The 48,391-nt window shown below is 57.6% G+C and carries 56 protein-coding genes and 1 pseudogene (1 of these 57 running past the window's edge); 38 read left to right on the plus strand and 19 right to left on the minus strand.

The window, feature by feature from the left end:
• The 7 genes from A6D6_RS22205 to A6D6_RS09405 form a co-directional block, all read left to right on the plus strand.
• Positions 1-288, plus strand: partial view of a hypothetical protein gene (locus A6D6_RS22205; protein WP_236564056.1) — the 3' portion only. 42 nt of this gene lie to the left of the window's left edge; 288 of the gene's 330 nt are visible here — the last part of the coding sequence; its start codon lies beyond the left edge, outside the window; it ends in the stop codon at positions 286-288.
• A 323-nt stretch (positions 289-611) separates the two neighbouring features.
• Positions 612-911 (plus strand): hypothetical protein, encoded by a 300-nt coding sequence (locus A6D6_RS09380; RefSeq protein ID WP_159660564.1) that lies wholly within the window; start codon positions 612-614, stop codon positions 909-911.
• Between the two features lie 107 nt (positions 912-1,018).
• Complete coding sequence (locus A6D6_RS09385; protein WP_159660565.1) at positions 1,019-1,534, plus strand: hypothetical protein; 516 nt, start codon at positions 1,019-1,021, stop codon at positions 1,532-1,534.
• A gap of 38 nt (positions 1,535-1,572) precedes the next feature.
• Positions 1,573-1,719: a hypothetical protein gene (locus A6D6_RS09390; RefSeq protein ID WP_159660566.1), complete on the plus strand. Its 147-nt coding sequence runs from the start codon at positions 1,573-1,575 to the stop codon at positions 1,717-1,719.
• Between the two features lie 21 nt (positions 1,720-1,740).
• Positions 1,741-2,499, plus strand: coding sequence for a HEPN domain-containing protein (locus A6D6_RS09395; protein ID WP_159660567.1), 759 nt, complete (start codon positions 1,741-1,743; stop codon positions 2,497-2,499).
• Positions 2,500-2,589: 90 nt separating this feature from the next.
• Positions 2,590-3,354: a DUF2971 domain-containing protein gene (locus A6D6_RS09400; RefSeq protein WP_159660568.1), complete on the plus strand. Its 765-nt coding sequence runs from the start codon at positions 2,590-2,592 to the stop codon at positions 3,352-3,354.
• Between the two features lie 69 nt (positions 3,355-3,423).
• The gene (locus A6D6_RS09405; RefSeq protein ID WP_159660569.1) at positions 3,424-4,017 is read left to right on the plus strand and encodes a hypothetical protein; all 594 of its coding nucleotides are present in this window, start codon (positions 3,424-3,426) and stop codon (positions 4,015-4,017) included.
• A 22-nt stretch (positions 4,018-4,039) separates the two neighbouring features.
• On the opposite strand, the gene A6D6_RS09410 is transcribed toward A6D6_RS09405, so the two are convergent.
• Positions 4,040-5,440, minus strand: a complete 1,401-nt coding sequence (locus A6D6_RS09410; protein ID WP_159660604.1) for a Fic family protein — start codon at positions 5,438-5,440, stop codon at positions 4,040-4,042.
• A gap of 612 nt (positions 5,441-6,052) precedes the next feature.
• Here A6D6_RS09410 and A6D6_RS09415 point away from each other — a divergent pair.
• From A6D6_RS09415 to A6D6_RS09435, 5 genes are all read left to right on the plus strand, one after another.
• Positions 6,053-6,667, plus strand: coding sequence for a hypothetical protein (locus A6D6_RS09415; protein WP_159660570.1), 615 nt, complete (start codon positions 6,053-6,055; stop codon positions 6,665-6,667).
• Between the two features lie 112 nt (positions 6,668-6,779).
• Complete coding sequence (locus A6D6_RS09420) at positions 6,780-7,490, plus strand: TIGR02391 family protein (protein ID WP_159660571.1); 711 nt, start codon at positions 6,780-6,782, stop codon at positions 7,488-7,490.
• Between the two features lie 68 nt (positions 7,491-7,558).
• Positions 7,559-8,482 (plus strand): DUF4238 domain-containing protein, encoded by a 924-nt coding sequence (locus A6D6_RS09425; RefSeq protein WP_159660572.1) that lies wholly within the window; start codon positions 7,559-7,561, stop codon positions 8,480-8,482.
• Positions 8,483-8,614: 132 nt separating this feature from the next.
• A complete protein-coding gene (locus tag A6D6_RS09430; protein WP_159660573.1) occupies positions 8,615-9,883 on the plus strand; it encodes an SIR2 family protein in 1,269 nt (422 codons plus the stop codon).
• 3 nt (positions 9,884-9,886) lie between these two features.
• Entirely contained in the window at positions 9,887-11,602 is a 1,716-nt protein-coding gene (locus tag A6D6_RS09435) for an ATP-binding protein (protein WP_159660574.1), read from the plus strand.
• A gap of 260 nt (positions 11,603-11,862) precedes the next feature.
• Here the strand turns inward: A6D6_RS09435 and A6D6_RS09440 are convergent, their stop codons facing one another.
• Positions 11,863-12,087 (minus strand): hypothetical protein, encoded by a 225-nt coding sequence (locus A6D6_RS09440; RefSeq protein ID WP_159660575.1) that lies wholly within the window; start codon positions 12,085-12,087, stop codon positions 11,863-11,865.
• A 110-nt stretch (positions 12,088-12,197) separates the two neighbouring features.
• On the opposite strand from A6D6_RS09440, the gene lldD reads away from it, so the two are divergent.
• Complete coding sequence (gene lldD, locus A6D6_RS09445; protein WP_159660576.1) at positions 12,198-13,340, plus strand: FMN-dependent L-lactate dehydrogenase LldD; 1,143 nt, start codon at positions 12,198-12,200, stop codon at positions 13,338-13,340.
• An 18-nt stretch (positions 13,341-13,358) separates the two neighbouring features.
• Here lldD and A6D6_RS09450 read toward each other — a convergent pair whose 3' ends face one another.
• From A6D6_RS09450 to A6D6_RS09460, 3 genes are all read right to left on the minus strand, one after another.
• A complete protein-coding gene (locus A6D6_RS09450; protein ID WP_159660577.1) occupies positions 13,359-14,621 on the minus strand; it encodes a type II toxin-antitoxin system HipA family toxin in 1,263 nt (420 codons plus the stop codon).
• Positions 14,618-14,959, minus strand: coding sequence for a helix-turn-helix domain-containing protein (locus A6D6_RS09455; RefSeq protein ID WP_159660578.1), 342 nt, complete (start codon positions 14,957-14,959; stop codon positions 14,618-14,620). Before A6D6_RS09455 ends, A6D6_RS09450 begins: the two co-directional genes overlap by 4 nt.
• 155 nt (positions 14,960-15,114) lie before the next feature.
• Positions 15,115-16,746 carry an SEL1-like repeat protein gene (locus A6D6_RS09460; protein ID WP_159660579.1) on the minus strand — a complete coding sequence of 544 codons (1,632 nt, stop codon included), beginning with the start codon at positions 16,744-16,746 and terminating at the stop codon, positions 15,115-15,117.
• A 363-nt stretch (positions 16,747-17,109) separates the two neighbouring features.
• On the opposite strand from A6D6_RS09460, the gene A6D6_RS09465 reads away from it, so the two are divergent.
• The 4 genes from A6D6_RS09465 (at position 17,110) to A6D6_RS09480 (ending at position 19,952) form a co-directional block, all read left to right on the plus strand.
• On the plus strand, positions 17,110-17,646 hold the full coding sequence (locus tag A6D6_RS09465; RefSeq protein ID WP_159660580.1) for a GNAT family N-acetyltransferase: 537 nt from the start codon (positions 17,110-17,112) through the stop codon (positions 17,644-17,646).
• A 335-nt stretch (positions 17,647-17,981) separates the two neighbouring features.
• Complete coding sequence (locus A6D6_RS09470; RefSeq protein ID WP_159660581.1) at positions 17,982-18,374, plus strand: VOC family protein; 393 nt, start codon at positions 17,982-17,984, stop codon at positions 18,372-18,374.
• A gap of 194 nt (positions 18,375-18,568) precedes the next feature.
• Positions 18,569-19,327, plus strand: coding sequence for a type I methionyl aminopeptidase (gene map / locus A6D6_RS09475; protein WP_133490405.1), 759 nt, complete (start codon positions 18,569-18,571; stop codon positions 19,325-19,327).
• 73 nt (positions 19,328-19,400) lie between these two features.
• Positions 19,401-19,952 carry a YdeI/OmpD-associated family protein gene (locus tag A6D6_RS09480; RefSeq protein ID WP_097058988.1) on the plus strand — a complete coding sequence of 184 codons (552 nt, stop codon included), beginning with the start codon at positions 19,401-19,403 and terminating at the stop codon, positions 19,950-19,952.
• A 13-nt stretch (positions 19,953-19,965) separates the two neighbouring features.
• On the opposite strand, the gene A6D6_RS09485 is transcribed toward A6D6_RS09480, so the two are convergent.
• Positions 19,966-20,235 (minus strand): hypothetical protein, encoded by a 270-nt coding sequence (locus A6D6_RS09485; RefSeq protein ID WP_159660582.1) that lies wholly within the window; start codon positions 20,233-20,235, stop codon positions 19,966-19,968.
• A gap of 131 nt (positions 20,236-20,366) precedes the next feature.
• Here A6D6_RS09485 and A6D6_RS09490 point away from each other — a divergent pair, with 131 nt between their 5' ends.
• The gene (locus tag A6D6_RS09490; RefSeq protein WP_159660583.1) at positions 20,367-22,190 is read left to right on the plus strand and encodes a hypothetical protein; all 1,824 of its coding nucleotides are present in this window, start codon (positions 20,367-20,369) and stop codon (positions 22,188-22,190) included.
• A 61-nt stretch (positions 22,191-22,251) separates the two neighbouring features.
• On the opposite strand, the gene A6D6_RS09495 is transcribed toward A6D6_RS09490, so the two are convergent.
• Positions 22,252-23,496, minus strand: coding sequence for an NAD(P)/FAD-dependent oxidoreductase (locus tag A6D6_RS09495; RefSeq protein WP_159660584.1), 1,245 nt, complete (start codon positions 23,494-23,496; stop codon positions 22,252-22,254).
• Positions 23,497-23,752: 256 nt separating this feature from the next.
• Positions 23,753-24,676 (minus strand): LysR family transcriptional regulator, encoded by a 924-nt coding sequence (locus A6D6_RS09500; protein ID WP_159660585.1) that lies wholly within the window; start codon positions 24,674-24,676, stop codon positions 23,753-23,755.
• A gap of 154 nt (positions 24,677-24,830) precedes the next feature.
• Here A6D6_RS09500 and A6D6_RS09505 point away from each other — a divergent pair, with 154 nt between their 5' ends.
• Together A6D6_RS09505 and A6D6_RS09510 are read left to right on the plus strand one after the other, a co-directional pair.
• Positions 24,831-25,880, plus strand: a complete 1,050-nt coding sequence (locus A6D6_RS09505; protein WP_133490412.1) for an NAD(P)-dependent alcohol dehydrogenase — start codon at positions 24,831-24,833, stop codon at positions 25,878-25,880.
• Between the two features lie 71 nt (positions 25,881-25,951).
• The gene (locus A6D6_RS09510) at positions 25,952-26,527 is read left to right on the plus strand and encodes a hypothetical protein (protein WP_159660586.1); all 576 of its coding nucleotides are present in this window, start codon (positions 25,952-25,954) and stop codon (positions 26,525-26,527) included.
• Between the two features lie 60 nt (positions 26,528-26,587).
• Here A6D6_RS09510 and A6D6_RS22155 read toward each other — a convergent pair.
• Positions 26,588-26,746 (minus strand): annotated as a pseudogene (locus A6D6_RS22155) (TetR family C-terminal domain-containing protein); the annotation flags it as partial.
• A gap of 232 nt (positions 26,747-26,978) precedes the next feature.
• On the opposite strand from A6D6_RS22155, the gene A6D6_RS09520 reads away from it, so the two are divergent.
• Positions 26,979-27,329 carry a VOC family protein gene (locus tag A6D6_RS09520; RefSeq protein ID WP_133490413.1) on the plus strand — a complete coding sequence of 117 codons (351 nt, stop codon included), beginning with the start codon at positions 26,979-26,981 and terminating at the stop codon, positions 27,327-27,329.
• 12 nt (positions 27,330-27,341) lie between these two features.
• Here the strand turns inward: A6D6_RS09520 and A6D6_RS09525 are convergent, their stop codons facing one another.
• Together A6D6_RS09525 and A6D6_RS09530 are read right to left on the minus strand one after the other, a co-directional pair.
• On the minus strand, positions 27,342-29,159 hold the full coding sequence (locus A6D6_RS09525) for a hypothetical protein (RefSeq protein WP_159660587.1): 1,818 nt from the start codon (positions 29,157-29,159) through the stop codon (positions 27,342-27,344).
• A gap of 224 nt (positions 29,160-29,383) precedes the next feature.
• Positions 29,384-29,830: a putative quinol monooxygenase gene (locus A6D6_RS09530; protein ID WP_133490415.1), complete on the minus strand. Its 447-nt coding sequence runs from the start codon at positions 29,828-29,830 to the stop codon at positions 29,384-29,386.
• 126 nt (positions 29,831-29,956) lie between these two features.
• Between A6D6_RS09530 and A6D6_RS09535 the strand changes: the two genes are divergently transcribed.
• The 3 genes from A6D6_RS09535 (at position 29,957) to A6D6_RS09545 (ending at position 32,361) form a co-directional block, all read left to right on the plus strand.
• Positions 29,957-30,826: an AraC family transcriptional regulator gene (locus A6D6_RS09535; RefSeq protein WP_159660588.1), complete on the plus strand. Its 870-nt coding sequence runs from the start codon at positions 29,957-29,959 to the stop codon at positions 30,824-30,826.
• Between the two features lie 172 nt (positions 30,827-30,998).
• The gene (locus A6D6_RS09540) at positions 30,999-31,898 is read left to right on the plus strand and encodes an acyl-CoA desaturase (protein ID WP_236564060.1); all 900 of its coding nucleotides are present in this window, start codon (positions 30,999-31,001) and stop codon (positions 31,896-31,898) included.
• Between the two features lie 52 nt (positions 31,899-31,950).
• Positions 31,951-32,361 (plus strand): VOC family protein, encoded by a 411-nt coding sequence (locus A6D6_RS09545; RefSeq protein ID WP_133490417.1) that lies wholly within the window; start codon positions 31,951-31,953, stop codon positions 32,359-32,361.
• Here A6D6_RS09545 and A6D6_RS09550 read toward each other — a convergent pair.
• Positions 32,358-32,717: a helix-turn-helix domain-containing protein gene (locus tag A6D6_RS09550; protein ID WP_159660589.1), complete on the minus strand. Its 360-nt coding sequence runs from the start codon at positions 32,715-32,717 to the stop codon at positions 32,358-32,360. The two genes, A6D6_RS09545 and A6D6_RS09550, sit on opposite strands and share 4 nt — an antisense overlap.
• Positions 32,718-32,965: 248 nt before the next feature.
• Here A6D6_RS09550 and A6D6_RS09555 point away from each other — a divergent pair, with 248 nt between their 5' ends.
• Positions 32,966-33,238 carry a hypothetical protein gene (locus A6D6_RS09555; protein WP_133490419.1) on the plus strand — a complete coding sequence of 91 codons (273 nt, stop codon included), beginning with the start codon at positions 32,966-32,968 and terminating at the stop codon, positions 33,236-33,238.
• 110 nt (positions 33,239-33,348) lie between these two features.
• The gene (locus tag A6D6_RS09560) at positions 33,349-33,690 is read left to right on the plus strand and encodes a hypothetical protein (RefSeq protein ID WP_133490420.1); all 342 of its coding nucleotides are present in this window, start codon (positions 33,349-33,351) and stop codon (positions 33,688-33,690) included.
• A 32-nt stretch (positions 33,691-33,722) separates the two neighbouring features.
• On the opposite strand, the gene A6D6_RS09565 is transcribed toward A6D6_RS09560, so the two are convergent.
• Positions 33,723-34,727 carry an AraC family transcriptional regulator gene (locus A6D6_RS09565; RefSeq protein WP_159660590.1) on the minus strand — a complete coding sequence of 335 codons (1,005 nt, stop codon included), beginning with the start codon at positions 34,725-34,727 and terminating at the stop codon, positions 33,723-33,725.
• 85 nt (positions 34,728-34,812) lie between these two features.
• On the opposite strand from A6D6_RS09565, the gene A6D6_RS09570 reads away from it, so the two are divergent.
• The 7 genes from A6D6_RS09570 (at position 34,813) to A6D6_RS09600 (ending at position 40,407) form a co-directional block, all read left to right on the plus strand.
• Entirely contained in the window at positions 34,813-36,015 is a 1,203-nt protein-coding gene (locus A6D6_RS09570; protein ID WP_159660591.1) for an MFS transporter, read from the plus strand.
• 245 nt (positions 36,016-36,260) lie between these two features.
• Positions 36,261-36,572, plus strand: coding sequence for a DUF2695 domain-containing protein (locus A6D6_RS09575; protein WP_133490423.1), 312 nt, complete (start codon positions 36,261-36,263; stop codon positions 36,570-36,572).
• A gap of 174 nt (positions 36,573-36,746) precedes the next feature.
• Positions 36,747-37,406: an alpha/beta hydrolase gene (locus tag A6D6_RS09580; protein WP_159660592.1), complete on the plus strand. Its 660-nt coding sequence runs from the start codon at positions 36,747-36,749 to the stop codon at positions 37,404-37,406.
• A gap of 195 nt (positions 37,407-37,601) precedes the next feature.
• Positions 37,602-38,378: a nucleotidyltransferase domain-containing protein gene (locus A6D6_RS09585; protein WP_159660593.1), complete on the plus strand. Its 777-nt coding sequence runs from the start codon at positions 37,602-37,604 to the stop codon at positions 38,376-38,378.
• A gap of 103 nt (positions 38,379-38,481) precedes the next feature.
• Positions 38,482-39,111 (plus strand): SDR family oxidoreductase, encoded by a 630-nt coding sequence (locus A6D6_RS09590; RefSeq protein ID WP_133490426.1) that lies wholly within the window; start codon positions 38,482-38,484, stop codon positions 39,109-39,111.
• 23 nt (positions 39,112-39,134) lie between these two features.
• Complete coding sequence (locus tag A6D6_RS09595; protein ID WP_159660594.1) at positions 39,135-39,767, plus strand: LysE family translocator; 633 nt, start codon at positions 39,135-39,137, stop codon at positions 39,765-39,767.
• Positions 39,768-39,789: 22 nt separating this feature from the next.
• Positions 39,790-40,407: a glutathione S-transferase family protein gene (locus A6D6_RS09600; protein WP_159660595.1), complete on the plus strand. Its 618-nt coding sequence runs from the start codon at positions 39,790-39,792 to the stop codon at positions 40,405-40,407.
• A 176-nt stretch (positions 40,408-40,583) separates the two neighbouring features.
• On the opposite strand, the gene A6D6_RS09605 is transcribed toward A6D6_RS09600, so the two are convergent.
• From A6D6_RS09605 to A6D6_RS09620, 4 genes are all read right to left on the minus strand, one after another.
• Positions 40,584-40,961: a DUF427 domain-containing protein gene (locus tag A6D6_RS09605; protein WP_133490429.1), complete on the minus strand. Its 378-nt coding sequence runs from the start codon at positions 40,959-40,961 to the stop codon at positions 40,584-40,586.
• A gap of 25 nt (positions 40,962-40,986) precedes the next feature.
• Complete coding sequence (locus A6D6_RS09610) at positions 40,987-41,367, minus strand: ribbon-helix-helix domain-containing protein (protein WP_133490430.1); 381 nt, start codon at positions 41,365-41,367, stop codon at positions 40,987-40,989.
• A gap of 61 nt (positions 41,368-41,428) precedes the next feature.
• The gene (locus A6D6_RS09615) at positions 41,429-41,998 is read right to left on the minus strand and encodes a DJ-1/PfpI family protein (RefSeq protein ID WP_133490431.1); all 570 of its coding nucleotides are present in this window, start codon (positions 41,996-41,998) and stop codon (positions 41,429-41,431) included.
• Between the two features lie 87 nt (positions 41,999-42,085).
• Positions 42,086-43,228: an aromatic ring-hydroxylating oxygenase subunit alpha gene (locus A6D6_RS09620; protein WP_159660596.1), complete on the minus strand. Its 1,143-nt coding sequence runs from the start codon at positions 43,226-43,228 to the stop codon at positions 42,086-42,088.
• A gap of 222 nt (positions 43,229-43,450) precedes the next feature.
• Here A6D6_RS09620 and A6D6_RS09625 point away from each other — a divergent pair, with 222 nt between their 5' ends.
• The 3 genes from A6D6_RS09625 to A6D6_RS09635 all read left to right on the plus strand — a co-directional run bounded on the left by A6D6_RS09625 (position 43,451) and on the right by A6D6_RS09635 (position 45,548).
• Positions 43,451-43,846 carry a hypothetical protein gene (locus A6D6_RS09625; protein ID WP_133490433.1) on the plus strand — a complete coding sequence of 132 codons (396 nt, stop codon included), beginning with the start codon at positions 43,451-43,453 and terminating at the stop codon, positions 43,844-43,846.
• Between the two features lie 117 nt (positions 43,847-43,963).
• The gene (locus A6D6_RS09630; protein WP_159660597.1) at positions 43,964-44,944 is read left to right on the plus strand and encodes an aldo/keto reductase; all 981 of its coding nucleotides are present in this window, start codon (positions 43,964-43,966) and stop codon (positions 44,942-44,944) included.
• Between the two features lie 67 nt (positions 44,945-45,011).
• A complete protein-coding gene (locus A6D6_RS09635) occupies positions 45,012-45,548 on the plus strand; it encodes a tellurite resistance TerB family protein (protein WP_159660598.1) in 537 nt (178 codons plus the stop codon).
• Between the two features lie 10 nt (positions 45,549-45,558).
• On the opposite strand, the gene A6D6_RS09640 is transcribed toward A6D6_RS09635, so the two are convergent.
• On the minus strand, positions 45,559-46,350 hold the full coding sequence (locus A6D6_RS09640; RefSeq protein WP_159660599.1) for a sulfite exporter TauE/SafE family protein: 792 nt from the start codon (positions 46,348-46,350) through the stop codon (positions 45,559-45,561).
• A 146-nt stretch (positions 46,351-46,496) separates the two neighbouring features.
• Between A6D6_RS09640 and A6D6_RS09645 the strand changes: the two genes are divergently transcribed.
• Positions 46,497-47,282, plus strand: coding sequence for an AraC family transcriptional regulator (locus tag A6D6_RS09645; protein ID WP_133490437.1), 786 nt, complete (start codon positions 46,497-46,499; stop codon positions 47,280-47,282).
• A gap of 10 nt (positions 47,283-47,292) precedes the next feature.
• Here the strand turns inward: A6D6_RS09645 and A6D6_RS09650 are convergent, their stop codons facing one another.
• Positions 47,293-47,985 (minus strand): DJ-1/PfpI family protein, encoded by a 693-nt coding sequence (locus A6D6_RS09650; RefSeq protein WP_159660600.1) that lies wholly within the window; start codon positions 47,983-47,985, stop codon positions 47,293-47,295.
• Positions 47,986-48,065: 80 nt separating this feature from the next.
• Between A6D6_RS09650 and A6D6_RS09655 the strand changes: the two genes are divergently transcribed.
• Positions 48,066-48,391: DJ-1/PfpI family protein (locus tag A6D6_RS09655; protein WP_201303743.1), on the plus strand; the 326-nt coding region annotated here is incomplete at its 3' end.

The raw sequence follows: 48,391 nt of genomic DNA on the forward strand, positions 1-48,391 counted from the left end.
ATCACCGTGGTCCGCTACGCCGAAGGCATGCGCTCCGCCCTCGCCACCTACCTCCGCGCCGACCTCCAAGCCAGCCGCTGCCAAGGCGACTTCCACTACGCCCACGAAGAAATGGCCATGAGCATGGTCATCTCCGCCACCCTGGGCGCCATGAACCTGCTCGTGGAAGACGGCGAAGTGGAGCACGCCGACCGTATTGCGGCGGAGATGGTGCTGCAGGCGCTGGGGGTGCCGCCGGAGAAGGCTAAGTGGATTGCTGGGTTGCCGTTGCCTGGGGAGGATAGGTAGGCGGCCTTGCCATAGCGTGGGTCGCTGATCTGCGATTTATCTAGTTTGGGTAATTAGTAAGGGCTTACTTAAAAGGTCGTTGGCGCTTGGGCGTTGGCGGCTTTTTTTGTTTTTGGGGGGATAGAATTGGCCGAGGTGCCAGAAAAGGGAGGTTCGAGGCGTTTGTCAGCGGCTGGCTTTTCTGGTTTTATTTTGTGTCAGGGGAAAAGAGATAAGTGATATGACGCCGGCGTCTTCATTGGATCTTCGAGTTGGCGTCCTGATACCCGTTGGGCGTTAATACAGCTTTAATACCAAGCGATAGGCATAGGGAGCACAAAATCATGATCAAGGCCACTGGTGCCGCAAAACTGACGAGCGACGTCACAGGCAAAACGTATGAGATCACGCCAGAAGAACTTGAGTGGGAAGTCGCTGGTGGAGATGAGCGCGGCATGGGTGTTGAAACCCTTTATGAGGCTATGGTTCAGGTAGAGGAACACGATCCGGATAAAGTGGTGTCCTGCACGTGGACCGCCTCTGAATATCCGGTAGGCGCTCTCAATCACGTAACGGCAGTGGAGGAAAATGGTGCCTTAGATGCTGATTTCTCATTTCACTGGGAGTATCAGCCCGAAGATTAGTGCTTGAATCCCGCTCAACAAGTACATCCAGACGACGTGTTTGCTACCGCTTTGCGTTCTCAAATCCGTGGCTGATGATTGGCGTTATACAAGACGTTGTAAAAAATATGGCAGACAAATACCACGCTCTTTATGAGCTCGCTAAGGAAGCATTTTTCGAAGAGATAAATAGGTTGGCTCGTATTGAAAGAAAAGCGTCGGTAATGATTTCGGTGCTTACAATTTTTATTGGGGCGTATATATCAGCATTGCAATGGATTGCGAGTAAAACCACGCCGCCTGAGTCGTGTCTGGAGTGGTTGATAATAGTTGTTTCAGCTGTTCTGTTTGGCTCCCTGGTTTTTTCGTGGGTGCTTGTATTGCGGGTTTTCACTATCGACAGGAGGAGAGTGATCCCAGCTAATAATGGACTGATTGAATTTTATAAGCAGAATAGTTTTGTTACCATAAACTACGGGATGGCGAATAAGTTTTGCGAAGTTACTAGGGAAAATAGAGGAATATCGGATAAAAAGGTAAAGCGTCTCATTTTTGGAATGCGATTTGTTCTTGCCAGTGGCACGATATTTGTAGCGCTTGGCGTTCTAATTGCAGCACAGATTTGGATATCGAACTTAAAGTAGAGCACAGCTGACTTTTTATCATTGAGGAGGTGCCTAAGATGTCAAACGATAAAAATCAAGGTAAGGAAGAAGATGAAGATCAGAGTGAGCCTGATTTTGATGTAACTCCACCCGATTTCGAGGTCGCAAACGAAAGCTACGATTCAGAGCAATCAGAAAAGTATAAAAAAGATAAGTCGGAGTGAGGATCTAAAAGGTCGATTCGGATGATCACCCAAAGCGCTCGGGCGCTTTGGGTTACCTCCACGGCCTTCGGTCGCTCCGGCAGCAACCGAGCTTTGATGTTTGAAAGAGGGCATTTCGGCATGTCCATCAGTTATGAGGAAGCCCAGCAGCAGGCCGCATACGAAGAATTCGTTGATTCACTGGCAGAAGAACTTTATGACAAGCATCGAGATCAGGCGATTGAAGAGTTCGTAACTGAAAGGCTTAAGTCATACTATGAACGAAACTCCTCAATCGCCGTCAATGCACTGAAATTCCTAGAGACTTCGGAAAGCCTATTGGAAAGAGACCCAACGGCTTCGCTCCTGTATTCCTCTATCGCTACGGAGGTTATTTTAAAGGCGGTTATGCTTAAGCCCATCGTTTCGGGTTTGGTGCACAGTGAATCTATTTCGGAGTTGGTCGCAACTGCTCTGACTAAACAGACTGGAGTTGATCGGTTCAGGGATTTGATTTTTAAAATATTAGAAGTTTACGTTGAGGTTGACGAAGGTGCCGCGAAGTATAGTCGTCCCGAGTCAGAAATATCGCTTTGGAAAGAGAGGGAGCTAGTTCAAAAGGTTCGGAACTCTGTTGCCCACCGGGCAGAGTTTTGTGACATGGCCGATGCGCAACGTTCATTAGCGGTAGCAAATGAATTTTATTCACTCACAGAGCGACTTATTTCTGCACTTGGTTTCCAATTTGATAGTGCCGGCGAGATCAGATTTGGGGTTCCTGGACAACAGGCTATTTTATAAAATTCAGCTGTACAGCTAGCGATTTCTCGCTGCTTCGCAGTTTCAAAGTTGCGCCTTGGCCGGGCGTCAGGCAGAAGGTGATCCAGTCATATGGAAGACATAATATATAAATACATGGAGTTCAGAGAGGAGTTTTTCGATACTAGGTTGCTAAGATTTACTCCTAGGCTTTATCTCAATGATCCATTTGAGGTTAGACCCTCGTTCTCTGAACATGCGGAGTATGTTCATCGAGTAAATGGTTACGGTAAATCTGTAAATTCAGTCATTGAAGAAATGAAAAGGAATCAGCATTTAGTTCTTAAGGGGGTCGCCGTTCAGGACTTTGATATATACGGAATACTCTCTCTGACAGAAAGGAATGATAACTTATTGATGTGGGCTCACTACGCGCAAGATCATTCTGGCATGGTGATTGGATTCGATCCCAGACATGAATTTTTCGATGCCTCGAAGTCCTCTAAAAAGTATGTAAGAAATGCGGTAAGTGAATATATCGGTGTTTTAAAGAAAGTTCGGTATGCAAAGCATCGAAAATCTAAAGGATCCTCTTTGGATGAGTATTTCTTTTTGAAATCAAATGACTGGTGGACGGAGAGAGAGGTTAGATATGTTCTTCCTATCTCTGAGGCCGATGAGTTTAGGAAGAATGAGAGCGGTGAGACTTTAGCTTTTTATCAGGTTCCTGGCGACGCTATTGTATCCGTAATATTCGGAATTAGAGCCTCTGAGGATAATATAAATAGGGTGAAGGCTAAGGTTCGTGATTCAAGGATCTACAGAAACGTGAAATTATATCAGTCAAAAATGTGCAGCGAGCAATATAATCTGTTCATTCAACCAATTGATGCTTAAAATACGCAGGAACTCAGGCCAAATTTTCGCTGCGCTTCGATTTTTCGGTGTTGCGGGTGCTAACTTTCTATGAAACTATTAGGCCCCAAGAAAGATCTCGACATCGCGGGTAAAGCGATTGATTGCATGAAATCAACCACAAGTTTTTCTGAGTTTAAGGAAAACTGGGAGAATTTTCTTTTCCGGATAGAGAGATCTTGGGAGTTCACCGAAATAACGCTCAAATCTAAGAAGGGCTTCCAGCAATGGCACAAGCCATACACCGACCTGCGGAAAAAAGACCCTTTGCTATTATTTTTGCGGCAGGCACGAAATGCTGAGATGCATAGCGTTACGCCCACAGTAACGAAGCCTCTTACGATGGAAGTAGTTGATAAGAGTGGGCGTGGCTTTCATCTCAATTCAGTTTCATCGCGGCTGGAAAATGGGACTTTGACGATAGATTTGGATTCGCCCGATATATTGCTCGATCTGGATACTAGAATCATGCCTGCCGATCCTGAAGTTGTGCGCTTCAAGAATAGAGGAAAGTGGTACAATCCACCATGGCAGCATCTCCGGGAAAGAATCCGTGATCTCCACCCAGTGGGCTTGGCCGAACTTGGGCTGGTGTTCTATCGAGCCTATGTCAATGAAGCTGAGATTTGGAGTCAGAGAACTTAAGAATTGATCAACGGCGTGTGTCTCATGGGTTAGCCAGCCAAATCTCTTGCCAGGCCGAAAATTGCGATGGCTTTATCCGGTAGCGGGCAAAGTTGCCCGCGTGCAGGCTCAAGACCTCATTTTCGGCCACTTCCCGGAACCGCTGCCGGTCTTCTTGCGGAATATGCTGTTCCGCCCATTGAACAATGCGGTTGAACGCGGCTTTCTTGTTCATCCGCTCTAGCACAATATTCTGGACGACTTCCTGCAGTGCCGAGCGATACTTCAGCCGGAAAGGGTCGGGTTCGCCGAGCGATTGTCGGACGGCGGTGTAATGCGACGCCGACCGCTCATAGGCCCAAATGAACACATCCTTAAGCAGGTCGATCCGGTTCAATTCATACACGCCAAGCATCGCTTCGGTATAGATATCGGCGGGCACCTCCGTGAAGGAGAGCGGGATCAGGTTGGCTTTGATGAATGGTATATTCGCCGCCAGCCGGGAAACGCGCTTGTTCACGTCATCGAACGGCTGCAGATACGGCAACTGAACCATGATAAAGAACGCCTGCTCGAAGGGATCGTCGATGGCGCTGGCCGTCGCCAGGATCTGATCAAAATAGTCTTCAATCAGGGGCGGCACTTCGAGGGGATGAAACACGGACTTCTCAATACCAACCGCGATTCGGCGCAAGCGGCCGGTGGCCTCAGGGTCGGCCAACAGGTTGTTGGCCAGCAAAGCATGAAGATTGAGGATCGTATAGCGGTTGAAGCCGATCTCCTCCGCCGAGCCCACAAGAAATTCGATGGCGTCCTTGTGGTTCAGGATCATTTGCGACTCGACGTGCGCCTTACCCGGCGTCTCTTCCCCGAAGGCGATCAGCCGTTTCGTATCCAGCAGAGAGTACGTGTTCCCCTCCAGGCGGCTGGAGTTCCACGAAAGATCGATCAGCAGGCGGTTCAGAATCTGTTTTGCATAGGTGCCCGCCGGCCGGGGCCCCGAGGGCGGCGTGCCGATCTCCCGAAGGTGCGCGCGCTCGACGGGTGCAAGATACGCCGTATGGTTGGGCCGGTACTGTTCAAGGAAGCCGTGTTCATACCCCGCCGGCTTGCGTGACCGAAGCGGTTTTCGCAAGGCGTTCTGGATCTCAGCGGCCTGGCGGGAGACGGGTATAGCGCCCGCCGCTTCCTCGTAGGAAGGTTCCCGAACGCTGCTGCCTTGTCTGGGCTCGGTATCTGCAGGGAAGTATCGGACCCACCGTTTTTCCCCGGCCTTGATGAGCCGGCCCGCATCCACCAGGTGTTTTAAACGGTACTGGAGTGTGCGCCGGGGCAACGATTGCTCAAGAGCATCCAGGACCTCCTGAAGGCCGACACCCTCAGGGTGGGCGGACACCACGGCTTCAATGTCCTGTAGCGCCTTTTGAGGTATGGGTTTCGCCATGATCAAGTAGGTTGCTCATTAGATTTATGCGCAATTAAAGCATGTGTATGCGCAGCTATCAATGCTGTGCGCAACCAATGTTGCGCAAAGGGGATTCGCGAAAGACCGCGTGATCGCCGGAGATAACGATGAAGTCGAGGGCTTCTTGATGGCAGCGACCACCGTTCGGATGAAGCCCAAGGGCTTATCTATGCAGTCCGGCATGCTGATCGCGGGCCACCACGTCAACTCCTTGTGTGCCGTGTGCTTGCGCCAATGGCCACCCTCGTCCTCTGTGAACACTTCTCCCAGAGTAGCCGCCTTAAATGCCGCCGGCAGGCAAGCGTCGGTGGTCTTTTGGGTTTGGGAAAGAGAGTTGGTCAAGATATCAGGAGGAAGCCTGCCAGTTGAATTTGTAAGTGGCTGACTTTTCTGGTTTTATTTTACGTTAGGGGAATTCAAGAAAAATGATATGACGCAGGCGCGTTCATTGGATATTCGCGCCGTCGTTCTAATACCTGTTAGGTTCCAATGATGGCATCACTTGAATCTCGATTTAACGAGTTCCTAGAAAAGAAGCTTGGTGCAGAATCGATTGATGCACTCCATACGCCGAGCTCGAACGATCCGAAGATGGCCGACTATTACTTAGCAAATAGAAAAATAGTTGCAGAAGTTAAGTCCCTCCAAGCTGATCAAATATCTAAAGGCGCTGCTGTCGTCGATGAGCATCTAGCTAATAAGGGGGCAGTTATCTTTGGAACATTGCCATCCTCAAGGATTACAAATAGTCCAGAAGAAGAATCGGCACTTATGCAAAAAATTGAAAACAAAATGACAACGCGCATAAAGAAGATATGTAGCGATGCCAATAGGCAAATAACGAGTCAATTTGAAAAATTGCCACATTTAGCGACAGGAGTGTTAATTTTAATCAATGAAGACAACAGTAGCATGCATCCGAGTATGGTTGCGAAAAGGGTCGCGGATTTTGCCGCGTCGCAACCACGGAGTATTCACTATTGTCTTATGATTTTTGAATCTCATAAAATTCGTGTTAAAGGTAAGCTGCTTCCATACCCACTACTTTTCGATCTAACGCGAAGTGCACGCCAAAGGCGATCTGCTGCTTTTTTGGAGTCACTTCAATGGCAATGGGCACAGACTTACGGGCACACAGAAAAGGTGGGATCTACAAAGAGAAACCCTGTTACCTATTACCCAGAGGAAATTGTTTTTGGCGAGTAAAAAACCTAACAATACGTGCCAGTCGGACAGGTTGTTCCGTGGCTTTTTCTAGCACAAAACGCCACTCCACAAACTGCCGCTGCACTTTGCGTTATGCAAATAGGGATTGAATATGGTCCGCTGGTACCTGTCGGTGAAAAACATACTTCGCGCCATTGAGCAGAAGGCTGGAGATGCCCTACCTATATATGAGCAAGGCGGAAAAGAGGCGTGCGCAGCGATCAATAACTACATGTCTTCTGATTATGAGCGCTTATGGGATCTATGGAGGCAGCAATTCCCAGAGGAAAGGCTGGGGAATTTGGGGCGCCATATACATTTTGGTGAGGACTGTGACTACAGAGATATAATTAATCATGACCTCCCCGAAATTGATAGAAGAGCCGAAGCACATTTGCTCGCCTCAGTAGGCGAGGAAAGACCTGAAATCTATATGGGTTTTGAGCACCTGCTGCACCCGATAATTGTGGAGCATGCATATCAGCTATTTCGTAATGGACATCTTCGTGAGGCCGTCCTGAACTCGATAACTGCGGTATTCGACTTTATTAGAGCAAGGACTGGCTCAGAGGAGGATGGTGATCGGCTTATCGGCCAGGTTATGTCTCCAAATGACCCTAGGCTAATTTTGTCAGAGCTTGGCACGGATTCCGGGCAGAATGATCAAAGGGGGTTTATGCAAATATTCAAGGGCGCGTATCAGGGGATAAGAAATCCCAAAGCTCACAGCCTCACTCACGATCTTACGGAAATGAAAGCTGCACAATATCTTGTATTTGCGAGTCTTCTCGCTAGGCGTGTCGAGGAAGCCACAGATGTATAACAAAGCAGAGCACGCGACAAGCCCGTGTCAGCAGCGTTATACCTTAGAGAGAGTCCTGGAGTGTTAAGTTGAATCTGCAAAAAAAGAAGAAACAGCACTTTGTGTGGCGTAAATATTTAAGAGCATGGTCCGAGAACGAAAGCGTATACTGTCTTATGGGCGGAAGGATATTTAAATCCGGGTTGATGGGGGTTGGGCAAGAAAGGTACTTCTACAAGCTTAAAGAGTTAAATGAAACTGAGATGGATTTCATTAAAGCTCTCATTGCTCAAGATAAACGACCAATGATTCGCGATCTTAACCACGGATGGATAGATTTCTTTAATCAGGTTTTTAAAATAAAAGATCTAATGGAAAGCCACGGAGTGTCACATCCAGAAGCAGATGAAATGCTAGATGTGCTAGTTCATAATTTTGAGGAGGATTTTCATGGAAAGATCGAGTCTGACGCCATTAAATTCCTTGAGATGCTGTATCGCAAAGACCTCTCCTTTTATGACGACGACGATCAGTTGATCGAGTTCTTGTTTTTCATCTGCCAGCAGTATTTTAGAACACAGAACATCAATAACAATGTCAGGGAAGCTGTTGGTTCCTTTAAAGGCTTCAATGTTGATGGAATGTGGGCCGTACTTAGGCATACAAGTGCAACAAGTGTCGGGTTTAGCTTGTACCAAGATAGAGCCGACTTTCGGCCGGTACTTATAGAGAACACTTCGAATATACCGTTCATTACTGGCGACCAACCAATAATTAATACTCATGCTATTGGTTTAAGTCTTGAGGAAGTCCCGTCTGAGCTCGAGTTCTATTATCCATTGACACCGAGGCTAGCTCTTCTTATGACCAATAACCCAGACTTGAATAGAAAGGGGGCGATGTCCATCGGAGAAGAAAAAGTTATTATGTACAATAAATTTATTCATTCGCAGGCAGGCAAACAGGTCTATTCGTTCGAAAGAGGCGCTTTGGAGCGGCTTTTGAATGAATAGCATGGCTAGGGAAAGGCATAACAATCGCGTGTTGCCGGACTGGCATTTCGCTTCGCTCCAATTCAGCCGCAAATGCGGGCGTTATACGTTTTTGAAGAATATCTTAATCCGTTGACTTGTTATGGGTGATTTATGAATAACCGGGAGCTGCCTAATATTGACGGGAGGCTTGCCTACCTAAAACCTGGGGGGAAGGAATGGGAAGCGTTATCTGAGGGGGCGTTTTTGGCTCTTGTACAGGATTTCGGACAGGAGGCTAGAGAATTAGCCGAAGAAGAAAAGATAAAATTAGGTCAAAATAGGCAGTATTTAAACGATACCCTTTTGAAGGCGCTGCAATTACCTAACTTATTTTTCTTTGCTGGTAGTGGAACTTCTCTTGCCGAAGTTCAAGGGCCCAGTATGCGGGATCTATGGCAAAAATCGATGCTGAAATCTCCAGATGCAGGCGAGTCAGATGATGACTTTGGCGTACTTACAGAAGAAGCTCAAGCGACAATAGATAAAGTAAGATATTCAGAACTAGAAAATCCCAATATCGAGCACTTTTTGTCACAATGTGACGCCTACCTTTTATTTAATGAGGACGAAGAAGTTGAGAATTTCCTAAATCAGGTAAAAAAAACGATACTACACGAATGCTCCTCATTCATAGATACAGAGAAAAGTGATATATCTTGCTATCAAAACCTCTTGCAAAAATTAGCTCGAAGAAGAGTGCGTGACCCTCGATTAAAAGTGTTTACTACAAATTACGATATGTGTTTTGAAACAGCAGCCTCAGATCTTGGTATGATGATAGTTGACGGTTTCTCATACACTCGAAATCGTAAATTTGACGGCAAGTATTTTAACTATGATGTGGTTAGAAGGGAAAGTGATAGCCATGAGTTTGTCGAAGGTATTGTTCAACTTTACAAATTACATGGCTCGGTTAGTTGGGAAAGAAAAGGGAATGATGTATTTGAGGTGTCTGAGCCATCGCCCGAAAATGCAGTATTGATCTACCCGGCGAAGGGAAAATACCAACAAGCTTTCATTCAGCCTCATCTAGAATTGTTATCGCGATTTTTAGAATCTTTAAGGCAGCCAAATTCATGCTTAATAATTGCTGGGTTTGGCTTCAATGATGATCATTTATCTGAGCCCGTAATTTCAGCAATAAAATCAAACCCAAGCCTAAAGTTAATTATTTCTGATTATAGGGCGGCCTCGAATATCAATAATCAATCCCGGGTGATCAGCCGCTACTGGAAGGATTTGTCTGATTTGGCTTCTCAGGGGTACGACATACATTTTATTAATGGAAGCTTTTCAGAATTCGTATCGATCATTCCACATCTAAGAGCGTTGACACCCGCTGATCAGTTAGCTAAAGCCGTTAAAGCCGCTGGAAGATAAATAATGGACCTGAATTTACTGTTTACTGAAACGGGAATTTTAAGTAATCGGCTCAAAGTTGGAGTTGTCTCCACTGTAACTGCTCAAGGAATTAAAGTTAATCTTGCGCATTCAGGTGATGTGAGTGCGAGCTACGTTGATGGAAGCAGGTATGGTCGGGGAGAAGTGGGGGAGTTGCTTTTAATTGAGGGGCAGCAATCAATATTGCTGGGTCGTTTAACGGAAGTCAGGCTTCCTGATCGAGATCGAACAGAATTATCACAAGATTTTGAAGGTTCTAGTCAGCTGGATGCTATTGGGTTTGTTCAACTATTAGGCTCAATTAATATTGAACAGCTAAGGATTCAAGCGGGAGTTATTTCCTACCCTAGACTAGGTGATAGGGTGTTTTCGGCTCCGCTTGAATTCATTTCTGCCCTTCCTGAACTGATGGTCACTGGTGTGACGAATACAGTAGGTACTAGGGTTACACTAGAGATTGGTGAGGTTACAGGTGAAACCGGAAGCAAAATACGTGTAACTCCTGAAAAGCTTTTTGGACGTCATTGTGCAATTTTAGGTTCTACTGGTGGCGGAAAAAGCTGGACTACAGCAAAAATAATTGAAGAGTGCGCTAAGTATGAAAACTCTAAAATTGTTGTCATTGATGCTACCAGTGAATATCGGACTCTGAATAATAAATATACATCCCATTATCATATTGGCGAACCCATCTATAAGAACGATAAGTCTACAGAGATTTGCATACCCCCAACAGATTTCTTGGAGTCAGACTTCTTGGCAATTTTTGACCCTTCAGGCAAAGTGCAAGGGCCAAAACTGAAAGAAGCAATTAAAAGTCTCAGGTTGGCCAAGCTAGCGCCTGATTTATTTCCGGGCGGGTTTGTAGAGAAAATAAACCAAAGTAAGGCATTGTATCGGCAGGCTATGAATAGGGATGGTAACTCAAAGCTTGTGGATAACCCCTCGCAGGAATTTGATGTAACGAAGCTAATCAAGCAACTTGTTCAGGAGTGTTGCTGGGATAATGTTGATAGTTGGGGAAAAGAAAGCAATGATCTCGGCTACTGCTCATCCTTGTTTACAAGAATACAAGCAGTAATTCATTCGCCATCGTTAAAGTCCGTTTTTAATAGTGACGGACGAGAACATTTTGAAGAGGCGTTAAGGCAGTTTATTGAAGGAGATGGTAGGGTTTTCAGGCTTTGTTTAAGTGATGTTAGTTACGAATTCTATGCCAGGGAAGTTTTAGCTAACGTGATAGGGAGAAAGCTGCTTTCATTTGCAAGAAAAGAAGCTTTCCGGGATAAACCTGTGTTAGTCATCGTGGATGAAGCGCATAACTTTCTTGGCAAAAGAGTTGGAGCAGAAGATCATTCTGCAAAACTTGATGCATTTGAAATGGTGGCTAAGGAAGGCAGAAAATACGGGTTGAATATATGTTTAACTACTCAAAGGCCGCGAGATATAACCGAAGGTGTACTTAGCCAGATGGGCACCTTGTTAGTCCATCGACTAACAAATGATAGAGATAGAGAGGTTGTTGAAAGAGCCTGTGGTGAGATAGACCGTTCCGCCGCCTCCTTTTTGCCTAATTTAAAACAAGGGGAGGTAGCTTTGGTTGGTATTGACTTCCCAATACCAATGACAATCCAAATTGATAAACCTATATGCCCACCGAAATCAGATGGTCCAAGTTTTCAAAATATATGGAGTTGATTGAATGGGCCAGAGAGCGTATATCAAAGCTGTACAGTGATGGTTATCACCTGACAGCCTCCTTACGCCAGTTCGCTCAGTCTCGTTGCAACTGTTAGCGATTCAGTAGAGCTGATTTGATTGCTTCTGCTCCTTTCCGATAACAAACCACCGCAAGCAGCTCAGAATCGACCCAAACACCCCAATATCGACTTCCACGATAGTGCCCAATCTCAATGTTCGGCTTGCGCTTTTTCATGATACCTCCCTGGTCTCTTTGGCTAGCCATTGATTCCATCCAGAAAGGCACAAGCCCACTGTTCGGCATGACTGCGCCCCAATAAAGCAAGTCTTTTGGCATCCTTGATTGCTCTGTCTTCTCGATCGAAAGCATCCAGCCGGTTCGCGAGCGCCGAGAAAAGCGCCTCCAAATAGTTAAACTGCTCAACCGCCAAACAGGCCATATCACCCACTTCAGTACGCCCCACATCATACGCCTTGGTCATCTCCGCCTCCTTCCATTACTCTCCTTAAATCGACCCACCCAGTAGAGCGCAGACCACGAATTATGGTCTACAGACGATAAGTAGCACTTTCCCCCTTTGTTGAGACAACCATGATCATCTCCTCGACCCACGATTACCGCCTCGCCGCCAAGCGCCGCCTGCCGCCGTTCCTGTTCCACTACATCGACGGGGGCGCGTACGACGAGCACACCCTGGCGCGCAATGTGGCGGATCTGCGCGATTTGGCGTTGCGGCAGCGGGTGTTGAAGGAAGTGGGGGACGTGGATCTGTCGACGCGGCTGTTTGGGGAGGATGTGAGCCTGCCGGTGGCGCTGGCGCCGGTGGGGCTCACCGGGATGTTCGCGCGGCGGGGCGAGGTGCAGGCGGCGCGGGCGGCGTCGTCGTGGGGCGTGCCGTTTACGTTGTCGTCGGTGTCGGTGTGTCCCATCGAGGAGGTGCAGCCGGCGTTGACGCGGCCGATGTGGTTTCAGCTGTATGTGCTGCGCGACCGCGGTTTCATGAAGAACGCGCTGGAGCGGGCCTGGGCGGCGGGGGTGCGGACCCTGGTGTTCACGGTGGATATGCCGGTGCCGGGGGCGCGCTATCGCGATCGGCATTCGGGGATGTCCGGGCCGTTCGCGGCCTGGCGGCGGGTGCTGCAGGCGGTGACGCACCCGCGCTGGGCGTGGGACGTGGGGCTGCGCGGGCGGCCGCACGATCTGGGCAATGTGTCGGCCTATCTGGGCCATCGCATTCACCTGGAGGATTACATCGGCTGGCTGGGCGAGAACTTCGATCCGTCCATCGGTTGGCGGGATCTGGAGTGGATTCGGGAGTTCTGGAAAGGCTCGATGGTGCTCAAGGGCATCCTCGACCCGGAGGACGCCCGCGAGGCGGTGCGGTTCGGCGCGGACGGCATCGTGGTCTCCAACCACGGCGGGCGCCAGCTCGATGGCGTGCTGTCCTCGGCCCGGGCGCTGCCGGCCATCGCCGACGCGGTGCAGGGCGACCTGACGATCCTGGCGGATTCCGGCGTGCGCTCCGGCCTGGACGTGGTGCGCCTGCTCGCCCTGGGCGCGGACGGCGTGCTGCTGGGCCGCGCCTTCGTCTACGCCCTCGCCGCCGCCGGCGAGCAGGGCGTGGCCCATGTGCTGGACCTGATCGCCAGCGAGATGAAGGTGGCGATGACGCTTATCGGGGCCAGGGCGGTTGGGGAGATTTCGCGGGAGAGTCTGGTGCAAGCCGGCGATTGAATTCTGGTGCCGTGGCGTCTAATCAAAAATCGAAGGCGACAAAACCGTCGCCTTCGCCAGATACTCGATATCCCCGGCTTCCATTCCCGCCGCTGAAAACAGCGCCTTCCAGTGTTTCTCCACCACCTGCTTCATGGCGTCGACGCATTCGGCGGCTTCCCGTTCGCTCAGACCAAACCGCTCCGCCTGGCTGAGGGCGTTGTGGAGCGTGGCCGCGCGGCCGTGGTGGCCGACGGTCATGGCCAGGTCCGCGGAGTAGCCCAGCCGGGGCCGGGGGCAGAGGTCGTAGCCGGGGGTGAGGTCGAGGGCGGCGCCGTCCCAGAAGCAGGCGTGGTTGCGGGCGTGGTCGTCGGTGTTGCCGATCAGGATGTTGAAGACCATGCGCCGGAACAGCTCCGGGCCGTCCCGTTCGAAGTCCCGGGCGTATTGGCGCAGCGCGTCGGCCAGTTCCAGGTAGCTGGCTTCGCCGCTGCGGACGGCGTATTCGTCCAGGTCCAGCAGGGTCATGGCGCTGAGCATGTGGCGGCGGGTCGGGTGGCCGGTTGCGTTGGTGTCGCGGTCGAAGCGGCGGACCAGCAGTACGTCCTTGCCGGAGACTTCCAGGACGCGGGTGTCCGCCACGTTCAGGCCGGCTTTGGCGGCGAGCCGCATGGCGCCGCTTTCCGCGGCGATCATGTTGAGGGTGTCCCGGCTGGAGCTGAATTTGGCGACCAGCCAGGACTTGCCGCGCCGGAACAGCACCTTGGGGCGGGCGCCGCCGATGCTGGTGCCGTGGTTCAGGGCGGCGTCCAGGTCGTCATCCAGTTCCTGGCCGCGTTCCATCCGTTCCGCCGCTTCCAGGGCGTCCGCCAGCGGGCGGATCGGCTTGGCGCGGGGCGCGTAGGCGTCCGGGCGGTCGGTGGCGTCCAGGGCGCCGATGCGGTCGGCGCCGGCGCCGAGCAGGTAATCAATCTCCCCGAGCTCGCCTTCGAGGCGGTAAGGGGCCTTGCCGGTGGGGTCGAGGGTTTTCGCGATTTCCCGCTGGATGATGCGCCGGCCCCAGGCGTCCGGCGCCGCGTCGCGCACGGCGCCGCTGAGCTCCAGGTCGAGGACGTAGGGCTCACCGGTGAGCTCGCCCAGGGGGCGGCCGGGGATAGAGAGCGGGATGGCATCCGGCCGGGCCAGGTAGCTTTTGCCGTAGCGGAACACGTATTCGGCGCCGTCCCAGGCCACCACGCCGCACACCACCGGTTCCGCCTGCCCCGGCGGAAAGAACCAGAGGTAGGCGCGATCAGAAATCATTGTCGACGTCCTGGGGCCGGAACCGGCGCCGGCTGGCGGGGCGGCGCGCGCCGGCGCGGATACCCTTTTGGGGTGGGCTGGCCCGGCTCGGGCAGGGTCGCCAGCAGGGGCAGGTCAAGCAGCCACAGGGCGGCCACCACCAGGCCGACGTCGACCTTCGGGTCGCCTTTTTCCAGGGCGCTCACGTGTCGCCGGTCCACCTTGCCCAGGCGCGCACCCAGGTCGGTCTGGGACCAGCCGCGCGCCTTGCGGGCCTCGGCGATCAGGGCGCCGGTGTCGCGCAGGGCATCGAGAATCTGGGCCTTTTGATAAACGGGAGAATCGACTGTCCGGGGCATTTTGATCACTAAACCGTACAAAGTGGCGTTAAATGTACGTTATGGCGTTCCTTGTGATTCGTCAAGAACATCTCTATGCCTTATGTGCTCATAAATGTACATAAAGAGATGTTTTGTGCGTTTTACCGATCAAGGTGCTTGAGTTGACCCCGGACTCAGATGGCCCACAAGTCCGGTGATTCCACTTCCATCCGCAGCCGATCCTTACTGAACGTCCGCTTCAGCAACCCACCCAGGCCGGGCTTGGGAATTTCGCTCAGCAGCCGCCGGACTTCGTCGGGCAGCGGGTCGGGCAGGTCGAGTTGGCCCTCGGCGGTTACCTCCAGCAGCCAGTGGCCGTGGTCGCGGGCGGCGTCCCAATTGCCTTGGGCGCTGAGCAGGGTCATGTGCAGTACTGAGAGGTACGGGTCGAACACTTGGGGCAGCACGGTGTTGCTGACCTCGAGCGCGGCGCGCGGGTCGGGCGTGCCGAACCAGCCTTCGTCCAGGCCACGGGCCAGGGCGTATTTACAGGCAGTGAAGTCGACGGGGACGTCGCTGAGCAGGGCTTTGGCTTCGGCCTGCTCGCCTTGGGTCAGGAGAGCCCGGGCCAGGGGCAGGGCGCCGAAGCCGTTGCCTTCGGTGATGGCGGTGCGGCACAGGGCCAGGGCCTGCTCGGAGTGCGGGTCGTCTTCCAGTTGGAGTTCGGCCAGGTTGAGTTTGCCGTCCGGCCCCTTTTCGGCGGCAAAGCGGAACCAGCGCTCCGCCGCCGCGCGGTCTTGTGGAAAGCCACGCCGGCCTCGGGCCAGGCACCGCCCCAGCCAGTTGGCCGCTTCCAGGCCCTCCGGGCCGGGCCGTTCCGCCAGGCGGCTCAGCACGGCGGTGGCCCGCTCGATGTCGCCGGCGTTGACCCAGGCCAGGCCGAGGTCGAACTGATGTGTGGAGTCGTCCGGGGCGGCGTCCACGGCGGCCTGCCAGCCTTCGGCGATTTCCAGGGCGGGGGCGTCCAGGGAGGCCAGGATTTGTGCTTCCAACACCAGCAGGGCGGCGCGCATGCGCCCAGGCGGGCAGTCTTCCTGGCCGGCGCGCAAGTGCCCGCGGGCGGTGACCAGGTCGCCGTCAATGGTGGCGGCGCGGTTGGCGCGCCACCACCAGTACTCGGCGGTGAGGAGCTGGTGTAGCTCGGGGGCGGTGATGGCGCGTTCGGCCAGCCTGACCACTTCGCCCATGTGCGCCAGGCTGCCGCCCCAGCGGGCTTCGCTGCGGGCCAGGGCGGTGGACCAGGCGGGTAGCCAGTTCGGGTCGGCCTCGGCCAGCTGCGCCAGTAGTTGTTGGTGTTCCTCTTCGGATACGCCCAGGATCGTGGCGGCCTGGCCGAGGGCGGCCAGCGCCGGGCCGGGCTGCGCGCCCAGCTCCAGGGCGCGGGTCAGCGGTGCACGGGCGCGGTTCAGCGATGTCACCACCTGCTCCCATTGGGCGTCGGTGAGCTGGTCGGCGGTCTCTTCGCCCCGGGCGTCGATGCCGGCGTAGGTGTCCGCCATGCCTTGGGCGAGCCTGGGCCAGGGGTTGTCGGGTTCCGTCTCCGCCCAGGTATCGAGGGTGTCGCGCGGCGCGCGGAGGATGGCATGCAGCGTGCCTTCCAGTTGCAGCAGCGTGTGCAGGGAGGGCGCGCGGCGGTAGTCCGCGGCGGTGCGCTTCAGGCGCTCGGTGAGCGCCGACCATTCGCCACTCAGGGCGGCGGCGGTGATGGCGGGGTAGGCCTCGGGGGCGGCGACGTCGGTGATGGACAGAATCGGATGGTCGGGCATGAAAATGAAACTCTTGGCCGGTGCGAGCCCTGAATCTTGAGGCGTGGACGCCATAACGCAACCCTACACGGCATCCGGACGCGCTTTGAATGGGAGCTGCGTCTCACGCTGGACCGGGCGCGCCGGATATCGCTGGTTTGGGAGCAGGCAAAAAGCAAAACCGGGTTCGGGCACATGGTTGGGTTGTGGCATCGTGTTATCGATTCTGTTTCTGTACGATTCGGATGCCCACTTGCAAGGACGCTCGCCGTCCGTATTGGGAGAGGACTGATCCGACCGCCTGGCTATCCTTGACCATCAGAGGTCATGGACACAGGGGCGCGGTTTCGTTCCTGTGTGCAGCCTGAGCGTAGGGAAACCACGATGATTGACGAGCGATTGTTGTGTCGGGATGAGGTCGGCCTGGTCTGGGGGATCGACCGCAGAGAGGTGATCGAAGAGATCTATGCCCTCAAGGGCGGCGAACTGGTGCTTCGTCCCGAGTTCTACGACATGAGCGGTTGGCCAGAGGGCGAGGCCGAGCACTTCACGCCGACCCTGCTCGATTGTTTTGACCGTGGTGGTTGGTTCCTTGGACTGTTCGACCAGGGCCGCCTGATCGGCGCGGTGGTGCTCGATTCGTGCCGCTTTGGCCCGGCGGGCGAATGGCTGCAACTGACGTTCCTCCACCTCAGCCACGCTTATCGCCGCCGTGGTCTCGGCGCCCATCTGTTCCGTCTTGCCGTCGCCCGGGCCCGGGCCCGGCGGGTGGAGGCTGGTGCGCTCTACGTTTCAGCGACGCCGTCACGTAATACCGTGGACTTTTACATGAGACTGGGCTGCCGGTTATGCGAGCAGCCGGATGAAGCCTTGTATCAGCGGGAGCCGGACGATATTCATCTGCTCCATGACCTCACGTGAACGCTTGGGGTGGAATGGAGAGAGGCAATCAACGTCACGAGCAAAGCCTATCGTTCGGCACTGGCCTGTGGTTGGCGGCGCGGCGATGCGAAAAGGCGGGTTGCCGCCGGATCATGGGCGGGTGAATATAACGCTTCGCCGTGCCTTCCTGGCCTATCCGGCCTTCAGTCCCAAGCCAATACGGGAGGGCCGCCACTGGCGTGATCCGGCGTGATGCCGGGAAGGTTTGGCAGGTGGGCGGGCGGCGATAAAAGAGGCCTGGAGCGATACGGGCCCTGTTTGCTGAAGGGCTGGGTGAATAAGACATAACGACAAACCGTAGAAGGAGAGCAACCATGTTCAACCACATCATGATCGGTTCCAACGACATCGAGCGTTCCAAGAGCTTCTATGACGCAGTGCTTGGTGTACTCGGCGCGCGCGAGCCGTTTCGCAACGTGGCGCCTTCCGGCCACGTCCGGCTGTTCTATATCCACGATGGCAGCACCTTTGCCATCAGTGAGCCGATCAACGACGAAGAGGCGACCTGCGCCAACGGCGGCACCATCGGGTTCAAGTGCGATTCGCCCGAGCAGGTAAAGGCATTCTATGATGTGGCGGTGGCTCAGGGCGGCAAGCCGATCGAGGATCCGCCGGGCCTGCGTGAAGGCAGCATGGGCGCCATGCATCTGGCTTATGTCCGCGATCCCGACGGCAACAAGCTCTGCGCGATTCATCGGGTCCAGTAAATCTCCAGTCCCCCGTCTGAGGACACGCATGGATCCCTTGGGCGGGGCCTGGGTGCCTGTGATGTGTGACCGTGTGGTTATCCAGGCCTTGCTTTGGGTCAGGAGGGGCGGCTTTGATGGGCCGGCATGGATGGTGTGTCCTCAATGTGGCGAACGGCAATAACTGCGAGCTGTAACCGATCAAAGGTGAACCTATGACCGTGGAAGGCCAGAACGATATCGATGGGGTGCTGAACACCGGGCGCGTTGTCGCCAGAGTGCGTGATGCCATGCTCGATGCGGTTGAACCGGGCATGACGACCGCGGAACTGGATAAGCTGGGAGAGCAGCTGCTGGAACAGTATGGCGCCAGGTCGGCACCGAGGGTGACGTATGATTTTCCCGGCGCCACCTGCATCAGCGTCAATGAGGAAGCGGCGCATGGTATTCCCGGGCAGAGGGTGATTCAGGCCGGGGATATTGTGAACGTCGATGTATCCGCTGAACTGGGTGGCTATTTCGCGGATACCGGTGGCACCATGGTTGTTCCGCCGGGGTCGATGCTCAAGACACGCTTGTGTCATGCCACCCGGCTGGCTTTGAAACGCGCCTTGGGCGAAGCACGAGCCGGTGCTCCCATCAATCGCATCGGCAAAGCGATTCAACATACCGCGAAGTCGCATCGTTTCAAGGTGATCAAGAATCTGGCCGGTCATGGTGTCGGGCGAACGCTGCACGAGGAGCCGGAGGACATCGTGGGCTACTATGATCGCCGCGATACCCGCCGATTACAGCTCGGTCAGGTCATCGCCATCGAGCCGTTTCTGTCCACCCGCAGCACACTGGTGACAGAGGCGGAGGACGGGTGGACTCTGGTGGGGCATCCGGACAATCTTTCCGCGCAGTTCGAACATACCGTTATCGTCACCAAAGGGGCTCCCATTATCGCCACGCTGTCCGAAAAACGGCATTGACGATACGGCATCCGGCGGGATGCCCCCGGCCCGAACTGTAGGTCATCAGAGACCGGAGCGTTGGAGACGGATAATGCTTGTGGAAAATACGAAGTCTCAATTCGAAGCACGATTGCTTTGCCCCAAAAAGCAAGGTGACAGCGAACCTTGGGCTTTCGTGGTGTTGCCCCGGGAGGTCAGCACAAAGCTGCCCAGACGGGGCCGTACCTCGGTGGATGGCACGCTGAACGGCCACGCGTTCCAGGTCTTGCTGGAGCCCGACGGCCGCAAGAGCCATTGGCTTCGTATCGGTCAGCCCCTGATGGAAACGTCCGGTACCACCTTTGGTGATGTCGTCCGGTTCGAAATCAGTCCGGTGGCGCGGGAGCCGGAACCGGAGGTCCCGATGGATTTGCGGGAGGCTCTCCAAGCCGCGCCGGAGGCCCGGGAGATATGGGAAGCCACCACCACGCTGGCCCGCGTGGACTGGATTCATTGGATTACCACCGCCAAGCAGGTCAAGACCCGTGCCAAGCGGATTAATGACGCCTGCGACATGCTGGCCTCGGGTAAAAAGCGGGTCTGCTGTTTTGATCCTTCGGGCTTTTACAGCAAGGCGATCCGGGCCCCGGAGGCGGCGGATTGAGTTAAGCCGTTTACTACCATCGGCATTGCCCCTCTCTGTTCGCCACGGTTTTCTCTATAAACGCAAACTCCGCTCCGGTTTTCAGGTTGGTGTAGGTGAAGTCATGGATACTGGCGCCCTGGCTTGAGAACTGATACTTGCCTTTGATGGTACCGTCGACGACCTCAAGCCAGATATGCCGGAATTCCACCCGGAGCTTGCTGGTCTCATCGAAGAAGCAATGCACATCGGTGTTGACCTCAACGGCCTGGGCGAAGGTGGGGAGGAGAGCGAGAAACGGCAATGTGGATGGCCCGAAGGCGCGCCGGTACCAGGGCGAGAGCGCGTCCAATTTAGGGTAGGATAACGGTCAATGAGAGGGTTCGCAGGTGATATTGGCCGCGATAGGGATGTTTGCCATTGCCGGGGTTGTTTATGCGCAGAGTGACGTTGTTGTTTTTTGTGTTGCCGTTTCTTGCGGTGTTATCGGCAGGGTGTTCAGAGAAAACCCTCGAAGAGCAAAGGCGGGAACTGGAAGAACAGAAGGCGGAGTATCAGGCACGGATCGAAGCCCTGGCCGATCAGGACGTCAAACAAGCACTGGCGTCGATGGCCGATGTCATGTTCTGGATACGGGAAGGGGACCTGGAGCGCCGGGAGCCGCCAGAGGAGGTGCAATATAGCACCTCGCCCTACGCGATCCTGGATGATTATAAAGACACGAAGGACATGGCCGATCAGTTGGCCGCCGGCGTGCTGCTGACCCATGATCCGCGCTACCGTCCCGAGGAAGCGCAACTCGAGCTCCCGTTCGCGTATCCCTTTGATCTCAGGGTCAACTGGGAGCAGGTGGTGTTGGCGGATGGCACCGAACTGCCGGTGGTGGAGCGGGACCCGTTCACCGATCAAAGCAATCTGATTCCGGTGGCGTTGTGGAATACCTCATATAAGCGTTTCACCACCCAGGTGGAAAAACACGAAAACCTGCCCATTGGTCAGGTGCCGCCACCACCGTCACCGATAGCACGGGCACGTGGCGAGATGATCCTGACCGTGCCGGAAACACTGCCGGAAGTCGATTTCTCAGTCTCCGACGTGGGTGACCATCAGGAGGTGTCCGGGTGGCGCATCACCTTGGAAGAAGTCGAAGGGCATCGGGTTCGGTTGCTGTTCAAGGTGCCCGAAGATATGGCGCTTGCCGAGGCGGAGGACAGGTTCAATCAGATTGAAGTGGAGGCCAGTGACAGCACTGGCCGTTTGTTGTCGAGCAGCAACACAGGGAAAGGGCCGGCCGGCGGCGATACCCTGATCATCGAGATGCTGGACCAGCTGATCGACGCGGCGGAGTCCGGAGAACTGAAGGAGCGGACCCTGGAGCAGCGCATGGAGTCACAGCAGCAGGCCATGTTTGAGGGTGTGGATAGACAGCTGTTTGTGGAGGTGGCGTTCCGTGGCACGGTGAAGCAGGTGAAAGTGCTGCTGCCAGGCTTCTCCGGCGAGACAACGCAGTCCGTACCGTTGGATCTGATACCGGTACAGTTCGATGTGCCGGACAACCAGGGCGAGCCACGTTCCTTTGGTGTACGGGCCCGGGTGTATGACCACACCGCCAGCGACTGGGAACTGGACCAGCCGCTGGAGGCGGACCCCGCGTTGCTGGACGAACTCATTCAGGTCGAGTTCAAAGAGGGGGCGGATCAGGACTTGCCGGATCCAATAGCGGATAAGCTGTATTTCCATTTCCCGGAACAGATGAGCAACCGTCTGGTGTCCAACTTTGACCGCTTCGATCATGTCGAGGAGCTGGTTTTTCTGGATAAGAACGATGAGCCTGTTTACCGGTTCGACCCTGAGGACAGGGAGGGGCCAGTGAGGTTCACCGTCAATCGGATTGAGTATCACCCGGACCGTTTCGAACGGCCCCCGGTGCGCGTCCGTGGAAAACTGGATGTATTGCTGCTGCCAGACATCGACGTACGCTGGGTTGCCGTCGATGACTTGCCCGAAGGCTATGAAATGCATGGGAAACAAGTGCTGTTCGGTCCGGCGGCGGCGGATAATCATATCCCCGCGTTGGTGCTTGGCCGGGACTCGGAGGGAGGCTATCTGAAAAAAATCACCGAGATCCGTCATTCGTTCGATCAAGGGTGGCCTCGGCGTGCCTATCACTTCTACGATGAGCCGGCGGGCTTTCTGTTTATCGACAAAGGCCCCAGTTCCCACGCCAGCTATTCGTTCGACATCTCGCTTGAGGATTGAAACCCGCGGGAAGGCATGGGCGTGTAAGTGTGCCAGCGAAGTATGGGACGCCGGTGCCCGGTCATCGGAACCGGTCCGCCCGATAAGGCGTCATATCCACGTCCGGAGTCTCGCCGTCCAGCATCCGCGCGATCAGTTTTCCGGTGATCGGCCCGAGCGTAAAGCCCTGATGGCCATGGCCGAAAGCCAGCCAGAGTCCGGGTAAATCCGGGGCTGGTCCGATCACCGGCTTCATGTCCGGGGTGCAGGGGCGGGCGCCCATCCAGGGACGCGGATCAAGGCGCTCACCGAGAGGAAAAAGCTGACGGGCCACGGCTTCGGCGGCGGCCAGTTGTTGGTAACGAGGCCCGGCATCGTGGCGGGCCAGCTCGGCGCCGGTGGTGAGCCGGATGCCAGCGCGCATCGGCGCCAGCAGGTAACCAATCTCGGCGTCCATGATCCAGTGGCGAAGGCGGGTCTGCTCCTTCGCGCCATAGTGCATGTGGTAGCCCCGTTTAACGAACAGCGGGACCGATAGTCCTTGTCGCGACAACCATTGTGAGGACCAGGGGCCGAGTGCCAGCACCACTTGCTCGGCGGTCAATGTCTCTTCACCGGCGATCGCCTGCCAGCCGCCACGGTGACGCGACAAGGCACGCAATGGGGCCTGGACGAAGTGGCCGCCTCGTTGTCGAAAGTCAGCGGCATAGGCGGCGACCAGAGCACCGGGGTCCATGATGGTCCAAGGCTGGGTCCAGTGGATGGCGCCGGCGAGGCCGGGAGCAAGATCCGGTTCCAGCGTGGCGAGGGTGGCGCCATCGAGGACACGATGGGTGACGCCATGGTGTTCCGCGTCGCTCCGTGCCTGTTGGCACTCCCGCTCCAGGGCTTCGGTGCTGCGAAACACTTCCAGATAGCCGTCCCGGCGAATCAGTGCTTCGGCGCCAGCCGCCTCGATCATCGGCGCATGTGCCTCCAGAGCATGGCGGATCAGAGCGGCGTACTCGGGCACGATGCGAGCATAGCGCTCCGGCTCTGAGTTGCGCCAATACTGAAACAGCGGCCCGGCGGCCTGAACCATGCCGGAGGGCCGGTACCGGATATCGATCTGACGATTGGGCAGCACCCGGATCAAGGTGGTCAGGTCTCTTGGGAAACGATAGGGACGCACGGCTTCGCGCTGGATGATGCCGGCGTTGCCGAACGACGTTTCCCGGCCCGGCTGATTGCGGTCGACCAGCGTCACCTGGTGGCCGCGTTCAAGCAGGTGCCAGGCGACGGATACGCCGACCATGCCGGCTCCCAGGACCAGAATATCGCGCGACATGGTTACTTCTCCCTCTCCTCTGGCGTCCGCCCCCCTGGGTTGTTCCGTCCCGCCTTTCCCCACCGCATCGGTGTGGAAGGGGATATCAGGAGCGTGCGTTTGATCGGCGCAAAAGGCAAGATGGTTTGACTATCTCATCCGCGATATTCGTCCGGCCGGGCTATTGTAGCGGTCATGACTTTCTTTCCTGTTGCCTGTTCACACGGTATCGCTGTCGTTACCGGTGTCTTCGACAGCAAAGAGATCATTGCAGCGGTCATTGTCGGGTAGGGCGATGCCGGTCAACCGGGCCGCGCACACGCAGCGCGTCGACGACGAGCGAGAATGCCGGTGACGGCTGCCGGCGGCTGGGGTAGTAAAGGTGGTAGCCGGCGAAGGGAGGACACCAGTCCTCCAGGACCTTGAGCAGACGGCCGTTCTCCAGGTGTGGATAGAATTCCTGTTCGGGCAGAAAGGCAATGCCGAGTCCCCGGAGTGCGGCATCCACGATAGGGGGCGAGCTGTTGAAGGCCACTTGGCCGTCCACACGAACGTTCAGTGCGCGCCCCTCGCGTTCGAACTCCCAGACATAAAAGCCGCCGTGTGTCGGAAACCGCAGGTTGATGCAATGGTGATCGGTAAGATCATGCGGCGTTCGCGGTGGTGGATGATGATCAAAGTAATCCGCTGATGCCGCCGCCGCCATCCTCATCTCGGGGCCTATGGGGACCGCGATCATATCCTTGTCAATGGATTCGCCCAGCCGCACGCCGGCATCGAAACGATCCGCGACGATGTCCCGGAATCCGTAGTTCACATCAAATTCCACGGCAATGTCCGGATACTCGCGCAGCAGAGGGGTTAGCTTGGGCAACAGGACGGTGCGTAACACATCGTCCACACAAGTAATGCGTACCGTTCCCGCCGGTTTGTCGCGCAGCTCGGTAAGGGCGTCCAGTTCCGCCTCGATTTCATCGAAGCGGAACCCGAGGGTTCGCAGCAAGCGCTCGCCGGCTGCCGTGGCCGACACACTGCGTGTGGTTCGTGTCAGCAGGCGGATATCCAACTGTGTCTCGAGATTGCGGATGGTCTGGCTGAGGGCGGACTGAGTCACCCCCAGGCGTGCCGCGGCACGGGTAAAGCTGCCTTCCCGCGCTACCATGACGAACGCATACAGGTCATTCAGATTGCGCCGGGGCATGGTCCGCTCCTTAATCATTGATTAGTAAAACTTATATACTCATTAAGAATTCATTAGATAGTCAAGGCCGCGGTCTTTGCGGACAATCCAGGCCGTTGAAAGCTCGTCGAACTCTCACGATGCCATATCTATCCGAATAGTCAGGAGTGATGCGATGATGACCAAAGCGTATGGGGCCCATGCCGGGGACCGTCCTCTGGAGCCGATGGAGATTACTCGCCGTACTCCGGGAAAGCACGATGTCCAGATCGACATCGCTTATTGCGGCGTGTGCCATTCCGATATTCATCAGGCGCGCTCCGAATGGGCCGGCACGCTTTATCCCTGTGTGCCGGGGCATGAGATCGTCGGCCGGGTCGCCGCGGTGGGTAGCGGTGTTACCGGTTTCCAGGAGGGTGATCTGGTGGGCGTCGGCTGTATCGTTGACAGCTGCCAGCACTGCGGGGAGTGCGATGACGGTCTGGAAAATTACTGCGACCATATGATTGGAACCTACAATTTCCCGACGCCGGATGCACCGGGCCACACCCTGGGCGGTTATTCCCAGCATATCGTGGTTCATCAACGCTATGTCTTGCGTATTCGCCACCCTGAACCGCAGCTGGCGGCGGTGGCGCCGCTGCTGTGCGCGGGGATCACCACTTACTCACCGCTGCGCCATTGGCAGGTGGGCCGGGGAGATAAAGTGGGTGTGGTCGGTATCGGTGGCTTGGGCCATATGGGCATCAAGCTGGCGCACGCCATGGGCGCCCATGTGGTGGCGTTCACCACCTCAGAATCCAAACGGGACGCGGCTTTGGCGCTGGGTGCCGATGAAGTGGTGGTGTCACGTGACGCGGAAGAGATGGCGGCCCAGAGCAAACGCCTGGACTTCATCCTGAACACCGTGGCCGCCCCACACGATCTGGATGCCTTCATGGCGCTGCTCAAACGGGATGGCACCATGGCACTGGTCGGGGCGCCGGCTTCCGCGCACCCTTCGCCTCAGGTGATGAATCTGATCGCCAAGCGCCGAGGTATTGCCGGCTCGATGATCGGTGGTATTCCCGAGACCCAGGAGATGCTGGATTTCTGTGCCGAGCACGGCATCGTCGCGGATATTGAAATGATCCGTGCCGAAGACATCAACGGGGCCTACGAGCGAATGCTCGCTGGTGATGTGAAGTATCGCTTCGTCATCGACAACGCCTCACTGGCCCTCTGATCGACCCGGGCCGGCCGTTTGTTTCTGCTACACTGGCCGCGACAACGTCGCCTTGAAGCAGGGAGGAAGCGGTGAGTGACAACTGCACCCACATCGTGCCGGTCCATAAGGGGGACTATCCCGACGATCATGCCAAGGTGAAGGAGATCCTTTACTGGTTCCAGAAAAGAGGCATGGTGGAAAATACGCTGTCCGACTGCGCCCTGGGTGAACCGGGCTACCGGTTTCTGCCGGAGATATCACGGATCTTCGATGAAGAGCCACGGCCGGACAGTTTGGAGCACACCCTGCTGACCCATGGTCTGGAACTGCATCATGGCCGCCGCCGGGTCTTCCATCCCATGGAGGGCGCCGACCTCTACTTTGTTTGCCCGGAATGCGGGCATGACATGGGATGGGACGCGGCGGATGGCATCGCGGCCTGGTATGAGAGAAAAGACGATTCTCCGCAATGCCGGAATTGCGCGAAGACATGCCATATTACCGAATATCGGACAGACCGTGGCGGCACGGAACCGCCGTGGGCGTTCAGCAATGTGGCGATCACCCTCTGGAACGCCTTCGGGGAGGCATTCGCTCCCTGCTTCCTGGATGAAATGAGGGCGTTTTACGGAACCGACATTCTGGTTGTGGAGGTGCGCATCTAGGTTTGTGGAAGGCCCGCTGCGTTGTTCGCCCGGCCACTTCAGGCGGGCGGTCTGGTTGGGGCATTGCGAAGGATCGCCCGGTACCGCCGGCCCATTCAACAGCATGATGCGCTGGATTTCCGGCTCCAGTGCCATCTCGATACCGGCGACGCTTTCCTGCGACAACCCTTCCCATGGATTGGTGGCGTGTTTCTGAGCGACGTGCATCCGTTCAAGCATTTCGTTGTCGATCTGGTCGATCACCGCTCGAACCAACTTGGCCCGGGTTTTTTGTGTCTTATCCGAACTGGACCACGGTAGGCGTGCACTGGCTGGCGGGCTTTGATTCTGAGATCAAGGTCATCGCACGCCTTCCCCGGAGTGATTGAACAACTAGTGGGGGGCTGAGTTATCATCCCATGGGTAAACGCACGGGAACTGGCACGCGGCTGCGCCAAAGTCGAGGTGAACTATGCAAGTCAAACGCATCATGGCCAACATCGCCACATCGGATGTTGAGAAGGCCGAGGCCTTCTATGGCGACATACTTGGCCTTGAACGGCTGATGGACCACGGCTGGTTTCAGACCTATGGTTCGGATCAGACGATGAGGGTTCAGATGAGCTTTGCCTCGGAGGGCGGTTCGGGGACTCCGGTGCCTGATCTCTCCATTGAGGTTGATGATGTCGAGGCGGCGCTGGCGCGCTTCAAGGCAGCGGATATCCCGGTGGAGTACGGTCCTGTCAGCGAACCCTGGGGTGTGCGGCGGTTCTATGTCCGTGACCCTTTTGGCAAGCTGATCAACGTTCTCCAACATGAGTGACGGCGGGGCCGGCTATTCCAGTGGGGCCGGCTCCTCCAAATCCAGATCCACCTGATACGCCACGACTTTCTTGTCGCCCCGATACCAGATCTCGAACACTTCTGGCAGGCCGTTGTAGTAGGTGACGTCAACACCGGGGCCTTCGGTTCTTGGATAGTGAAGGTCCGTGACCTTGCTCAGATAGCGCTGGTCGGCGCTCTTGGCGAAAAAAAGATAGGTCTTCTCGAAGCGGTCGTTGGTGCTTTCGGGCTTAAAGTCGGCATGGTCGATAATGATCATATTATCCACAATGCGAACGCCGTCGGGCAGGCTGTTCTTCTTGTAGCCTTTCTTGGTCAGATTTGGCGTGGTCACCACGGGCACGGTGGCGGAGAGGCGCACCGGTTTTTCCGGAAAGCGATCCGGGTTGTACTCGATGCGGCTAACCATGAACCGGTAATAATCCGGGTTGTCGGCGGGTACGTCGATGGGAGCACCGTCGGCATTGAAAAAGACAATTTGCCCGGGTGCCGGGTTCTCGTAACGATCGAACATATCGAGGAAGCGATCGCTTTGTACTCGCGGGTAGTAGAGCTTTACCTTGGCGCTGTACTTCCGGTCCGCCGACACTTCATTTTGCCGGATACCGATCTCTTTGTTCATCTCCTTAGCGGTGAGATCGACCTTTTCCTTAATCGAGTAATTATAGACCGGGTGGAAAGTGGGGATGCGCTCCAGCTGATCCAGATCCACGCTCCGCGCCGGCTGACGCCTGGCCAGGTTGCGGATGGGCAAGTCGAGCTTCCGCTTAAAAGGGGCTTGCTTCGCGTCCCTGCCAGGCAGGATGATTCGGGCGGTTTTCACGGAACCGCTGAAGAAGAAATGCTTGTGGAATCTGCCCCCATGCTTGTCATTCAATTCGCTCTGCATGTCATCGAAACGCTGATCTATCTGAGCCTCCGTCAACGTGCCGTCAAGGGCCTGATCTATCAGATCATCGACGATAAGGTCGGAAACTTCATAGAGTTCAGGGCGTCCGGCGCGAGTACCGGTGCGAGAGAGGTGGCGCCCGGTTTTGTCGAGCGCCTCGCCGATCATGTCCTTGCTGTCCAACGTCAGGGGGGCTCCGTCGGCGGAGGACACTTCAACAGCGTAAGAGAAGTCATTGGCTTCCACCAGGGTCACCGTATATCCGTCTTTGGATTGGGACTGATCGATGTTTGACGGGTTGAAATCAAACTGGACGAGTTTTTGGGGAAGCCGAGCCGAGAACTCTCCGACCAATGCCACGGGAGCCGGATCGTCGGGACCAAGGGACTTTCGGTAGCAAAACGTGTTCCGGGCGCCGCTGTATTCTATTTCGGCATTGCGTGAAATGCCCGAAACATGGCTCGGTAACGCCGTGGTCTCGCCATTTTCCAGACGGATGGCGCTCCAGGTCAACTGGTGCTGGAAAGGGTAAGTGAACGGTTGACGTGGCCAAATACAGCTTCTGTCCCGGTAGGTGGTGCCGGCGATCTGGTTGGCCAGGAACACTTCCGTCAATTCATCAATGCTGGAATAGTCGTCCAGACGGGCGAGTTTGGCGCGCGTATAGGCGGTATTTCGTGGCGGTATCTGGAAGTCCAGTTCCATCCCATCGGTAAACATGGCGTCGTATACCAGATTGGCGAGGGACTTCTGGACGGCCTTGTCCTTAACGGGTTCCAATCGGGTGAGCCTGGCGTCCTTTTTTTCCAGCATCGCATCCGTCAGCGCCTGAACGTCCGGGGGCTCGTCACTGGGGATCAGCAGGAAAGTGAAAATGGCGGCTACTGTTGAAATGGAAAGGACGATGAGGGCTTTTTTCATAATGGGATCGGGACTCCTGTCAAACTGGCTCCTGTGTACTTGTCTGTCCCCCCTGGTCGATGCCCGTGAACCACGGAAGGTGGAGGAACGGGAAGCGCATGGCGCGGCATTGTCGCATAAACGGGAGGCGGACGCAGGCCAGCTGAAGTGAAGTCTGGTCAGGCGGGGGAGAGTACGCCGCCGCAAGCGCGCGGCCATCGGCGGCGGGTTTTCGGTGGCAGGCCTTAACCTCGGGCAAACACTTCCTTGCCCATTAGTACATCCAACCGGTGGACATGGGCGGGGTAGGCGAGTATCGCATTCATCCGCTCGACATCCCGAAAGATATCGCCGCCGCCCCCTTCCACGTGAGCCCGCCGACCGGCCAGATTCGGAAACACCTCGAAGATACCGAAAGTGGTTTTCGAATATCGTACCGCGTACCAGGGGCCGGTGGCGGGCTCCTCCCGCACACAGTCGAGAATATCCTCAAGCATGCGGATAACCAGATCTTCCTTGCCGGGTAGGGCCTCGATGTGAATATAGAAGGCCTTCGGCCCTTCCTCGCCATCCTGCCCGGAAACACGTACACCACGATGAGGGTACTCACGATACGATTGCGCGGTTTCGGGGGTGGGTCCCGGTGCGGCAGTGGTTGTCGCCGGGGCTGATCTTGTTTCGTCTGTCATCATTCACCTCCATTGCGGAGGCTTCACGATAGAACGGTGCGGTTCCCCGATGATGCCTGAATCTCCCGCTCTTTTGCCTGATTGTCCATTTCGCTTTACGTGGTCGAAGCCGGTAGGCAAGAATAAATCATGTTTGATGCTCTGCGTGACGCGGTCCTGAGTTATACCCAAAAGTACGCCGCTACGGATGGTGTCGCCGCCACTCCGGTGCCTGGCTTGTTCCTGGTGCGTGATACCTCGCCAGGTGAACTGGAACACGCTATCGCCAGCCCGCTGGTGTGTTTGGTGCTGCAAGGGCGTAAACGGGTCACCATCGGCGACAGGGATTTCACCTTTGCCGCTGGCGACTCGATGATCGTTACCGCCAATGTGCCAACCGTGAGCCGGATTAGCGAAGCGGCCATCACCGCCCCGTATCTGGCGATCGCCCTGGATCTGGACCCGGCGGTGATTACCGATCTGGATGTGGCCATGAGCACGGAAAGTTCGTCCCAGGAGCTTGTGGGTATGAACGTCGACGAAGAATTCGGGAATGCGCTGTTCCGACTGATACGGCTATTGGAGCGGCCACGGTCGCTGGCCGTTCTGCACAAGCCACTGATCAGAGAGATACATTACTGGTTGCTGCTTGGTGGCCAGGGGCGGGCGATCCGCCGCCTGGGTCTGCCGGACAGCCAGGTGCGGCGCATTGCCCGTGCCGTGGCCATACTGCGGCGGGAGTATACGCGGCCATTGCCGGTTGAACGCCTGGCGGCGGCGGCGGGCATGAGCCGGTCTGCTTTCCATAAGCATTTTCGCACGGTCACCTCGCTGTCACCGTTGCAGTTCCAGAAGCAGCTGCGACTGATCGAAGCCCGGCGATTGATGTTATCGAAGGGAAAGACCTCAAGCCGGGTGGCTTTCGAGGTCGGCTACGCCAGTGTGTCTCAATTTACCCGGGAGTACGCGCGCATGTACGGGCGTCCGCCGGTCCGGGACCGTAACACCTCGGTAACTTAGGCTGATATACACCGGTGTTCATCCCATCGGCACGGCGTTTGTGGCGGCAACGGGATCCGATTAGGATGAAAACCCAAGCCTTCCACGGCCACGCTCAGAGTGCAGTATGGATACTCACACTCATACACCGAGAATCCTGGCGTCTCCGGGCACGAGTCCAGTCTTGGGCCGGGTGTATTGGGCGCCCGTCAAGTCGCTGTGGTATCTGGCGCATGTGTCGATAGCGATTGTCGCCGGTTATCTGACGTTTTCGCTGTCGTCTTTCCTTGTCTTTATCGGTTCCACGGCGATCACCTTGTGCCTTGGGCATTCCTTGGGGATGCACCGCCGGCTGATCCATAACGCCTATGAATGTCCGCTCTGGTTGGAATACATCTTCGTGCATTTAGGCATACTGGTTGGCATGGCCGGCCCGCTGGGGATGATGCATCAGCATGATCTGCGTGATTGGGCGCAACGACAGACGGACTGCCACCCTTATCTACGGCATGGACAAGGGTTCTGGAAAGATGGCTGGTGGCAACTCCATTGCGATCTGGTGCTGGAACAGCCGCCGGAGTTCCGGGCGGAGCCGCGCGTTGCTGGTGACAGGGTCCTCATCTTCATGGAACGCACCTGGATGTGGCAGCAGTTTCCCTGGGCGGTATTGCTGTTCTGGCTGGGGGGATTGCCCTGGGTGGTTTGGGGGATCTCCGCGCGGATCGCCGTTTCGGTGACCGGGCATTGGCTGGTTGGGTATTTCGCTCATAACCGTGGAGAGCGGGACTGGCACGTCGAGGGGGCGGCGGTTCAGGGATTCAACATTCCCGCCGCGGCTTATCTGACCATGGGCGAGAGCTGGCACAACAATCATCATGCTTATCCCGGCTCGGCATTGCTGGGTTTGCACGAGAATCAACCGGATCCGGGGTGGTGGGTGTTGACGCGCCTGCATGATCTCGGGCTGGTGTGGTCGATCCGGTTGCCGGAGAACCTGCCTCAACGGTCGGAGCTCAAGGCGTTGCCGGGGGCTGAGGGCAAGGAAACATCCCACCGGACATTCAGGGGGGGCGTTGGTCGCCCTGATGCCTGAGAGGCCGGGTGCGTTGAAACGGCGTGGCGCGCGCCGGGCAGGAGTGGCAGTAATGAAAGTAGTGGTCAATATCGATGTGCCGGAACTCGGTCGGGCGATCGAGTTTTACTGCGCGGCTCTGGGACTCAGGCACAGCCGTACCCTGGATAACGACGTGGCGGAACTGACCGGGGCATCCTCGGTGATCTATCTTTTGCAAAAGCCTTCCGACTCAAAGGCGGCGGGCACGCTGCTGGAGCCGCGCCGTTACGCCAGACACTGGACGCCGGTGCACCTTGATTTCGTGGTTGATGATATTGAGAAGGCCGCTGACCGCGCTCTTCGGGCGGGAGCCGTTCGTGAAAGCGAGTGTATTGAATGGAAGGCATCCAAGTGCATTACGTTCTCGGACCCCTTCGGACACGGGTTCTGTCTCATTGAATTCGCCGGAGAGACATACAGCGATACCGCCGCTCCGGACTAGGTTGAGTCGGCCTCGCCGCCGTCGGCGCCCCGGCGTTGGGCCAGCTGGTTGCGGGCGAAGGACAACACTTCCCTGAGTACCGGTTCCGGGGCCTCCTTGGCGATGGCAACCAGAGCCTCGCGCATCTGATTTTCCGTTTCCACCGAAGGAAACAGAAAGAACTCCTGTAACTCCACGCCCAGCACCTCGGCCATCGTCACCAGAGTGTCGAGGGAAGGAAAGTATTTGCCGGTTTCCAGCCGCGAGATATGGCGGCCATCCACGCCAACCCCTTCCGCGAGATCATTCTGGGTCAGATGCCGGGCTCGGCGTAGCGTGCTGATGCGCTGGCCGATGAGTTGTTTGGGGTTCTTCATGGTTGCTCCTCTCCTGCCGGGCAGTTCAGCAGATAGCGGAGCCTTCAAGAACGACGTTTTATGGTGTTTATTGTAATTTTTATGATGTTGAATGTCCTGTTTATCCATGTAGAATGTAGATAAATGCAAAAATATAGGCATATAGCGCCTGTTTGGGGCGATTTTTGAAGGCTGTTCCGGTGCGCCGGTTACCCGCCCTCGGCTGGCGCTTGGTGGACCTGCCGGTCACAGCGACCGGGACACGGGGGATGGGGCATGTTGAAATGGAAATGACCGTGAGTAATGGTGGGATGGCATTGGCGGCGTTCTTGATCGGCGTCGTGTTGGTGGTATCGGGCTATATTCTGCTCTGGAGCATGGAATGGCTGGAGGACCTCTACCTGATACGTCGGGAAAGCCGCTCTCAAACGCCATCGGCGGGAAGGGACGACGCACCAACTGTCCCGCCGGGAGACAACGCCGTGGTTAAGGCTGGGAGCGAAGTCGCGGGTAAAGCGGAAAGCAAGGTCACCGATGGATGACATGAATCAGAGAGTCTTTCATGGGCTGTGGAAACGGACACTAGCAGCTTCCTCCATGTGGAACCGAGAGGCTGGTTTTATTTTCATGACCCAATTGGAACGGTGACGTTATGGGCCTTTGGTGGCGTCCAGGCAAGGTGGTACTCCGGGAAAGCCGTGATCAGAGCGGCTACCGCTATCTTGCCGCTGAATTTCAGGACAACGGTGATCTGGTCTTCGTGGGACAGGATCTGGGAGCCGGGGTGAATGAGGCCTTCGGTTGCCTGGAATACGAATGGCTGTGGACCATAAAAGCCGCCGATGTGCCCAAGCTGAGGGTGGCGCTGCAAAGCCGGCGCCCGGTTCTGGCGGCGCTCAAGCGGCGTTTCAGTGGCGAGGAGGCGATGCGTCTGTACGCGTTTCTCAGTGCCAGTGGTGTGCCGTTTGAAACCTATAGCCGGATCGGCGACTGAGGCCCAGGCCGCGCTGGTATCGCGATCCTCTTTCAATAATCCTTGGACTGGAACGCGCTGGCGGCTCGATAACCGCCGGGGGAATGGCCGGTGGCGCGTTTGAAGGCGCGGCTGAAAGCGGCTTGGGAACCGTATCCGAGTCGCCGCGCGACATCCTCCACCGGCAGACGTTCACGAGCCAGCCATTGGCTGGCCAGGCGCATACGCAGCTCGGTAACGTAGCGCAGCGGTGTAATGCCGGTCACCGCCAGGAACCGTTCGGCGAATACCGATCGGGACACCCCCATCTCCCGTGCCATGGATTCCACCGTCCAGTGCCGTCCGGGTTCCCGATGCAGGGCGGCGATAACGCCGCCCAGGCGCGGGTCGCGCAATGCTTCCACCCAGCCATTGGCATCGCCGCAGCCGCATTCCACCCAACTTCGTATGATGGCGGCGGCGACCACCTCCGCCAGCCGCGTGAGGATGCCGGCGAAGCCCGCTCGCTGCCCGCAGACTTCCTGCTCCATGGCTTCAAGGATGGGGAGCAGCTCCGGTTGCCGGCCCTCTTGGGGATCGACCCGCATGACCGCCGGCATCAGCGACACCAGCGGATGCAGGGAGCCCAGATCCAGTTCCATGCAGCCGCTGAAAATCAAAGTGTCCTGGCTACGGCAGGTGTCCGGGTCGCAGGACCGGACATCATCGACCGCGTCGCACAAGGCGGCGGTTTCGAAGTCGGTGATGTGACGGCACGGCAGCGCCGGTTCGGAAAGCAGGGCGTGGGGGCCGTCGCGGGGCATCAGTACGGCGGCACCCTGGTTCAGTTCACTCAAATCGCCTTCTTCGCCGCGCAAATAAGCCCGCCCCCGGGCCACGAAGTGGAAGTGAGCCCGTGGCGTGTCCCCCTCGCCCAAACGCACGCCGAAAGGCGGCGTCAGCCTCAGACGGTGGTAGCGCAGGCCTCGCAGCCGCATTCCCGCCAGCAATTCACTGATCAGATCAGCGCGGGCAGGGTGGGGCGGGTCAGGTTGAGATTCGGACGATTGATCAAACATAAGCGACTATATGGCATGGATCGTCTGATCTGTCCACTCTATTCTGGCGCCCTTCGTGATGCTATCCAACAGAGAAGGGAGACCCATGAGCAAGTCTGATACCGCGCGGGAGAACACGAGTGCCCCGGTGACCGCCGCCTGGGGCGCGGTGATTTCCCTGACCCTGGGCGTGTTCGGGCTGGTCACCGCCGAGTTCCTGCCCGCCAGTCTGCTGACGCCGATGGCCGCGGACCTCTCGGTCAGCGAGGCTCTGGCCGGCCAGGCGGTATCCATCACCGCGGTGTTGGCGATGGTGACTGGCCTGTTTATCGCTTCGGTGACCCGGCGAATCGATCGGCGCCATGTGTTGATCGGTTTTTCCGTGCTGCTGGTGGTGTCGAATCTGCTGGTGGCCTATGCGCCCAATCTGGTTGTGCTGCTAGTGGGGCGGGTGTTTCTCGGTATCGGCATCGGCGGCTTCTGGGCCATGTCCGCGGCCACGGTAATGCGCCTGGTGCCGGAAGCGCTGGTACCACGGGCGCTGTCGCTGTTATTCAGTGGCGTGTCGGCGGCCACCGTGTTCGCCGCGCCGCTGGGCAGCTACCTCGGTGATCTGATCGGCTGGCGGAATGTGTTTTTGCTGGCCACCTTGCTGGGAATCCTGGCGCTGGTGGTGCAGCTTGCCACGCTGCCACGCATGGCACCCAATGGTCACACCCGTCTGCGTACCATGTTCGAGGTAATGATGCGGCCACGCATGGGCTTCGGCATGCTCGCTTCCTTGTTGGTGTTCACCGGCCACTTTGCTTTGTTCACCTATGTTCGCCCCTTCCTGGAAAATGTTACCGGGGTGGCGGTGTCCGGCATTTCCGCTATCTTGCTCGGTTTTGGCGTGGCCAATTTCATCGGCACTTTCCTGGGCGGCGCGCTGGTGGAACGTAACATGCGCCTGACGTTGGCGGTGATGCCGCTGGTGATGGGCGTGGCCGGCCTGAGTCTGGCCATGCTCACCGGTACGCCCGTCAGCGACGCTATTCTGGTGGCGTTATGGGGCATGGCTTTTGGCGCCGTCCCGGTGGCCTGGTCCACCTGGATCACTCGTACCGTGCCTGATGAGGCGGAAAGCGGCGGTGGGCTGATGGTGGTGGCGATTCAGTTCGCCATCGCGTTGGGGGCCGCCGCCGGCGGAGCGGTGTTCAGCATCAGTGGCGCCAGCGGTGTGTTCGCCATAAGCGGTTTGGTATTGGTGTTTGCCGGGTTGCTGGTATCCGTGGGGCTGAGGACCGAACCGTTGCCGGCGAAAGCCTGATTCTGGAGCCCTTATGCGGGCCGTTCGGTGATCGGGTTGCTGGAACACCAGACATAAAAATTGCAGAGAACCTGGTCACGGACCAGGTGGGGAACATCGTCGACTCGGAACCATTTGCCGTGCGGGGCACTCCAGTGGAAAGGGGGTTCCGGCCACTATCGTGTAGGCAGACACCAGTGAAGCCGGTTTCTCCCCCTATTTCATACCAAGGCGTGGACACCAGGCGCCGCGTCGGAGGAAGGCGGATGGATCAGGCGGCCAAGAAGAGGCTCAAAGCTGAGTTCAAAGCAAAACGGCGCGCGGCGTTATGCGCTTCCTTGCCAATGCCATTGGCGCGATTGAAAGCGCTGTTCTCCTTTCTTGATCGTTTGGATGCCCCGCCTTGCGACCATTCCCTGACCCAGACGCGGGTGTTCCTGCATCAACAGGGCCTGGCGCCGGAGCTTGTGGTGCCCTGGTTGAATGAACACGGTGGCTACTGTGATTGTGAGGTGCTGGCCAATGTCCACGATGAGGTGGGCGACCTGATCGGCTGGTATGTGGACGAGGAGAGGTGAGGAAGGGCATGCCTGGAAAATGTGCTTTTCACTCGGGATCGATGGCGCTACCACACTGACGTTGTCCGATCGAGTGAACCTCTCTATCTCCCCGGCTGGCGGTTCGCCTGAATCAAAGGCGATCATGTTAGACTTTCGCTATCCTCAATATGTCAGCCGGAAATTCCTGTTCTGATGAACTCCTCTGCTTCCCAACGTGAAACCCGTTATTTGCAAGGCCCCGCCGGGCGTCTTCGTCTGACCCTCGATCATCCCGCGAAGCCGCCTTGTGGCGTGGTGCTGGTGGGCCATCCGCAGCCGTTGCTGGGCGGCTCGCCCCGGCATCCGGTGCCGCATGCCCTGGCACGGGCCTTGCGCGATGCCGGCTGGCTGGTGGTGAGGCCGAGTTTTCGCGGTGTCGACGACTCCGAAGGGGAGCATGGTGCCGGCGACGGCGAAGAGCAGGACACCCTGTTGATGATCGCGACCCTGCGCGAGGACTATCCGCGGCTCCCCCTGGCACTGGTGGGGTTTTCCTTCGGCGCTTACGTATTTGCCCGTGCCGCCCGTGCCCTGGAAACGGAACGCCCGGTGGATGCTCTGGTATTGATGGGGCTTCCGGTGGGGCAGGTCCCGGACGGCCGCTATTATCCGCCGCAGCCCATTCCCGGCTCGGCACTGTTGCTGCACGGCGAAAACGACGAACGGGCACCATTGACGGACCTGCTGCAATGGGCTCGCCCACGGCAGCGACCGGTGGTGGTGTTCGCCGGTACTGACCATTTCTTCAAGGGCTGTCTGCCCCGCGCCGCCGCGATGGTAGTCGGGCACCTTGGCGCGATTGCCGCCCGCTGATCCCGCCGATCCATCAAGGAACGTAAAAAGTAGCCGAAACCGCATACGGGTACACTCAGGATGGCCGCGGTCACGAGCATACTGGCGAGCCCGCCTGCCCGGACCGGTGGGTTGCGCCTCATACGCCATTCTTGTGATGGTGGTGGTGAGGTCGAACCGGCGATGAGCAACCGGAAGAAGAGGTAAAACCGGATTATGATCGACGAGTCAGTGAGAGAAGAAATCATGCGCCGCATTCGCGACGCGGAGCAGGAACATGGGGTCCGTGTGCTGTACGCGGTGGAATCCGGCAGCCGGGCCTGGGGGTTTGCCTCCCCCAACAGCGATTACGATGTGCGCTTTATTTATGTGCACCCTCACGACTGGTATCTCAGCGTGGACCTGGAAGACAAGCGTGATGTCATCGAATACGAGATCGTCGACGACATCGACATCAACGGTTGGGATTTACGCAAGGCACTGAAGCTGTTCTGGAAGTCCAATCCCTCCTTTGTTGAGTGGATGCAGTCCCCCATTGTTTATGTGGATGATCATGCCTTTTCCGAAGGCGTCCGCTCGCTGATGCCGGGCATATACTCGGTGACCAAAGGCGTGCACCACTATCACGGCATGGCCAAGACCAACTACAAAGGGTATCTGAAAGCCCAGTTGGTGCCGTTGAAAAAGTACTTTTACGTACTCAGGCCGCTCCTGGCGATCCGCTGGCTTGAAACCCATGGAGAACCCGCGCCCATCGAGTTCGAGCGCCTGCGTGAAACCCTTGCGGATGCCCCGGGGGTAAACGATGAAATCAGCAAGTTACTGGAACGCAAGAAGCGCAGTCAGGAAAAGGAATTCGTGCCGGCGATTCCGACCTTGAACCGGTTTATCGAAAAAGAATTGTCACGTTTGGCCAGTTATCAGGAAGACCCCGCCGAGCGCACCGAGGATCTGACCGCCTTGAGCCAGTTCTTTCGTTCGTTTCTGAAGTAGAGAACCAGCATTATTGCATCGTCAATTGCGGCAATTCTGTTAATGTGAAACCCCCGTTGAACTGAAAGCGCGGAAGGTGGAAGCTTCCGCGAGGAGTAAAGTAATGACGATTCTGGTGGTCGGCGCCAACGGGCAGATTGGACGACAGTTCTGCCAATTGGCGAAAGACGCGGCGGTCCCGTTCCAGGCGATGGTGCGGAGCACGGAACAACAAGCCTGGTTCCGGGACCGGGGCATGGACACGGTGCTGGCGGATCTGGAAGGGGCTCTTGATCATGCTTTCGATGGCTGCGACCAAGTGTTGTTCACCGCCGGTTCTGGTCCGCATACCGGGCCGGACAAGACACTGTTGATTGATCTGCACGGCGCCATGCGGGTGGCGGATCTGGCCAAAAGCGAGGGGCTGTCCCGCTATGTCATGGTGAGCGCCCTGCGTGCCGACGATCCGTTGCGGGCACCGGAGAAATTGCGTCCTTACATGGCGGCGAAAAAGGCGGCGGACGATTACCTCAAGAACCGGGGCGTACCCTACATTATTCTCAAGCCGGGACGCCTCACTGATGACGCGGCCACCGGCAGGGTGGCGACCAGCGTGGAGGAGTCGGGTGACAACAGTGTTTCCCGCGCCAACGTGGCCGCTACCTTGCTGTATCTGTTACGGACCCCTTCCCTGGTGAACCGGGAATTCGGACTGTTGGACGGGACCAGGACGCCGGAGGAGGCTCTGGTGTAAAAGACGCGACCGGAGACTGAAACGTGGTACCACTGCAGGATCTGATTATTTTCGCTGGCGCGGCGTTGCTGATGGTGGTGACACCGGGCCCCAACATGATCTATTTGGTCTCCCGCTCGATTTGTCAGGGGCGGCGGGCCGGCGTGATTTCCCTGTTGGGGGTGATCGCCGGCTTTCTGGTGCATATGTTGGCGGCGGCGCTGGGGCTGACCGCCTTGTTTCTGGCGGTGCCGTTGGCTTATGAGCTGTTGAAGTGGGCCGGCGCCGCTTATTTACTGTGGCTGGCCTGGCAGGCGGTGAGGCCCGGTGCCCGCTCGCCGTTTGAGCCTCGTGATCTGCCGGCGGATTCCGATGGCAGGCTGTTCCTCATGGGGTTTCTGACTAATGTGCTGAACCCGAAGATAGCGGTCTTTTATTTGTCCATTTTCCCCCAGTTCATAGCCGTGGCGCACGGCTCGGTGTTTCTGCAAAGTATCGCGCTGGGGCTGACGCAGATTCTGGTCAGTTTTTCCGTCAACCTTGCCATCGCGCTGTCCGCCGCCGGTATTTCCGGCTGGTTTGCCCGCAACCCGCCGTGGCTGGCGCTGCAACGCTATCTGATGGGCGGTGTGCTGGCGGGTCTGGCGATCCGACTGTCACTGGAAGAACGTAAATAACGGGAAGGGCAAAGAGGACGCCATGATTCTGTACGATGACCCGATATCCGGCAACGGTTACAAGATTCGTCTGCTGTTGGCGTTACTGGGGATTCCCTACCAATACGTGCCCGTGGACATCCTGCGCGGCGAATCCCGTACCGTGGAGTTCCTGGCGAAAAACCCCAACGGACGCATTCCGGTGTTGCAGTTGGATGATGGTACTTTCCTGCCGGAGTCCAACGCGGTGTTGTTTTATCTTTCGCAGGGCACGGCCTATTGGCCTGGGGACAAAGTGGAGCAGGCGCAAGTGATGCAATGGCTGTTCTTCGAGCAGTACAGCCATGAACCGAACATCGCCACCGCCCGCTTCTGGCTGGCGATCAAGGGGTTTGACGACACGCCGTTCAATCGCGAGCTGCTGGAACAGAGACACAAAGCGGGTAATGAGGCGTTGGCGGTGATGGACCAGCATTTGAGCACTCGCACGTTCATGGTTGGCGAACGCTACTCGATCGCCGACATCGCCCTCTATGCCTACACGCACGAGGCCCACGAGGGCGGCTTCGATCTGTTCCTGTATCCGCATGTACAGGCCTGGCTGGATCGGGTAAGCGGGCAACCGGGGCACGTGACCACCGAGTGGATCCCAAGCGCGTAGGATAGGGCGAAGCGCACGGTATTCGCTGGCAAGCCAGCTTCCCACAACGGCTCCGTAACGCCCACTGTGGAAAGCTGCCTTGGCAGCGATAGCGATCGGCATGTAAGCGTGCCAGTGCGTTGCGTGTAGATGGACGGTTGCACAACCGCTGATGGTGGATAATGTGGGCGTAAACCTCAGGCTTCGGGTAGAACCCGGATGTCTTCCACCCGCTCTGGATAGAACGCCAGATATTCCTTGATTCGCGCTACCGCCGGGAAAGGCTTCGGATAACTCCATACGGCGTTCTCACCGTGCTCTCCGGGCAGGCTGAAGTAACTCGCTTCGCCTTTGTACGGGCAGTAGGTTTTCAGTGGCGTCGGCGTCAGTAATGACAGGTCGGTATCGGCGCGGGGAATATAGTATACGTCAGGCAGATCGGCTTCGCTCACTGTCAGCGTCGCGCGGCTGTCGGCGACGATGGCGCCATCGGCGATCACCACCACTCGCCCCGGTGTGGGGTGGATGTGAATCGGATGATCGGGACCGGGTTGTTTGATCGGGCGGTCGCTCATGAGGATGACTCCCGCGGATGAAGGGTCAGTGGGTGGTTTCGCCGGCCCCGCCGCGAGCACTCTCGCTGACGGGTTCGCGTGACAGAATGCCTTCCGCGTCCAGGGAGGCGATGGCCACCCGGGTGTCGGAGGGGATGTCACCGCTCAACTGCAGGGCCAGGTAGCGCATGGCGCACACCCGCAGAAAGGACGTGAAATTTCCCAGATCATGGCCAGCGTCGATGGACTCATGATAGAGCCGGGTGATCATCTGTGGCAGGTTCATGCCGTCCCGCTCGGCCACTTCCTCAAGCACACGCCAGAACGCGTTCTCAATGCGCACGCTGGTGACCATGCCGTCGATGCGGAGGGAGTGGGTACGGCTGACCCAGAGTTGCGGGTCGGCGTTGATGAACAGCTTGCACATGTGAGGTCCCTCGGGCGCCCCCGAACCCGCTGTATGGGTGGGGACGCCCGCACCGGCCCGACTATTGATCGAGCAGCTTGAAGAACTGCGCCAGCCAGGCCGGGTGGGCCGGCCAGGCCGGTGCTGTCACCAGATTACCATCGGTCACCGCGTCGTCAACGTCGATGCCGGCATAGGTCCCCCCGGCCAACTCCACCTCGGGCTGACAAGCCGGGTAGGCGGAGCAGGTGCGGCCTTCCAGCACCCCGGCGGCGGCGAGTAATTGCGCGCCATGGCAGATGGCCGCCACCGGTTTTTTGGTGTCAAAAAAGTGCCGTACCAGATTTTGCACTTCGGCGTTCAGGCGCAGGTATTCCGGCGCCCGGCCACCGGGCACCACCAGGGCGTCGTAGCGGGTGGGATCGATGCCGTCGAAGTCGGCGTTCAGGGCAAAGCGATGCCCCGGCTTTTCTGTGTAAGTCTGGTCCCCTTCGAAATCGTGGATGGCGGTCGCCACGGTGTCGCCGGCCTTCTTGTCCGGGCACACCGCATGGACGGTATGTCCGACGGCCCGCAGCGCCTGGAACGGCACCATGGTTTCGTAGTCCTCGGTGAAATCACCGGTAATCATCAGAATGGTCTTGGCGCCCATGTCGGCCTCCCGCTGTTGTTGGTATGGACTCGGGAAACGTTAGCAGGGGGCGGTGACATAGAGGTATTACACCGATACTACGTATGATCAGGGCTGTTCAAGAAGCTGTTGCAGTTGGCGGTGAAAGCGCGGGGCGCTGTATTCGAAGGTGCCGAAGGTCAGCGCCTCATTGGCGCCGCTGGCGAGCCCGCTCTGGATCGACTCGGCCAGGTCGTAGTCCTCCGCCAGGGTGCGGCGGTACAGATCCACGTTGGCCTGCCAGTAGTTCCGTGCCTTGTCACTGTCCGGCGCTTGCGGCAGAAGCGTGGTCTCATGAACCCGGGTCAGGCCGGGAGCGAGAGGTTCGAGAGTGCTGAACTGGGTATGGTCCGGTTGCACCAGGAAGGTGGTATTGGGAAAGAAATAGTAGATGATGTTGCCATGGTCCCGTGGTTGGAACCGGTCGCGGGATGGTGGCGAGGCTGGATCGAAATTGGCTTTGAGCAGGAACAGGCGACGATTCAGATCGAACTCGTCGATGATCTGAAGATTGTCGGTAAACATGTGGGCGATGGTATTGCGATGGGCGATTTTGAAGTGATAGGCCTCGAAGGAGCCGTCCACCAGCAATTTCCAGTTTGCTTTCACCAGGTAGGAACGGGAGGCAAAGCCCTGGGGATTTGTCAGGTCCAGGGCTTCCAGTTCCGTCATTAAGGGATCGAGGTACGGATCGATATCCTGGTCGGCGCGGTCCGGATCCAGAATCAACCAGATCATGCCGGCGCGCTCACTTACCGCCAACTGGCGCAACCCTGAGCGTGACCGGTCCAGGCAAGGAAAGCCGAAGTCCTGTGGCAGTCCTTTGAGGCCGCCGTCCGGTTTATAAGTCCAGGCGTGATAAGGGCAAACGAAAGCCCGCGCACCCTGACCGCGCCCGGCGGGCGCCACGCGCGCGCCACGATGGCGGCAAACGTTTAGGAAGGCCCGCACCGTACCGTCGGGTTGGCGCACCAGCAACAACGGGGTGTCATGGCAATCCAGGGACAACCAGTCACCGGCCGCCGCCAGCTCGGATGCGGGCGCCACCGGAATCGGGCGGCGCAGCAACAGGTTCCTCTCCTGTTCGAAATGGTGCTCGGAAAGATAGCGCGAAACCGGGACCGAACTGGCCTGTTCATCGCCTTCGGGACGCTCTCCGGTCAGGGCGGTGAGCGCGCGGTCATACAGGTCGCACCGGGTACTTTGTTTCATGATTATTCTTGTGGTGAATTTTCTGGTAACAATATGACTGAGAATGCCGTAGCCCCCTCGCGGAGTCAATCATTCCCATGAACCCGGTCACAGCCCTGCCTTGAGTACCCGGTGATACTTGAAACGGGCCGGCAAATTGTTGGGGAGCCGCCCCGTTACCTGTGAACAGACTCCAAGGAAATCCATACACAGCGATCCATACTCAAAAAGGAGTACTTCGATATGGATATTGAAGAAGCCCGTCGGGTTGTCTCGGCCCTGGCCAATGGCGTACATCCTGTAACCGGTGAAGTTCTGCCGGAAGAGCACTTGTACAACGAACCTGCCGTTATTCGTTCTCTGTTTACGCTACTGAAAGCCGTGCGGATGCCCAAGCGGGCGCCGCTGAGTCTGGAAGAGCGGCAAAAGGAGAACGTTAAACTCGGCCGCCCCAGAAATGCCGGGCTGCCGTGGACGGAGACGTTGCGGGAGGAGCTGGCGAAGCAGTTTCGTGGCGGCGCCGGCATCACGGATCTGACCGGCCGGTTCGAGCGCACCCGCGGGGCGATCTTGTCCGAGTTGCTTCGCCAGGGACTGATTGAACCGGATCAAAGGCAAGCGGAGATGGAGCCCCGCTAGCGCTCCGGAGGTGTCTGCCCTCGCGTTTGGGTATACAGTGCGAAAATCGCATTGGGCACGGCCGTTCGTCTATTCCGGAGAATAACGAATGTCCGCGGCAAAACCGGGAGAGCAGAGATGCAATACACGCGACTGGGCCGTACTGGCCTGAAGGTTTCCCGCCTGTGTCTGGGGTGCATGACCTACGGTATTCCTGATCGTGGCAAGCACGCCTGGACCCTTGACGAAGAGCGCAGCCGGCCTTTGATCCGCCAGGCGTTGGAGGCGGGCATCAATTTCCTCGATACCGCCAACGCCTATTCCGATGGCACTTCGGAGGAAATCGTCGGGCGCGCCATTGGTGATTTCGCCCGCCGTGACGAGATCGTACTGGCCACCAAGGTATTCATGCCGATGTCCGGCGATGCCAATGGCGGCGGCCTGTCCCGTAAGGCGATCATGCGGCAAATCGATAATAGCCTGAGACGATTGGGCACCGACTATGTGGATCTCTACCAGATCCATCGCTGGGATTACCACACTCCCATCGAGGAAACCCTGGAAGCGCTGCACGATGTGGTGAAGGCCGGCAAAGCCCGTTATATCGGCGCGTCGTCCATGTACGTCTGGCAATTCGCCAAGGCGGTGTTCACCTCCCGTCAGAACGGTTGGACTGAGTTCGTCAGCATGCAGAACCATTTAAACCTTCTGTACCGGGAGGAAGAACGGGAGATGTTGCCGTTCTGCGCCGACCAGGGCATCGGCGTACTGCCGTGGAGCCCGCTGGCACGAGGGCGTCTGGCGCGGGAGCCGGATCAGGACAGCGATCGGCAGCGTACCGATGAGTTTGGCAAGGGACTGTATGTGCAAATGGCGGAAGCGGACCGGCGAGTGATCGAGGCGGTGGGCCGGGTGGCCACCGCCCGCGGCGTACCGCGTGCGCAGGTGGCGCTGGCCTGGCTGTTGCATCAGTCTCCGGTGACCGCGCCGATTGTCGGTGCCAGTAAGCCGGTGCAATTGGAAGATGCTGTCAGTGCCTTGTCCCTGGAACTGTCCGGGGACGAGATAGCCGCCTTGGAACAGGCGTACATTCCCCATGATGTGGTGGGATTCAGCTGAGCCTGATGGGCAAAACGCCGCTATAATCGCGGCGCCGATGACGTCATGGAGACAGGGAGGTACGGGCATGCATATCGTATTGGGTTTGTTGGGGACGTTGGTCACGATTCTGTGGCTGCTTTATCGCCTGGCGGAGATGGGCATCGATCTGGGCGGACTGAATCCCTGGGCCTGGCGCCGTCGCCGCCAATGGCGCAGCCGCAGCCAGGGTAACCCGATCTATGCTTTGGAAAGCCCCATGGAGTTGACGGCGCTATTAATGACCGCCGCCGCCAAATTGGATGGCGATATGAGCGGTGATGAAAAGCGGGCCCTGTTGACGTTGTTCCGGGAGACCTTCCACCTGCCCGAGGCCGAGGCCTCGGATCTGTTGGCCGCTTGCGTGCATTTGTTTGGTAAGGGCGAGGAAATCCGGGATAACCTGGCGGCGGTGGTGCGGCCCAGCCTTGAGCGGTTCTCGCCGGAGCAGGCTGAGTCGGCACTGGAACTGGTGGAGCGAATCACCCGGGTGGAGGGAACCCCTTCGCGGCGGCAACAGGATTTGCTCGAACAACTGGTGCCACTACTCCGGCCCGCTTCCCCCAAAAAAGGGCAATGGCGGTAGTCTTCGCGGGTTATGGCCACACACTGACGATCAGCATCAACAGTAGAAGCAGCAGATAAGCCCGGGCGTGCAGCCGGTCATTAATCGCCGGGATACAGTGTTTCGCGAACAGCATTCCGGCGATGCCGGCGATCACCAGGACACCGAGAACCCTGGTGTTGACGTATCCCAGATATTCCGTGCCAAGCGACTGGTCCTGTCCCAGCCACGCGTACATCACGGTGCCGACGATAGCCACCGGCATCGACAGCGGGTTGGCGGCGCTGACGCAGTATTTCATGTCATAGCCATGCCGGCGCAGCAGTGGAACGGTCATGACACTGCCGCCAACACCCAGCAGTGTGGCGATAGTACCGATCAGCGGACCGCCCGCCCAGCGGGTCACCGGGCGTATCCGGCGGGGCTCGGGTTTACCCAGGAACCCCTTGCGCAGCAGAGCATCCAGCAGCGTCCCCGCCAGATAAAGACTGAACAGTATGCGTAATAGTGAATCACCGAGCAGATCGGCCAGACCGGCACCCAGCAGGGCGCCCACGCCGATGGGAAGAAGGAGAGGGGCGAGGATTTCGCTGTGCAGATACCCCCGTCGCCAGTTGGTATAAGTGGCATAGCCGGCGTTCAGGATCATCACCGCCGTGGACGTGGCCACGGCCACGCGCATGCCATGGCCCGCGCCAATGCCGGTGGCGTTGACGAAATGATAGACGAAAGGGACCACCACGAAGCCGCCGCCGAAGCCGAACAGCAAAGTGGTGATACCGGTGGCGAAGCCCGCCACGGCGATGACGATAAAGTAGTCCATGATAGCTGGGCTCCGTTGCGCCCGGATTATTTTCGGGATGGCCAGCATACGTCGCTGGCGTTGAGCGGGTATCATCGATCCTGCCAATCCTGATCGTGTTTCGGCCAGGGTGAGGCAGGATGGGTACAGGGGCTCGGAAGAAGGCGATGCGAAACATCCCTATCGACGACATTGACGATACGCCGCGCCCTTTGGTGGCGATCCGCACGGATTATGCCGATGGGCAGGTGTTGCCCTGGCACCGTCATCGCCGGGTGCAATTGCTCTACGGCGCTACGGGTGTGATGCACGTTGCCACGCGGGCGGGGACCTGGGTGGTGCCGCCTGGACAGGCGGTCTGGATTCCGGCCGAGGAAGCGCACCAAGTGCGCATGCTCGGGGTGAGCACGCACAGCCTTTATCTGGAACCCGGCGCGGTGATCAGACCACCGTCGGTGTGCCAGGTGGTGAAAGTGTCGCCGTTGTTACGTCAACTATTAGCGGAAGCCGTACAGCTGCCTTTGTTGTATGACCTTGACGGTCGTGACGGTACCTTGGCGGAGTTGGTGTTTCATGAGCTGGCACGGCTGTCGTCTTTGCCGTTCCATATTCCGCTGCCGGAAGATGAACGCCTGCAGAAAGTCTGCCGCGCGTTCCTGGACGAGCCGGATATTCACGCCCGTATCGACCACTGGCTGCCGCGTCTGGCGATGAGCGAACGCACCTTCAGCCGCTTATTCAAACAGCAGACAGGCCTGCCGTTTTTGCGTTGGAAACAACAGGCTTGCGTGGTGCTGGCGCTGGAGCGTCTGACGGCCGGGGAATCGATCACTCGCATCGCCCTTGAATATGGCTACGACAGCCCGGCGTCGTTCTCGACCATGTTCCGGCGGCGGCTGGGCCAACCGCCTTCTCGTTATCACCCTGACCGCCGATGGCGTGAGCCGGACTGAGGCGGTCGCCTCACTGGTCTTGCGAAAGACGCCGGGCCGCCCGGCGAGTGGCTTCCCAGCGCGCCGGCATGGCCGCGGCCATGGCGTCATTCACTTTATTCAGTATCGGTGCCGGTGCGGTTTCCGGACGGCCAGCGTTGAAGGGGGGCCGTGGCGCGTATTCCAATCCGAGCTGAATCGACTGTGCGACATCGGTGCCGGCCAGCTCCTTGATTACGGTAAGCGCGAAATCAATACCCGCGGTCACCCCGCCGCCGGTGATCAGATTGCCGTCGCGCACCACCCGCTCCGGATCAGCGATGGCGCCGAGCTCGCCAAGCATGTCCCGCCAGGCCCAATGGCGGGCGGCCCGCTTGCCTTTCAGCAGGCCGGCGGCGCCGAGAATCAGGGATCCGGTGCACACCGATGTCAGATAGCGGGCACTACTGGCCAGCCGTTTGAGTTCCGACAGATAGGTTGGATCCTCCATCACCGCCACACAGCCCACGCCACCCGGTACACACAATACATCACAGTGGGGGATGTCGGTGAGTGCCGCCAGCTCGGCGAAGATCAGGCCGTCGGCGCGCACCGGATCACCGTGCAGGGATGCCACCTGTATATGGGCGCCGGGCAATCGCGCGAAGAACATATGCGGACCGGTGAAATCCAGATGGGTGACGTCATCGTAAACGGCGAACACGATATTCAAAGTTTGCGTCATGGTGGGGCTCCTGCTTGACGCCCCCCAGATTAGGGGGGCAAGGTGATGGCGCCAATGACCTGTTTCCCTCGATTTAAGCCATGCATCGAATTGCCTTCTATGTGTTCCCCGACTTCCAGTTGCTGGACCTCAGTGGTCCGTTGGCGGCCTTTCAGAGGCTGGACCAACTGGCCCCGGAGCAGGCCTATGATTTGCGCGTGCTTTCCCGCCAGGGGGGCGGCGTGCGCAGTACCGCTGGTATCACCATAGACACCTCCAAGCCCGGTCGCGCGGTGGTGGATACCCTGATCGTGGTAGGGGGGCGGGGTGCTCACCAGGTGGCCGGGCAGCATGAGGAAAGAGATACCGTTCGGCGTCTGGCGCGGCGGGCGGATCGGGTCGCCAGTGTCTGTACCGGCGCGGTGAT

The organism is Alcanivorax xiamenensis (assembly GCF_009846745.1).
Lineage (GTDB): Bacteria > Pseudomonadota > Gammaproteobacteria > Pseudomonadales > Alcanivoracaceae > Alloalcanivorax > Alloalcanivorax xiamenensis.

Bases quoted from the DNA above. Each gene is read 5' to 3' on its own strand.
- A6D6_RS09380 (WP_159660564.1), top strand. From the start codon at position 612: ATGATCAAGGCCACTGGTGCCGCAAAACTGACGAGCGACGTCACAGGC.
- A6D6_RS09385 (WP_159660565.1), top strand. From the start codon at position 1,019: ATGGCAGACAAATACCACGCTCTTTATGAGCTCGCTAAGGAAGCATTT.
- A6D6_RS09390 (WP_159660566.1), top strand. From the start codon at position 1,573: ATGTCAAACGATAAAAATCAAGGTAAGGAAGAAGATGAAGATCAGAGT.
- A6D6_RS09395 (WP_159660567.1), top strand. From the start codon at position 1,741: ATGATCACCCAAAGCGCTCGGGCGCTTTGGGTTACCTCCACGGCCTTC.
- A6D6_RS09400 (WP_159660568.1), top strand. From the start codon at position 2,590: ATGGAAGACATAATATATAAATACATGGAGTTCAGAGAGGAGTTTTTC.
- A6D6_RS09405 (WP_159660569.1), top strand. From the start codon at position 3,424: ATGAAACTATTAGGCCCCAAGAAAGATCTCGACATCGCGGGTAAAGCG.
- A6D6_RS09410 (WP_159660604.1), bottom strand. From the start codon at position 5,440: ATGGCGAAACCCATACCTCAAAAGGCGCTACAGGACATTGAAGCCGTG.
- A6D6_RS09415 (WP_159660570.1), top strand. From the start codon at position 6,053: ATGGCCGACTATTACTTAGCAAATAGAAAAATAGTTGCAGAAGTTAAG.
- A6D6_RS09420 (WP_159660571.1), top strand. From the start codon at position 6,780: ATGGTCCGCTGGTACCTGTCGGTGAAAAACATACTTCGCGCCATTGAG.
- A6D6_RS09430 (WP_159660573.1), top strand. From the start codon at position 8,615: ATGAATAACCGGGAGCTGCCTAATATTGACGGGAGGCTTGCCTACCTA.
- A6D6_RS09435 (WP_159660574.1), top strand. From the start codon at position 9,887: ATGGACCTGAATTTACTGTTTACTGAAACGGGAATTTTAAGTAATCGG.
- A6D6_RS09440 (WP_159660575.1), bottom strand. From the start codon at position 12,087: ATGACCAAGGCGTATGATGTGGGGCGTACTGAAGTGGGTGATATGGCC.
- lldD (WP_159660576.1), top strand. From the start codon at position 12,198: ATGATCATCTCCTCGACCCACGATTACCGCCTCGCCGCCAAGCGCCGC.
- A6D6_RS09450 (WP_159660577.1), bottom strand. From the start codon at position 14,621: ATGATTTCTGATCGCGCCTACCTCTGGTTCTTTCCGCCGGGGCAGGCG.
- A6D6_RS09455 (WP_159660578.1), bottom strand. From the start codon at position 14,959: ATGCCCCGGACAGTCGATTCTCCCGTTTATCAAAAGGCCCAGATTCTC.
- A6D6_RS09460 (WP_159660579.1), bottom strand. From the start codon at position 16,746: ATGCCCGACCATCCGATTCTGTCCATCACCGACGTCGCCGCCCCCGAG.
- A6D6_RS09465 (WP_159660580.1), top strand. From the start codon at position 17,110: ATGATTGACGAGCGATTGTTGTGTCGGGATGAGGTCGGCCTGGTCTGG.
- A6D6_RS09470 (WP_159660581.1), top strand. From the start codon at position 17,982: ATGTTCAACCACATCATGATCGGTTCCAACGACATCGAGCGTTCCAAG.
- map (WP_133490405.1), top strand. From the start codon at position 18,569: ATGACCGTGGAAGGCCAGAACGATATCGATGGGGTGCTGAACACCGGG.
- A6D6_RS09480 (WP_097058988.1), top strand. From the start codon at position 19,401: ATGCTTGTGGAAAATACGAAGTCTCAATTCGAAGCACGATTGCTTTGC.
- A6D6_RS09490 (WP_159660583.1), top strand. From the start codon at position 20,367: ATGCGCAGAGTGACGTTGTTGTTTTTTGTGTTGCCGTTTCTTGCGGTG.
- A6D6_RS09495 (WP_159660584.1), bottom strand. From the start codon at position 23,496: ATGTCGCGCGATATTCTGGTCCTGGGAGCCGGCATGGTCGGCGTATCC.
- A6D6_RS09500 (WP_159660585.1), bottom strand. From the start codon at position 24,676: ATGCCCCGGCGCAATCTGAATGACCTGTATGCGTTCGTCATGGTAGCG.
- A6D6_RS09505 (WP_133490412.1), top strand. From the start codon at position 24,831: ATGATGACCAAAGCGTATGGGGCCCATGCCGGGGACCGTCCTCTGGAG.
- A6D6_RS09520 (WP_133490413.1), top strand. From the start codon at position 26,979: ATGCAAGTCAAACGCATCATGGCCAACATCGCCACATCGGATGTTGAG.
- A6D6_RS09525 (WP_159660587.1), bottom strand. From the start codon at position 29,159: ATGAAAAAAGCCCTCATCGTCCTTTCCATTTCAACAGTAGCCGCCATT.
- A6D6_RS09530 (WP_133490415.1), bottom strand. From the start codon at position 29,830: ATGATGACAGACGAAACAAGATCAGCCCCGGCGACAACCACTGCCGCA.
- A6D6_RS09535 (WP_159660588.1), top strand. From the start codon at position 29,957: ATGTTTGATGCTCTGCGTGACGCGGTCCTGAGTTATACCCAAAAGTAC.
- A6D6_RS09545 (WP_133490417.1), top strand. From the start codon at position 31,951: ATGAAAGTAGTGGTCAATATCGATGTGCCGGAACTCGGTCGGGCGATC.
- A6D6_RS09550 (WP_159660589.1), bottom strand. From the start codon at position 32,717: ATGAAGAACCCCAAACAACTCATCGGCCAGCGCATCAGCACGCTACGC.
- A6D6_RS09555 (WP_133490419.1), top strand. From the start codon at position 32,966: ATGGGGCATGTTGAAATGGAAATGACCGTGAGTAATGGTGGGATGGCA.
- A6D6_RS09560 (WP_133490420.1), top strand. From the start codon at position 33,349: ATGGGCCTTTGGTGGCGTCCAGGCAAGGTGGTACTCCGGGAAAGCCGT.
- A6D6_RS09565 (WP_159660590.1), bottom strand. From the start codon at position 34,727: ATGTTTGATCAATCGTCCGAATCTCAACCTGACCCGCCCCACCCTGCC.
- A6D6_RS09570 (WP_159660591.1), top strand. From the start codon at position 34,813: ATGAGCAAGTCTGATACCGCGCGGGAGAACACGAGTGCCCCGGTGACC.
- A6D6_RS09575 (WP_133490423.1), top strand. From the start codon at position 36,261: ATGGATCAGGCGGCCAAGAAGAGGCTCAAAGCTGAGTTCAAAGCAAAA.
- A6D6_RS09580 (WP_159660592.1), top strand. From the start codon at position 36,747: ATGAACTCCTCTGCTTCCCAACGTGAAACCCGTTATTTGCAAGGCCCC.
- A6D6_RS09585 (WP_159660593.1), top strand. From the start codon at position 37,602: ATGATCGACGAGTCAGTGAGAGAAGAAATCATGCGCCGCATTCGCGAC.
- A6D6_RS09590 (WP_133490426.1), top strand. From the start codon at position 38,482: ATGACGATTCTGGTGGTCGGCGCCAACGGGCAGATTGGACGACAGTTC.
- A6D6_RS09600 (WP_159660595.1), top strand. From the start codon at position 39,790: ATGATTCTGTACGATGACCCGATATCCGGCAACGGTTACAAGATTCGT.
- A6D6_RS09605 (WP_133490429.1), bottom strand. From the start codon at position 40,961: ATGAGCGACCGCCCGATCAAACAACCCGGTCCCGATCATCCGATTCAC.
- A6D6_RS09610 (WP_133490430.1), bottom strand. From the start codon at position 41,367: ATGTGCAAGCTGTTCATCAACGCCGACCCGCAACTCTGGGTCAGCCGT.
- A6D6_RS09615 (WP_133490431.1), bottom strand. From the start codon at position 41,998: ATGGGCGCCAAGACCATTCTGATGATTACCGGTGATTTCACCGAGGAC.
- A6D6_RS09620 (WP_159660596.1), bottom strand. From the start codon at position 43,228: ATGAAACAAAGTACCCGGTGCGACCTGTATGACCGCGCGCTCACCGCC.
- A6D6_RS09625 (WP_133490433.1), top strand. From the start codon at position 43,451: ATGGATATTGAAGAAGCCCGTCGGGTTGTCTCGGCCCTGGCCAATGGC.
- A6D6_RS09630 (WP_159660597.1), top strand. From the start codon at position 43,964: ATGCAATACACGCGACTGGGCCGTACTGGCCTGAAGGTTTCCCGCCTG.
- A6D6_RS09635 (WP_159660598.1), top strand. From the start codon at position 45,012: ATGCATATCGTATTGGGTTTGTTGGGGACGTTGGTCACGATTCTGTGG.
- A6D6_RS09640 (WP_159660599.1), bottom strand. From the start codon at position 46,350: ATGGACTACTTTATCGTCATCGCCGTGGCGGGCTTCGCCACCGGTATC.
- A6D6_RS09645 (WP_133490437.1), top strand. From the start codon at position 46,497: ATGCGAAACATCCCTATCGACGACATTGACGATACGCCGCGCCCTTTG.
- A6D6_RS09650 (WP_159660600.1), bottom strand. From the start codon at position 47,985: ATGACGCAAACTTTGAATATCGTGTTCGCCGTTTACGATGACGTCACC.